The 55,898-nt window shown below is 68.5% G+C and carries 53 protein-coding genes and 2 pseudogenes; 29 read left to right on the top strand and 26 right to left on the bottom strand.

Features of this window, described 5'->3' with window-relative positions:
* Window positions 1–91: 91 nt before the first annotated feature.
* Together hisS and CSC76_RS08565 are read left to right on the top strand one after the other, a co-directional pair.
* A complete protein-coding gene (gene hisS / locus CSC76_RS08570; RefSeq protein ID WP_162109616.1) occupies window positions 92–1,474 on the top strand; it encodes a histidine--tRNA ligase in 1,383 nt (460 codons plus the stop codon).
* 1 nt (window position 1,475) lies between these two features.
* Window positions 1,476–3,365 (top strand): HAL/PAL/TAL family ammonia-lyase, encoded by a 1,890-nt coding sequence (locus CSC76_RS08565; protein ID WP_162109615.1) that lies wholly within the window; start codon window positions 1,476–1,478, stop codon window positions 3,363–3,365.
* Between the two features lie 165 nt (window positions 3,366–3,530).
* Here the strand turns inward: CSC76_RS08565 and CSC76_RS08560 are convergent, their stop codons facing one another.
* On the bottom strand, window positions 3,531–5,435 hold the full coding sequence (locus CSC76_RS08560) for a sensor domain-containing diguanylate cyclase (RefSeq protein WP_162109614.1): 1,905 nt from the start codon (window positions 5,433–5,435) through the stop codon (window positions 3,531–3,533).
* 158 nt (window positions 5,436–5,593) lie between these two features.
* On the opposite strand from CSC76_RS08560, the gene CSC76_RS08555 reads away from it, so the two are divergent.
* The 11 genes from CSC76_RS08555 (at window position 5,594) to CSC76_RS08505 (ending at window position 15,318) form a co-directional block, all read left to right on the top strand.
* Complete coding sequence (locus CSC76_RS08555) at window positions 5,594–5,920, top strand: YerC/YecD family TrpR-related protein (protein WP_162109613.1); 327 nt, start codon at window positions 5,594–5,596, stop codon at window positions 5,918–5,920.
* 8 nt (window positions 5,921–5,928) lie between these two features.
* Window positions 5,929–6,843, top strand: coding sequence for an ATP phosphoribosyltransferase (gene hisG, locus CSC76_RS08550; protein WP_162109612.1), 915 nt, complete (start codon window positions 5,929–5,931; stop codon window positions 6,841–6,843).
* Entirely contained in the window at window positions 6,840–8,153 is a 1,314-nt protein-coding gene (hisD, locus tag CSC76_RS08545) for a histidinol dehydrogenase (RefSeq protein ID WP_162109611.1), read from the top strand. Before hisG ends, hisD begins: the two co-directional genes overlap by 4 nt.
* Window positions 8,150–9,229 (top strand): histidinol-phosphate transaminase, encoded by a 1,080-nt coding sequence (gene hisC, locus CSC76_RS08540; RefSeq protein WP_162109610.1) that lies wholly within the window; start codon window positions 8,150–8,152, stop codon window positions 9,227–9,229. The genes hisD and hisC overlap by 4 nt, the downstream gene beginning before the upstream one ends.
* Entirely contained in the window at window positions 9,226–10,299 is a 1,074-nt protein-coding gene (hisB, locus tag CSC76_RS08535) for a bifunctional histidinol-phosphatase/imidazoleglycerol-phosphate dehydratase HisB (protein ID WP_162109609.1), read from the top strand. Before hisC ends, hisB begins: the two co-directional genes overlap by 4 nt.
* The gene (hisH, locus tag CSC76_RS08530) at window positions 10,296–10,898 is read left to right on the top strand and encodes an imidazole glycerol phosphate synthase subunit HisH (protein WP_162109608.1); all 603 of its coding nucleotides are present in this window, start codon (window positions 10,296–10,298) and stop codon (window positions 10,896–10,898) included. Before hisB ends, hisH begins: the two co-directional genes overlap by 4 nt.
* Window positions 10,895–11,632: a 1-(5-phosphoribosyl)-5-[(5-phosphoribosylamino)methylideneamino]imidazole-4-carboxamide isomerase gene (hisA, locus tag CSC76_RS08525; RefSeq protein ID WP_162109607.1), complete on the top strand. Its 738-nt coding sequence runs from the start codon at window positions 10,895–10,897 to the stop codon at window positions 11,630–11,632. The genes hisH and hisA overlap by 4 nt, the downstream gene beginning before the upstream one ends.
* Window positions 11,626–12,402, top strand: coding sequence for an imidazole glycerol phosphate synthase subunit HisF (gene hisF, locus CSC76_RS08520; protein ID WP_162109606.1), 777 nt, complete (start codon window positions 11,626–11,628; stop codon window positions 12,400–12,402). The genes hisA and hisF overlap by 7 nt, the downstream gene beginning before the upstream one ends.
* Window positions 12,392–13,018, top strand: coding sequence for a bifunctional phosphoribosyl-AMP cyclohydrolase/phosphoribosyl-ATP diphosphatase HisIE (hisIE, locus tag CSC76_RS08515; RefSeq protein WP_162109605.1), 627 nt, complete (start codon window positions 12,392–12,394; stop codon window positions 13,016–13,018). Before hisF ends, hisIE begins: the two co-directional genes overlap by 11 nt.
* A 138-nt stretch (window positions 13,019–13,156) precedes the next feature.
* The gene (locus CSC76_RS08510; protein WP_162109604.1) at window positions 13,157–14,737 is read left to right on the top strand and encodes a calcineurin-like phosphoesterase C-terminal domain-containing protein; all 1,581 of its coding nucleotides are present in this window, start codon (window positions 13,157–13,159) and stop codon (window positions 14,735–14,737) included.
* Window positions 14,738–14,739: 2 nt separating this feature from the next.
* The gene (locus CSC76_RS08505; protein ID WP_162109603.1) at window positions 14,740–15,318 is read left to right on the top strand and encodes a YdeI/OmpD-associated family protein; all 579 of its coding nucleotides are present in this window, start codon (window positions 14,740–14,742) and stop codon (window positions 15,316–15,318) included.
* 165 nt (window positions 15,319–15,483) lie between these two features.
* Here CSC76_RS08505 and yddG read toward each other — a convergent pair whose 3' ends face one another.
* From yddG to CSC76_RS08485, 4 genes are all read right to left on the bottom strand, one after another.
* Window positions 15,484–16,356 carry an aromatic amino acid exporter YddG gene (gene yddG / locus CSC76_RS08500; protein ID WP_162109602.1) on the bottom strand — a complete coding sequence of 291 codons (873 nt, stop codon included), beginning with the start codon at window positions 16,354–16,356 and terminating at the stop codon, window positions 15,484–15,486.
* 9 nt (window positions 16,357–16,365) lie between these two features.
* The gene (gene mtnC / locus CSC76_RS08495) at window positions 16,366–17,067 is read right to left on the bottom strand and encodes an acireductone synthase (RefSeq protein ID WP_162109601.1); all 702 of its coding nucleotides are present in this window, start codon (window positions 17,065–17,067) and stop codon (window positions 16,366–16,368) included.
* A 97-nt stretch (window positions 17,068–17,164) separates the two neighbouring features.
* The gene (locus CSC76_RS08490) at window positions 17,165–17,725 is read right to left on the bottom strand and encodes a 1,2-dihydroxy-3-keto-5-methylthiopentene dioxygenase (RefSeq protein ID WP_162109600.1); all 561 of its coding nucleotides are present in this window, start codon (window positions 17,723–17,725) and stop codon (window positions 17,165–17,167) included.
* Window positions 17,726–17,819: 94 nt separating this feature from the next.
* Window positions 17,820–18,461: a methylthioribulose 1-phosphate dehydratase gene (locus CSC76_RS08485; RefSeq protein ID WP_162109599.1), complete on the bottom strand. Its 642-nt coding sequence runs from the start codon at window positions 18,459–18,461 to the stop codon at window positions 17,820–17,822.
* Window positions 18,462–18,574: 113 nt separating this feature from the next.
* Here CSC76_RS08485 and CSC76_RS08480 point away from each other — a divergent pair, with 113 nt between their 5' ends.
* Entirely contained in the window at window positions 18,575–18,904 is a 330-nt protein-coding gene (locus CSC76_RS08480; protein ID WP_162109598.1) for a high-potential iron-sulfur protein, read from the top strand.
* A 73-nt stretch (window positions 18,905–18,977) separates the two neighbouring features.
* Here the strand turns inward: CSC76_RS08480 and CSC76_RS08475 are convergent, their stop codons facing one another.
* Both CSC76_RS08475 and CSC76_RS08470 read right to left on the bottom strand, forming a co-directional pair.
* Window positions 18,978–20,408: an amino acid permease gene (locus tag CSC76_RS08475; protein ID WP_162109597.1), complete on the bottom strand. Its 1,431-nt coding sequence runs from the start codon at window positions 20,406–20,408 to the stop codon at window positions 18,978–18,980.
* Window positions 20,409–20,483: 75 nt separating this feature from the next.
* Entirely contained in the window at window positions 20,484–21,974 is a 1,491-nt protein-coding gene (locus tag CSC76_RS08470; RefSeq protein WP_162109596.1) for an amino acid permease, read from the bottom strand.
* Window positions 21,975–22,106: 132 nt separating this feature from the next.
* Here CSC76_RS08470 and CSC76_RS08465 point away from each other — a divergent pair, with 132 nt between their 5' ends.
* Entirely contained in the window at window positions 22,107–22,730 is a 624-nt protein-coding gene (locus tag CSC76_RS08465) for an NUDIX hydrolase (RefSeq protein ID WP_162109595.1), read from the top strand.
* A 127-nt stretch (window positions 22,731–22,857) separates the two neighbouring features.
* Here the strand turns inward: CSC76_RS08465 and serA are convergent, their stop codons facing one another.
* A complete protein-coding gene (gene serA, locus CSC76_RS08460; RefSeq protein ID WP_162109594.1) occupies window positions 22,858–24,099 on the bottom strand; it encodes a phosphoglycerate dehydrogenase in 1,242 nt (413 codons plus the stop codon).
* Between the two features lie 192 nt (window positions 24,100–24,291).
* Here serA and CSC76_RS08455 point away from each other — a divergent pair, with 192 nt between their 5' ends.
* Window positions 24,292–25,680 (top strand): FAD-binding oxidoreductase, encoded by a 1,389-nt coding sequence (locus CSC76_RS08455; protein WP_162109593.1) that lies wholly within the window; start codon window positions 24,292–24,294, stop codon window positions 25,678–25,680.
* On the opposite strand, the gene CSC76_RS08450 is transcribed toward CSC76_RS08455, so the two are convergent.
* Window positions 25,671–25,826, bottom strand: a complete 156-nt coding sequence (locus tag CSC76_RS08450) for a hypothetical protein (protein WP_162109592.1) — start codon at window positions 25,824–25,826, stop codon at window positions 25,671–25,673. The two genes, CSC76_RS08455 and CSC76_RS08450, sit on opposite strands and share 10 nt — an antisense overlap.
* Here CSC76_RS08450 and CSC76_RS08445 point away from each other — a divergent pair.
* Window positions 25,825–26,124, top strand: a complete 300-nt coding sequence (locus CSC76_RS08445) for a DUF2388 domain-containing protein (protein ID WP_162109591.1) — start codon at window positions 25,825–25,827, stop codon at window positions 26,122–26,124. The two genes, CSC76_RS08450 and CSC76_RS08445, sit on opposite strands and share 2 nt — an antisense overlap.
* Window positions 26,124–27,944, top strand: coding sequence for a DUF7844 domain-containing protein (locus CSC76_RS08440; protein ID WP_162109590.1), 1,821 nt, complete (start codon window positions 26,124–26,126; stop codon window positions 27,942–27,944). Before CSC76_RS08445 ends, CSC76_RS08440 begins: the two co-directional genes overlap by 1 nt.
* A gap of 7 nt (window positions 27,945–27,951) precedes the next feature.
* Here the strand turns inward: CSC76_RS08440 and yeiP are convergent, their stop codons facing one another.
* From yeiP to CSC76_RS08400, 8 genes and pseudogenes are all read right to left on the bottom strand, one after another.
* Window positions 27,952–28,518 (bottom strand): elongation factor P-like protein YeiP, encoded by a 567-nt coding sequence (gene yeiP / locus CSC76_RS08435; protein ID WP_162109589.1) that lies wholly within the window; start codon window positions 28,516–28,518, stop codon window positions 27,952–27,954.
* Between the two features lie 129 nt (window positions 28,519–28,647).
* Window positions 28,648–29,418, bottom strand: coding sequence for an SDR family NAD(P)-dependent oxidoreductase (locus tag CSC76_RS08430; RefSeq protein ID WP_162109588.1), 771 nt, complete (start codon window positions 29,416–29,418; stop codon window positions 28,648–28,650).
* Window positions 29,419–29,647: 229 nt separating this feature from the next.
* Window positions 29,648–32,212, bottom strand: a complete 2,565-nt coding sequence (locus CSC76_RS08425; protein ID WP_162109587.1) for a sensor domain-containing protein — start codon at window positions 32,210–32,212, stop codon at window positions 29,648–29,650.
* Window positions 32,209–33,129 (bottom strand): hydroxymethylglutaryl-CoA lyase, encoded by a 921-nt coding sequence (locus tag CSC76_RS08420; RefSeq protein WP_162109586.1) that lies wholly within the window; start codon window positions 33,127–33,129, stop codon window positions 32,209–32,211. The genes CSC76_RS08425 and CSC76_RS08420 overlap by 4 nt, the downstream gene beginning before the upstream one ends.
* A complete protein-coding gene (locus CSC76_RS08415) occupies window positions 33,126–33,737 on the bottom strand; it encodes a hypothetical protein (protein WP_162109585.1) in 612 nt (203 codons plus the stop codon). The genes CSC76_RS08420 and CSC76_RS08415 overlap by 4 nt, the downstream gene beginning before the upstream one ends.
* 8 nt (window positions 33,738–33,745) lie before the next feature.
* Window positions 33,746–35,737: an acetyl-CoA carboxylase biotin carboxylase subunit gene (locus CSC76_RS08410; RefSeq protein WP_162109584.1), complete on the bottom strand. Its 1,992-nt coding sequence runs from the start codon at window positions 35,735–35,737 to the stop codon at window positions 33,746–33,748.
* Window positions 35,737–36,138, bottom strand: a complete 402-nt coding sequence (locus CSC76_RS08405; RefSeq protein WP_162109583.1) for a VOC family protein — start codon at window positions 36,136–36,138, stop codon at window positions 35,737–35,739. The genes CSC76_RS08410 and CSC76_RS08405 overlap by 1 nt, the downstream gene beginning before the upstream one ends.
* Window positions 36,139–36,142: 4 nt before the next feature.
* A pseudogene (locus tag CSC76_RS08400) lies at window positions 36,143–36,942 on the bottom strand (enoyl-CoA hydratase-related protein).
* 108 nt (window positions 36,943–37,050) lie between these two features.
* Here CSC76_RS08400 and CSC76_RS08395 point away from each other — a divergent pair.
* From CSC76_RS08395 to CSC76_RS08385, 3 genes are read left to right on the top strand one after another with little or no spacing between them, the layout of a single operon-like run.
* Window positions 37,051–37,296: a FeoA family protein gene (locus tag CSC76_RS08395; RefSeq protein WP_162109582.1), complete on the top strand. Its 246-nt coding sequence runs from the start codon at window positions 37,051–37,053 to the stop codon at window positions 37,294–37,296.
* Window positions 37,293–39,158, top strand: coding sequence for a ferrous iron transporter B (feoB, locus tag CSC76_RS08390; RefSeq protein ID WP_162109581.1), 1,866 nt, complete (start codon window positions 37,293–37,295; stop codon window positions 39,156–39,158). The genes CSC76_RS08395 and feoB overlap by 4 nt, the downstream gene beginning before the upstream one ends.
* Window positions 39,159–39,161: 3 nt before the next feature.
* Window positions 39,162–39,413 (top strand): DUF6587 family protein, encoded by a 252-nt coding sequence (locus CSC76_RS08385; protein WP_162109580.1) that lies wholly within the window; start codon window positions 39,162–39,164, stop codon window positions 39,411–39,413.
* 9 nt (window positions 39,414–39,422) lie between these two features.
* Here CSC76_RS08385 and CSC76_RS08380 read toward each other — a convergent pair whose 3' ends face one another.
* From CSC76_RS08380 to CSC76_RS08355, 6 genes are all read right to left on the bottom strand, one after another.
* Window positions 39,423–39,791 carry a hypothetical protein gene (locus CSC76_RS08380; protein ID WP_162109579.1) on the bottom strand — a complete coding sequence of 123 codons (369 nt, stop codon included), beginning with the start codon at window positions 39,789–39,791 and terminating at the stop codon, window positions 39,423–39,425.
* Window positions 39,788–40,321 (bottom strand): bactofilin family protein, encoded by a 534-nt coding sequence (locus CSC76_RS08375; RefSeq protein ID WP_162109578.1) that lies wholly within the window; start codon window positions 40,319–40,321, stop codon window positions 39,788–39,790. Before CSC76_RS08375 ends, CSC76_RS08380 begins: the two co-directional genes overlap by 4 nt.
* Before the next feature lie 186 nt (window positions 40,322–40,507).
* The gene (locus CSC76_RS08370; protein WP_162109577.1) at window positions 40,508–42,115 is read right to left on the bottom strand and encodes a carboxyl transferase domain-containing protein; all 1,608 of its coding nucleotides are present in this window, start codon (window positions 42,113–42,115) and stop codon (window positions 40,508–40,510) included.
* A 121-nt stretch (window positions 42,116–42,236) separates the two neighbouring features.
* The gene (locus CSC76_RS08365) at window positions 42,237–42,614 is read right to left on the bottom strand and encodes a hypothetical protein (protein ID WP_162109576.1); all 378 of its coding nucleotides are present in this window, start codon (window positions 42,612–42,614) and stop codon (window positions 42,237–42,239) included.
* A gap of 167 nt (window positions 42,615–42,781) precedes the next feature.
* A complete protein-coding gene (locus tag CSC76_RS08360) occupies window positions 42,782–43,126 on the bottom strand; it encodes a hypothetical protein (protein ID WP_162109575.1) in 345 nt (114 codons plus the stop codon).
* Between the two features lie 171 nt (window positions 43,127–43,297).
* Complete coding sequence (locus tag CSC76_RS08355) at window positions 43,298–44,473, bottom strand: thiolase family protein (RefSeq protein ID WP_162109574.1); 1,176 nt, start codon at window positions 44,471–44,473, stop codon at window positions 43,298–43,300.
* A 112-nt stretch (window positions 44,474–44,585) separates the two neighbouring features.
* Between CSC76_RS08355 and CSC76_RS08350 the strand changes: the two genes are divergently transcribed.
* A complete protein-coding gene (locus tag CSC76_RS08350; protein WP_162109573.1) occupies window positions 44,586–45,359 on the top strand; it encodes a DUF2189 domain-containing protein in 774 nt (257 codons plus the stop codon).
* Window positions 45,360–45,477: 118 nt separating this feature from the next.
* Here the strand turns inward: CSC76_RS08350 and CSC76_RS08345 are convergent, their stop codons facing one another.
* On the bottom strand, window positions 45,478–46,650 hold the full coding sequence (locus CSC76_RS08345) for an isovaleryl-CoA dehydrogenase (protein WP_162109572.1): 1,173 nt from the start codon (window positions 46,648–46,650) through the stop codon (window positions 45,478–45,480).
* Window positions 46,651–46,703: 53 nt separating this feature from the next.
* Window positions 46,704–47,804, bottom strand: a complete 1,101-nt coding sequence (locus CSC76_RS08340; RefSeq protein WP_162109571.1) for a Glu/Leu/Phe/Val dehydrogenase dimerization domain-containing protein — start codon at window positions 47,802–47,804, stop codon at window positions 46,704–46,706.
* Window positions 47,805–48,021: 217 nt separating this feature from the next.
* Here CSC76_RS08340 and CSC76_RS08335 point away from each other — a divergent pair, with 217 nt between their 5' ends.
* The 7 genes from CSC76_RS08335 to CSC76_RS08305 all read left to right on the top strand — a co-directional run bounded on the left by CSC76_RS08335 (window position 48,022) and on the right by CSC76_RS08305 (window position 55,301).
* On the top strand, window positions 48,022–48,642 hold the full coding sequence (locus CSC76_RS08335) for a TetR/AcrR family transcriptional regulator (protein WP_162109570.1): 621 nt from the start codon (window positions 48,022–48,024) through the stop codon (window positions 48,640–48,642).
* A gap of 20 nt (window positions 48,643–48,662) precedes the next feature.
* Complete coding sequence (locus tag CSC76_RS08330) at window positions 48,663–49,592, top strand: alpha/beta hydrolase (RefSeq protein ID WP_162109569.1); 930 nt, start codon at window positions 48,663–48,665, stop codon at window positions 49,590–49,592.
* 121 nt (window positions 49,593–49,713) lie between these two features.
* Window positions 49,714–53,349 carry a methylmalonyl-CoA mutase family protein gene (locus CSC76_RS08325; RefSeq protein WP_162109568.1) on the top strand — a complete coding sequence of 1,212 codons (3,636 nt, stop codon included), beginning with the start codon at window positions 49,714–49,716 and terminating at the stop codon, window positions 53,347–53,349.
* A gap of 120 nt (window positions 53,350–53,469) precedes the next feature.
* Window positions 53,470–54,060 carry a hypothetical protein gene (locus CSC76_RS08320; protein ID WP_162109567.1) on the top strand — a complete coding sequence of 197 codons (591 nt, stop codon included), beginning with the start codon at window positions 53,470–53,472 and terminating at the stop codon, window positions 54,058–54,060.
* Between the two features lie 235 nt (window positions 54,061–54,295).
* Window positions 54,296–54,577, top strand: coding sequence for a type II toxin-antitoxin system RelE/ParE family toxin (locus CSC76_RS08315; protein WP_162109566.1), 282 nt, complete (start codon window positions 54,296–54,298; stop codon window positions 54,575–54,577).
* Between the two features lie 23 nt (window positions 54,578–54,600).
* Window positions 54,601–54,891: a HigA family addiction module antitoxin gene (locus CSC76_RS08310; protein WP_162109565.1), complete on the top strand. Its 291-nt coding sequence runs from the start codon at window positions 54,601–54,603 to the stop codon at window positions 54,889–54,891.
* 44 nt (window positions 54,892–54,935) lie between these two features.
* Window positions 54,936–55,301 carry an energy transducer TonB gene (locus CSC76_RS08305; protein WP_162109564.1) on the top strand — a complete coding sequence of 122 codons (366 nt, stop codon included), beginning with the start codon at window positions 54,936–54,938 and terminating at the stop codon, window positions 55,299–55,301.
* Between the two features lie 180 nt (window positions 55,302–55,481).
* Here the strand turns inward: CSC76_RS08305 and CSC76_RS08300 are convergent.
* Window positions 55,482–55,898: pseudogene (locus CSC76_RS08300) on the bottom strand (type II toxin-antitoxin system RelE/ParE family toxin); the annotation flags it as partial.

The following is a 55,898-nucleotide window of genomic DNA, read 5'->3' as shown; positions in this document are numbered from 1 at the left end:
TCGCCACACGCGGGTCCGCGGCACCGGAAGGCTGCGGCCGATGGCGCCGGACACGTAAAATGCGCGGTCTACGCATGTCGGAGTTGCCCGCTTGATCAAGCCCCGTACCCCGCCCGGAGTGATGGAACTGCTCCCGCGCGAGCAGATCGCCTTCCAGCGCATGCTGGACACCATCCGCAGGAACTACGAGCGCTTCGGCTTCCTGCCCGTGGAAACGCCGGTCTTCGAGCTGTCCGAGACCCTGCTGACCAAGTCCGGCGGCGAAACCGAGCGGCAGGTCTACTTCGTCCAGTCCACCGGTGCATTGGCGAAGGAAGGCGAGGGCCTGCCCGAACTGGCGCTGCGCTTCGATCTGACCGTGCCGCTGGCCCGTTACGTGGCCGAGCACGAACACGAACTGACGTTCCCGTTCCGCCGCTACCAGATCCAGCGCGTCTACCGCGGCGAGCGCCAGCAGCGCGGCCGTTTCCGCGAGTTCTACCAGTGCGACATCGACGTGATCGGCAAGGACGCACTGAGCGTGCGTTTCGATGCCGAGATCCTGGCGGTGATCCATGCCGTGTTCAGCGACCTGGGCATCGGCGACTTCACCATCCAGCTGAACAACCGCAAGCTGATGCGCGGCTTCTTCGAGGCGCAGGGCGTCACCGACGGCGAACAGCAGGCGCTGGTGCTGCGCGAAGTCGACAAGCTGGACAAGCGCGGCGCCGACTACGTGCGCGAGACGCTGACCGGCGAAGGCTTCGGCATGTCGGCTGAGGGCGTGGACCGCATCCTGGACTTCATCGCCGTGCGCAGCACCGGCCACGCCGATGCGCTCGCGAAGCTCGACGCGCTGGGGCAGGGCAGCGACACCTTCAACCAGGGCACCGCCGAACTGCGCGAAGTGCTGGACCTGGTCAAGGCGCTGGGCGTGCCGGAAAGCGCGTACTGCCTGAACTTCTCCATCGCCCGCGGCCTGGACTACTACACCGGCACCGTCTACGAGACCCAGCTGGACGAGTGCCCGCAGATCGGCTCGATCTGCTCCGGCGGCCGCTACGAAGACCTCGCCAGCCACTACACCAAGTCGAAGCTGCCGGGCGTGGGCATCTCCATCGGCCTGACCCGCCTGTTCTGGCAGCTGCGCGAGGCTGGCCTGATCGCCGGCAGCGACGAGAGCAGCGTGCAGGCCATGGTCGCCCTGATGGACGAGGGCCAGCTGGCCGAGTCGCTGGATATCGCCCGCCGCCTGCGCGCGGCCGGCATCAACACCGAAGTGCAGATGGAAAGCCGCAAGCTGGCCAAGCAGTTCCAGTACGCCTCGCGCGCGGGCATCCGCTTCGTGGTGCTGGCGGGCGAGGACGAACTGGCGCGTGGTGTGGTGACGGTGAAGGACCTGCTGCGCGAGCAGCAGTTCGACGTGAAGCGCGAGGAACTGGCCAGCAGCCTGAAGGTGGAGCTGGAACAGGCGCGCGCACTGGCGGGGCGCTGACATGAAGCCGATCCTGCTGGATGGTGCCTCGCTCACCCGCGACAAGCTGGTCGAGATCGCGTTCGGCGCCAGCGTCGAACTGGACAAGGGCGCGCTGAAGGCGGTCGCACGCGCGGCCGACTTCCTGGCCGAACAGGTCCGCCGCGAGGAACCGATCTACGGCGTGTCCACCGGTTTCGGCAGCAATGCCGACAAGCTGCTGGGCGCGCATCCGCTGCGCGACGAACTGCCGGGCGCGGTGAAGTCCGGCCGCTCGCTGCACGAAGAGCTGCAGTACAACCTGATCGTCACCCATGCCGTCTGCGTGGGCGAGCCGATGGCGCCGGAGATCGTCCGCGCCATGTTGGGCATCCGCATCAACACGTTGCTGAAAGGACACTCCGGCATCCGCGTCGAGACGTTGCTGGCGCTTGCCGCAATGCTCAATGCCGGCATCGTGCCGGTGGTGCCGTCGCTGGGCTCGGTGGGCGCATCGGGCGACCTGGCCCCGTTGTCGCACCTGGCCACCGTGCTGCTGGGCGGCGGCGAGGCGTTCTACGATGGCGAGCGCATGCCGGGTGCGGAAGCCCTCAAGCGCGCCGGGCTGTCGCCGGTCTCGCTGTCCTACAAGGAAGGCCTGGCGCTGAACAACGGCACGGCGCAGATGCTGGCGATGGGCGTGCTGGCGACCTACCGGCTGGACCAGTTGCTGGATACGGCGGACCTCGCCGCCGCGATGACCATCGATGCGTTCGCCGGTCGCCTGGGCGCCTTCGCCGAGGAAGTGCACGCCCTGCGTCCGCACCCGGGCCAGGTGCATGTGGCGGCACGGTTGCGCGACCTGCTGGATGGCTCGACGCTGGCCGACATCCCGTACCACCTAGTGCCGAAGTTCCGCCCGTGGCTGCCGCGCAGCTGGGATACGGCCGAAGCGCAGGCGCTGCGCTTCGACATCGGCTGGGACTGGGTGCCGGTCGACCAACGCCACGGCCGCGAGAAGTTCTACCAGCGCTGCATGCCGTTCCGTGGCGGCAAGAAGCACCAGCCGCAGGACAGCTATTCGCTGCGCTGCATTCCGCAGGTGCATGGCGCCGTGCGCGATGCGGTGGAGCAGGCCAAGCGCGTGCTGGAGATCGAACTCAACGCGGTCACCGACAACCCGCTGGTCTTCCCCGACCGCGAGGCCGAGCATGTCGAAGAGCAGGTGATCTCCGCCGGCCACTTCCATGGCATGCCGCTGGCGCTGGCGATGAGCTACGTGAAGGCGGCCATCCCCACGCTGGCCTCGATTTCCGAGCGCCGCCTCAACAAGCTGGTCGATCCGGCCACCAACGACGGCCTGCCGGCGTTCCTGATCGGCAACGAGGACGGCACCGAGTCGGGCCACATGATCGTGCAGTACACCGCTGCGGCCATCGTCAACGATCTGGCCAGCCGCGCGCATCCGGCCAGCGTGTTCTCGGTGCCGACCAGTGCGAACGCGGAAGACCATGTGTCGATGGGTGCCAACGAGGCGCGCCACGTGCTGGCGATGGTGCAGGACCTCGGCAAGGTGCTGGCGCTGGAGCTGTACACCGCCGCGCAGGCGCTGGACCTGCGACGCGACATGATCAATGCCGCGCGCGCGCTGTCGGTCCGCACCGATGCGGAAGGACTGGCCACGAAAGTATCGGGCGGCCCATCGCCTGGCGCCGAGGGGCGCGACGTGTTCCTGGCCGAGGTCGATGCCCTGCGCGCCGCCCTGGCGGCCAGCGAGGCCTTCCATCCGGGTCATGCCGTGGCCGCCGCGCATGCGGCGATCCGCGCGAAGATCCCGTTCCTCGACCGCGACCGCGCGCTGGATGGCGAAGTCGCCACCGCCGTGCGCCTGGTGGAGTCGGGGGAGATCCTCGCCGCCGTCCGGAACCGCTGAGAGTCCTCTGTAGGAGCGACGTCAGTCGCGACCGCATGAATGAAGCTGCCCTTGCGACAGGGCAGCCAAGGACGGTGCGGCGATCTTGTCGCTGGTCTGACCAAGTCCATGCTCTCACGGTGCACGGTCGCGACTGACGTCGCTCCTACAGTGGACCCGGTCGCCCTACAACGTCCGCACGCAATCCCGTCCTTCGGCCTTGGCCGCATACAACGCCTGGTCGGCCACCTGCAGCGCGGACTCCAGGCTGTCGCGGGCCTCCAGGTCGACGCAGTGCACGCCGATGCTGGCCGAAACGGCGATCTCCAATTCGCCACTTCGGCATGGCGCGGTCCGCAGCGCCTGGCGCAGCTCCTCGGCCACCACGCTGGCCTCGCCCAGGCCCATGCCGGGCAGGGCGGCGATGAATTCCTCGCCGCCGAAGCGCGCCAGCAGTGCACCGTACGGCCGCAGCGTCTCGGCCAGCGTGTTCGACGTGCAGCGCAGGCAGTCGTCGCCGACCAGGTGGCCGTAGGTGTCGTTGATGCGCTTGAAGTGGTCCAGGTCGATCATCAGCAGCGAGATGGGACGCCGCGAGTTGCGCGACTGCGACAGCAGGTGCTCGAACGCTTCGCGGAAGTGGGTGCGGTTGTACAGGTCGGTTAGACCGTCGAGGCGGCTGGACTCGCGCAGGCGGTGGTGCGCCGTCTGCAGTTCCGACATCGCCTGCCGCAGTTCGCCGGGACGGACGACGATCTGCTCCTCCAGCAGGGTCTTCGCATCGCGCACGATGCGCTCGTTCTCGTTGCGCAGCGCGGCGTAACGGTAGCCCAGCGCCACCGACAGCAGCAGCATCTCCAGCGCAGAACCGATCTGCACGCCGTATTCGGTCAAGAAGGTCTTGGGCAGCAGGCCGAATGCCAGTGCCACGAAGATGCCCGTGCCCAGCAGGAACATCGCCCACGCCAGCAGGAACACCTTCGCCGGGCGATAACCGCTGCGCACCACCACCAGGGCGACCACCGCGATCCAGACGATGCTGGGGAATACGGCCGCCGACGCGATCGGCGTGGCCACGTGGTAGGGCAGCTGGGTGGCGGCGATGCCCAGCAGCACGAAGAACGCGATGATCGCCTTGCTGATGCGGTCGCCCCAGCGCCATCGGGTGTTGAGGTCGAGGAAGGTGCGCGAGAACTGCTGCATGCCGATCTGGGCCAGGCAGACCGAGAGCGGCACCGACTTGTCCGCCAGCCAGGTGGAATGCGGCCACAGGTATTCGAAGCCCAGCCCGTTCAGGGGGAACAGCACCAGCCCGAACGCGGTGATGTGGAACAGGTACCAGAAGTAGCTGCCGTCGCGCAGCACCAGCCACAGCACCAGGTTGTAGAAGAACAGCGCCAGCAGGATGCCGTAGTAGATACCGATGCCCAGCTGCCCGTCGCGCGAGAGCTCGGCGAAGGCGGCGGGCGTATACAAGAACAGCGGCACCTGCATCGAACTCTGGCTCTGCACCCTGACCAGCAGTTCGACGGGCTGGCCGCTGGGCAGGTCCAGCCAGAAGTTCGGATGCCGGTAGCGGATGCTGCGCTGCTCGAACGGGAACGTGTCGCCGCCGGCGTGGTGGACCATGTGGCCGTCGGGGTAGCGCGCGTACACATCGATGCGGTCGCTCAGCGCGTACTGCTGTACCAGCAGCCAGCGCTGCTCGCGCGGATTGCCGTTGACGACGTTCACCCGGAACCAGAACGCGCCGGTCTGGAAGCCGAACGAGGCATCGCCATCGGGCAGGGGGGCGAAACGGCCTTCGGCCAGCAGGCGCCTGGCGTCCTCGACCGTGGCCGCGCCGCCGGCATCGTGCAGGTAGCTGGTCTGCGGCGCCAGCGGCAGGTAGCTGGCGTCGTGCGCGATGTGCGCCTGCGTCGCGGCCGCGGCACCCAGTGGCCATAACGCCAGCAGCAGGACCCACTGCACCAGCCGCCGATGCCATGTGATGTCGTTCCGTTGCCCCATGCCCGTCCCCCCCGGGTGGCCGGTCAGGGCGCCGCGGCGGTTACCCGCGGCGCCTTCCGGCGTCCTTGGCAGTGTACTCATCGTCCTTGCCCGCTCCAGCCCATCGTCGGTCCCCTGGCGTGCCCATGCCGGAAGTAACGGAAAGCGATCCCCATTCCAGCCAGTGTCCGGGTTGACGGCCTCTCTGTTATTCGTTTAATGTATTAACACGTTAATACATTAGTGCGTGCACCCTCGACATGAAGCGCCGCTCTCCCCAGGATGAAGTCGCCGACAACGCGCCGCTGCAGGCCCTCGCGGAGGCCCTGGTGGCGCTGTCGGAAGCCGGTGAGGTGCGTGCCTTCCTGGAGGACCTGTGTACGCCCGCCGAGCTGGAGGCCATGGCCGACCGCTGGCGCGTGGTGCCGCTCCTGTTGAAGGGTGTGCCCTACCGGGAAATCCACGATCTCACCCAGGTCAGCGTGACCACGATCGGCCGCGTCGCCCGTACCCTGGAGCGGGGTGCCGGTGTTTCCGCCGCCGCCGTCCACCGCCAGCAGGCGGCGACGGCTTCCGCCTCCCACTGAGTCCTTCCATGAGCCCCTCCCTGACCCCCGCGACGCGCGAGCGTCTGCGCATCGCCATCCAGAAGAGCGGACGGCTGGCCGAGCCGGCCCGCACCCTGCTGGCCGCCTGCGGCCTGAGCTGGCGCGAAAGCCGCGACAAGCTGTTCTGCTACGGCGAATCCCTGCCGGTCGACCTGCTGCTGGTGCGCGACGACGACATTCCCGGCCTGATCGCCGACGGCGTGTGCGATTTCGGCATCGTCGGCCGCAACGAACTGGATGAGCAGGCCGGCGAGCGTGCCCTGATCGGGCTGCCACAGGCCTACCGCGAACTGCGGCCGCTCGGCTTCGGCAGTTGCCGGCTGATGCTGGCCATTCCCGAAAGCTGGGAATGGGAAGGTCCGCAGCAGCTGCAGGGCCTGCGCATCGCCACCAGCTATCCCTCCGTGCTGCGGCAGTGGCTGCGGGCGCGCGGGATCGATGCTGCCGTCGTCGAGCTGTCCGGTTCGGTCGAGATCGCCCCCAAGCTGGGCACGGCGGACCTGATCTGCGATCTGGTTTCCAGCGGTGCCACGCTCGCCGCCAACCAGCTGAAGCCGGTGGAAACGCTGCTCGAGAGTGAGGCGGTGCTGGCCGGTCCGGCGCGCGAGTTCGACGACACCCGTGCCGGTCTGGCCGACATGCTGCTGCGCCGCCTCGACGGCGTGCTGAAACTCAAGGACAGCAAGCTGCTGATGTTCCGTGCCGAACGCGAGACCGTGCCGGCGCTGTCGCGCCTGCTGACCGACAGCGAGGGCCTGGTCACGCTGCCGGGCGGCGAGGACGGCCCCCTGTCGCTGCAGGCCATGTGCCATGGCGTGGTCACCTGGCAGCGGTTGGAGGAACTGCAGCGCGCCGGCGCGCAGGGATTGATGGTGCTGTCGGTCGAGAGGTCGCTGGCATGAGCGCTTCGCCCGCTCCGGTGTACGACTGGAATGCGCTGGATGCTGCCGGGCGCGACGCCGTGCTCGCACGGCCCGTGCAGGCGGTCGCGCAACGCACGCGCGATGCCGTGGCCGGCCTGCTGGCCGACGTGCAGGCGCGCGGTGACGTGGCGCTGCGCGAGGTCACCGCACGCTTCGACGGCGTGGAGCTGGCCGCATTCGAGGTGGGCGAAGAAGAATTCGCCGCTGCCCACACGGCGGTGCCGGCTGCTCTGCGCCAGGCGATGCAGGAGGCGGCGGAACGGATCGAGGCCTTCCACCGTGCCGGCATGGCGCAGCCATACGCCGTGGAAACCGCCCCCGGTGTGGTCTGCGAACGCATGATCCGGCCGATCCCGCGCGTCGGCCTGTACGTGCCCGCGGGCAGTGCGCCGTTGCCGTCGACCGCGTTGATGCTGGGCGTGCCGGCGCGCCTGGCCGGCTGCCGCGAAGTCGTGCTGTGCACGCCGCCACGCCGCGACGGCAGCGCCGATCCCGCCGTGCTGGTGGCCGCACAACTGACGGGTGTGCGTCGCGTGTTCAAGCTGGGCGGCGCGCAGGCGATCGCCGCGATGGCCTTCGGCACGGACAGCGTGCCGAAGTGCGACAAGCTGTTCGGTCCCGGCAACAGCTACGTGACCGAAGCCAAGCAGCAGGTCGCGCAGGCCGGCGCCGCCGCCATCGACATGCCAGCGGGTCCCTCGGAAGTGCTGGTGATCGCCGATGCGGGCGCCGACGCGGCCTTCGTCGCGGCGGACCTGCTCTCGCAGGCCGAGCATGGCCCGGACTCGCAGGTGCTGCTGCTGTCCGATGACGACGCCCTTATCGCCCGGGTGCAGGACGAACTCGCCACGCAGCTTGCCCGTCTGGACCGGGCGGATATCGCGCAGCAGGCGTTGTCGGCCTCGCGCCTGGTCAAGGTCGCCACGCTCGACGATGCCTTCGCCATCAGCAACCGCTACGCGCCGGAACACCTCATCCTGGCGCTGCGCGAACCGCGCGCGCGGCTGGACAAGGTGGAAGCCGCCGGCTCGGTGTTCCTCGGCGACTTCACGCCGGAAGCGTTAGGCGACTACTGCAGCGGTACCAACCACGTGCTGCCGACCGGCGGCGCCGCGCGTGCCTACAGCGGTGTGAGTGTGGCCAGTTTCCAGAATTTCGTCAGCGTGCAGTCGGCCAGCCGTACCGGCATTGCCGCCATCGGCGGGTGCGCGCTGACGCTCGCGCGCGCCGAAGGACTGGATGCGCATGCCAACGCCGTGGCGCTGCGCCTGCGAAAGGCGGCCGCATGAGCGACGTGCTTTCCCTGGTACGCCCGGACCTGCAAGGGTTCGCCGGCTACAAGTCCGCGCGCAGCGAAGCCCTGCGTGGCGAGGTGTGGCTGAACGCCAACGAATCGGCGTGGGCCAACCCAGCCGACGGGCAGGGTCGCAGCCGCCGCTATCCGGATCCGCAGCCACCGGCGCTTCGCGCGCGTCTGGCACAGGTTTATGGCGTGGCGCCGGAGCAACTGCTGGTCGGGCGCGGCAGCGACGAAGGCATCGACCTGCTGGTGCGCGCGCTGTGCGTGCCCGGACAGGACGCCATCGTGGTGACGCCGCCGGTGTTCGGCATGTACGTGGTCTGCGCTCGGCTGCAGGGCGCACGCATCATCGAGGTGCCGCTGGTCGATGGCGACGCCGGTTTCGGCGCCGATCTCGACGCCATCCGCGAGGCGGCGCTCGGTCAGGGGGCCAAGCTGGTGTTCCTGTGCTCGCCCTCCAATCCGGCGGGTTCGGCCATCCCGCTGGACGGCATCAAAGCCCTGGCACACGCGCTGGAAGGCCACGCGCTGGTGGTGGTGGACGAGGCCTACGGCGAATTCGCCGACGGCGCGTCCGCGACCACGCTGCTGGGTGCGCACGCCAACGTCGCCGTGTTGCGTACGTTATCGAAAGCGCATGCCCTGGCCGCCGCGCGCATCGGCGTGGTCATCGGTGGCGCGGAACTGGTCGCCGTGCTGCAGCGCTGCCAGGCACCGTATCCGGTGCCCACGCCGTGTGCCGACCTCGCGCTGGAAGGCCTGTCCGATACGGCGCTGGAGCAGACGCGGGAACGCGTGGCGGTCGTGCGTCGTGAGCGCGAACGGCTGCTGTACGCGCTCGCGCGGATACCCGGCGTACGCCGCGTCTATCCTTCGCAGGGAAACTATCTGCTGGGGCGCTTCGATGATCCTGATGGCGCTTTCCGTGCACTGCTCGCCGCCGGCGTGGTGGTGCGCGACCAGCGCGCCGCGCCCCAGCTGGACGACGCATTGCGCATCACCATCGGCTCGCCGGAACAGAACGATCGCGTGCTGTCGGCCCTGAACCCGAATCCCACCCCATGACACCGATCCTCTTCATCGACCGCGACGGCACCCTGATCGAGGAGCCCGAGGATTTCCAGATCGACGCCTACGAGAAGCTGCGCTTCGTCCCCGGGGTCGTTCCGGCGCTGCTCAAGCTGCGCGACGCGGGCTACCAGTTCGTGATGGTCAGCAACCAGGACGGCCTGGGTTCGGAGCAGTACCCGCGCCCCTCGTTCGAAGGGCCGCACGCGCTGATGATGCAGGTCTTCGAAAGCCAGGGCATCCGCTTCCGCGACGTGCTGATCGACGAAAGCTGGCCGCACGAGAATCGTCCCACGCGCAAGCCGGGCATCGGTCTGGTGATCCCCTACCTGCAGGACCGCAGCGTCGACTGGTCGCGTTCGGCGATGGTGGGCGACCGGCAGACCGACAACCAGTTCGCCGAGAACCTGAACATCCGGGCATTCCAGCTGAAGACCGCGCAGTTCGGCGGCGAGTGGGACTGGGCCGGCATTGCGCATGAACTCGCGGATGCGCCGCGACGTGCGGTGGTGCAGCGGAACACCAAGGAGACGAAGATCCGCGTCGAGGTGGACCTCGACCGCATCGCCGAGCCGGTCGCGAAGACGGGATTGCCCTTCTTCGACCACATGCTGGAACAGATCGGCAAACACGGCGGGTTCGCACTCGACGTGCGCGCCGATGGCGACCTGCACATCGACGAGCACCACACCGTCGAGGACACCGGCCTCGCGCTGGGGCAGGCGCTGAAAGAGGCGCTGGGCGACAAGCGTGGCATCGGCCGCTATGGCTTCACCCTGCCGATGGACGAGACGCTGGCCAGCGCCGCGCTGGATTTCAGTGGGCGGCCATACTTCGTCTTCACCGGCGAGTTCCGGCGCGAGCGCGTCGGCGACCTGCCGACCGAACTGGTGCCGCATTTCTTCCGTTCGCTGTGCGATGCGGCAGGCCTGAACCTCAACCTGAAGGTGGAAGGCGACAACGACCACCACAAGGTCGAGGCCAGCTTCAAGGCGCTGGCGCGCGCGCTGCGCCAGGCGGTGAAGCGCGAGGGGGCCGAACTGCCGTCGACCAAGGGGGCCCTGTGACGAAGGTCGTGCTGGTCGATGCCGGCGGCTCCAACATCGGCTCGGTGCGCTACGCGCTGCAGCGCCTGGGCGTGGACGCGGAACTGACTGGCGACGCGGCGACGATCCGCGCGGCGGACCGGGTGATCCTGCCCGGCGTGGGCGCCGCCGCCGTGTGCATGGCGCGGCTGCGGGAACTGGACCTGGTCGACGTGCTGCGCACGCTGGACAAGCCGCTGCTGGGCGTCTGCGTCGGTGTGCAGCTGTTGTTCGCGCATTCCGAGGAGGACGACACCCCCTGCCTGGGCCTGCTGCCGGGACGCGTGCGCAAGCTGCACGCCGCACCCGGCATCCGCGTGCCGCACATGGGCTGGAACACCCTGCAGCGGCGACGCGCTGGTTCGCTGGTGGAGGGCATCGCCGACGGCGACCACGCCTACTTCGTACACAGCTATGCCGCCGCCGTCGACGAGGACTGCCTGTGCAGCAGCGAGCATGGCCAGCGCTTCGCCGCCGTCGTGCAGCGGGGCAACGTCGCGGGGGCGCAATTCCATCCCGAACGCTCGGGCGCCGTCGGCGCACGACTGCTGAAGAACTTCATCGAGTACGGACTGCAATGACAGGTTTCACGGTGTATCCCGCCATCGACGTGCGCGATGGCCGCGTGGTCCGGCTGGCACAGGGCGACTACGCCCGCGAGACGCGTTACGAGGGCGCGCCGCTGGAGGTCGCGCAGCGCTATGCCGCACAGGGTGCCGAATGGCTGCACCTGGTCGATCTGGATGCGGCGCGTGCCGGCGGCTATACGCTCGCGCCGTTGCTGGGGGAGATCGCGCGTACGACCGCGCTGAAGGGGCAGACGGGCGGGGGTGTACGCCATCGCGACGACGTGGCACGCATCCGGGACGCCGGCGCACAGCGGGTGGTGGTCGGCTCACTGGCGGTCCGTGAGCCGGATACGGTGCTGTCGTGGCTGGCCGAATTCGGCAGCGAGCGCATCACCGTGGCGCTGGACACACGGCTCGATGCCGGTGGTGCGTGGCGCCTGCCGGTGCATGGCTGGACCGAGACCGCGGCCGAGACCCTGGACGCGCTCGCCACGCGCTACGCCGATGCCGGCCTGCGCCATCTGCTGTGCACCGACATCGCCCGCGACGGCATGCTGAGCGGGCCCAACCTCGATCTGTACACCTACCTGCGCGCCACCGTCCCGACGTTGGCGGTGCAGGCCTCGGGCGGCGTGAGCGCGGTGGCGGATATCGTCGGAGCGCGCGATGCCGGTTGTGGCGGCATCGTGCTCGGGCGCGCCTTGCTGGAAGGCCGCTTCGCCCTGCCGGAAGCGCTGATATGCTGAGCCGGCGCATCATTCCCTGCCTTGACGTGCGCGAAGGCCGCGTGGTCAAGGGCGTGAAATTCCGCGACCACGTCGACATGGGCGATATCGCCGATCTGGCGCTGCGCTACCGCGACGAAGGGGCCGACGAGCTGGTGTTCTACGACATCAGCGCCAGTCCGGAAGGCCGTTCGGTGGACTACGCCTGGATCGAGCGTGTTTCGCGACTGCTGGATATTCCGTTCTGCGTGGCGGGTGGCATCCGCGACGTGGAGACCGCCCGTCGCGTGCTGTACAGCGGGGCCGACAAGGGGTCGGTCAACACGCCCGCGCTGGAGCGCCCGGAGCTGATCGGTGAGCTGGCGCAGGCCTTCGGCGTACAGTGCGTCGTGGTCGGCGTGGATTCCATCCTGGAAGCCGACGGCGAATGGCGCGTGCGTCGTTACACCGGTGACCCCTCGAAGATGCAGGGTGCCGGGCTGAGGACGCTGGACTGGGTCATGCAGGCGCAGCGCCTGGGCGCCGGCGAAATCGTGCTGAACTGCATGGACCAGGACGGCGTGCGGCGGGGTTACGACCTGGTGCAGCTGCGCGCGGTACGCGCCATCTGCGAAGTGCCGCTGGTCGCCTCGGGCGGCGCGGGCGAGGTGGCGCATTTCATCGACGTGTTCCAGCAGGCGGATGTGGATGGCGCGCTTGCAGCCAGCGTATTCCACAGCGGGCACATCCGCATTCCGGCACTGAAGCAGGCATTGGCGCAGCAAGGCATCGAGGTGAGACGTGGCGACTGACAACCGGCGACCGGCGTTCGACGCCACCCGTCTCGACTGGGACAAGGGGAACGGCCTGCTGCCCGTCATCGTGCAGGACGCCGCGACGCTGCGGGTGCTGATGCTGGGCTACATGAACCGCGAAGCGCTGCAGGCCACGCTTGCCGGCGGGCGCGTGACCTTCTTCAGTCGCAGCAAGCAGCGGCTGTGGACCAAGGGAGAGAGCTCCGGCCACGTGCTGGAACTGGTGTCGGTCGAAGCCGATTGCGACGACGACACGCTGCTCGTCCTCGCGCGTCCGCACGGTCCCACCTGCCACCTGCAGCGCGCCAGTTGCTTCCCGTCGGCACCGTCGGCATTCCTGTCGGAACTGGATGCCCTCGTTGCGCAGCGCGAGCGCGAACGACCGGCCGACAGTTACACCACGCGGCTGTTCGAGGCCGGTGTGCGCCGCGTCGCGCAGAAGGTGGGCGAAGAGGGCGTGGAAACGGCCCTGGCCGCCGTCGCCCAGGACGAAACCGCGCTGCTCGGCGAGAGTGCGGACCTGCTTTACCACCTGACCGTGCTGTTGCGCGCACGCGGCCTGTCGCTGGCCGATGCCGTCGGTGTGCTGCGGGAGCGGCACGCCCCCCGATGACGCATCCCCACCGACTGTAGGAGCGCCCTTGGGCGCGATGCTCTTCGCTGCTGCTAAAAAAACATCGCGCCCGAGGGCGCTCCTACAAGTGCACCGGCCCTGCGCCATAATCCTCCGGTCCTTCCGGCTGGAGCAGCCATGCGCGCTTCGTTGATTGCCCTCGTCCTGGCGTTGCTGACGGTCCCCGCCCATGCGCTGCCGCCGCCGTGCAGCTGGGGACAGGTGTACGAGGACCGCAACGGCAACGGGACCCGCGACGCGGGGGAGCCGGGCCTCCCGGGCGTCAAGGTGTCCAACGGCATCGAGATTGCGGTGACGGACGCGCAGGGCGAGTACAGCCTCGAGTACATCGACGGCCGCACGCTCTTCATCATCAAGCCGGCGGGCTACGACCTGGCGGTGCGCCCCGACGGCCTGCCGGCCCGCTGGCGCAACCTGCAGTACCACGCCGGGCCCGCGCTGAAGTACGGCGGCATCCCGGAGCGCCAGCCCGACTGCACGCACTTCGGGCTGCATCCACGGGCGGCGGCGAAGGACAGCGCACTCGACGTACTGCTGTTCGCCGACAGCCAAACGTCTTCGGTGAAGGACGTGGACTACTACTGGCGCGACATCGTGCAGCCGCTGGTCGGGAGTCATGGTGCCGCGCTGGGCCTGACCCTGGGCGATGTGACCAACGACGACCTGTCGCTGTATCCGCAGATCCTGCGCACGACGATGAGCCTGCAGGTGCCCTGGCTGTTCATCCCGGGCAACCATGATCTCGATTTCGATGCCGCCGGCGATGAGGATTCGCTGCGCACGTTCCGCCATCACCTGGGCCCGGACACGTTCGCTTGGGAAGAAGAGGCCGCGACCTTCATCGGCCTGGACGACGTGATCTACCAGCCGGGTAGCACGCCTGCGTACGTCGGCGGGCTGCGCGAGGACCAGTTCGCCTTCCTGCAGGCGTACCTGCCCACGGTGCGCAAGGATCGCCTGCTGGTGATCGGCGTGCACATCCCGTTCTACGAATCCGGTGCGCGCGGCTTCCGCCCGCAGGACCGCGAGCGCCTGTTCGCCATGCTGGAGGACTTCCCGCATGTGCTGCTGCTCAGCGGGCACACCCACACCCAGCGCCACTGGTACCACGACGCATCCACCGGCTGGCACGGAATGCGGCCGCTGCATGAGTACAACGTCGGCGCGGCCTGCGGCGCCTACTGGTCGGGCATCAAGGATGCCGAGGGCATTCCCGACACGACGATGGCCGATGGCACGCCGAATGGCTATGCGCGGCTGCGCGTGGACGCCGGCGGCGCCTACGCGCTGTCGTGGCATCCGGCGCGCGATGCGGACGACAGCGGCATCGGCCTGCACGCGCCGCGCGTGCTGCGGAAGGGGGCGTATCCGGCGTGGGGCGTGTTCGCCAATGTCTACATGGGCGATGCGGAGACCCGCGTGGAGTACCGCATCGACGGCGGCGAATGGAAACCGATGAGGCGCGTGGCGCAGCCCGACCCCAGGCTGCTGGTGGAGAACATGCGCGACGACATGGCCGATGCGCTGCGTGGCTACGACCGCTCGCCCGAAGCGGAGGCATCCCAGCACCTGTGGCGCGGCGCGCTGCCCACCGACCTGGCCGAGGGCGCGCATGCAGTCGAAGTGCGCGCCTTCGACCGGTGGCAGGGCGAGCGATCGGCTCGCACCTCGTATCGCCTGCAGGTCGCGGAGCCCTGATCATGGCCGGGGCGGAACTTCCCATCGAGCACTTCATGGATGCTGCGGCGTGGGAGCGCTGGCTGGAGCAGCATCCGGAATCCACGGGCGTGTGGCTGAGGATCGCCAAGAAGGACTCGGGCGTCGCGTCGGTGAGCTACAGCGAGGCGCTGGACGTGGCACTGTGCCATGGCTGGATCGACGGACAGAAGAAGGGGTACGACGCGCAGTGCTTCCTGCAGCGCTTCACGCCCCGGCGCGCACGCAGCACATGGTCGAAGATCAACGTCGCCAGGATCGAAAGCCTGGTCGCGGCGGGTCGCATGCGGCCCGCAGGCCTGCGCGAAGTCGAGGCCGCCAGGGCCGATGGTCGATGGGACGCGGCCTACGACGGTGCGAAGTCGATGGAGGTGCCGGCGGAACTCGCCAAGGCCCTGGCGAAAAACCGAAAGGCCAAGGCCTTCTTCGACACGCTCGACAAGACCAACCGGTACGCGGTGTGCTGGCGCGTGCAGACAGCGGTGAAGCCGGAGACCCGGCAGGCACGCGTGGAAAAGTTGGTGGCCATGCTCGCGCGGGGCGAGAAGATCCACGGGGCCTGAAAAGGAAACGCCTCCCGAAGGAGGCGTCCTGGAACCTGGCAGGCGAGCGAAGGCTGGCGGGCGAGGTTGACGTGGCTGGCTGGCGAAGGCGGGCGGGCGACGTGGCGCGCAGTCTAGGCAATCCGCACGATGCGTGTAGAAACGCGAATCGCTCTCGAATAGATATCAACGGGCGGCGCGGCTGGATCGCACACTGAGCCACGCGCCGGCCAACAGCATCGCGATCGCGACGGCCTGGATCCCGTGCGGCTCCGCGCGACCCGAGATGACCAACAGCAACGTCGACAGCAAGGGCGCGAGATAGGAGAGGCTGCCCAGCAGGGCGATGTCGCCGCGCTTGGTGCCGTGGTCCCAGAGCCAGAACGCGGCGCCTACGGGGCCGGCGCCCATCACGGCGAGAACCAGCCATTGGGTGGCATCGGGCGCGACCGTGCCTTCGAACAGCAGATGGACCGCAGCGCCCAGGACCGAGACGCCCGCGCAGGCCACGGTGATGGCGGCGGAGGGGACCTCGGCGAAGCGGCGGTTGAACACGGAATACGCGGCCCAGATCACCGCGGCACCCAGTGCGGCGAGGTAGCCCGGCACGTGCGCACGGGCTACCTGCAGGCCATGCCCGCGGGTCACCAGCAGCGCCGCGGCCACCAGGCCGAGCAGCGTGCCTGCCCACTGCCCGGCACGCACCGTTACTCCGCCGACCAGGCCGACGAAGACCACGATCAGCAGCGGCCACAGGTAATTGAGCAGGCTCGCCTCCACCGCCGGCGCGCGTTTGAGCGCGATGAAGTAGAGCGCGTGGTAGCCGAACAACGCCAGCGTGGACAGCGCCAGCGCCGCGCCGGGTTGGCGCAGCTCGCGCCAGCCCGCGGCGCCGCGCAGTGCCGCGCGCGCCAGCCCCAGCAGCGCCGCGATGCCGAAACTGACCGCAAGCACCTGAAACGGGGGCAGGTTGCCGGTCGCGGTCGTCAGTACCGCCAGCGAAGCCCACAGCAGGATGGCGGCCAGCCCCGTCAGCGTAGCCGTGCGTTGCGACGCCATGGTTCGGATTCAGTCGGGCAGCGCGATGTCGGCGAACGACGCCACGCGCACATGCCCGTGCGCGGCCTCGCCCTCGCGGGGCTGAGGGTAGTCGTCCAGGCGGTCGATCAGGCGCGTCTGCAGGCCGGCTTCGCGCGCGGCATCCAGCTCTTCCACCACATCGGACAGGAACAGGATGGCATTGGCCGGCACGCCGATGCGGCCGGCGATCACGCGGTAGCTGTCGGCTTCGCGCTTGCCGCCGACTTCGGTGTCGAACCAGTCGGAAAACAGCGGCGTCAGGTCGCCGGCGTCGCTATGGCCGAAGAACAGCTTCTGCGCCGGCACCGAGCCGGACGAGTACACGTACAGCGGATAGCCGCGCGCGTGCCAGTCGCGCAGCGCGGGCGCCGCGTCGGGATAGATGTGGGCGGTGAAGTCGGCATCGCGGTAGCCCGCCTGCCAGATCATGCCCTGCAGCGCCTTCAGCGCCGTGTGCTTGCGGTCCTGGTCGATCCAGCCCTGCAGCGTCTCCACGATGACGTCGTCGCTGCAGATGCTGCCGTGCTCGGTGGCCACCACGTCCAGCCAGCGGCGGACGTCCGGGTCGTCGCGGTGGTCGCGCACGAAGCCGGGCAGGGCGCGCCGTGCGTACGGGAACAGCACGTCCTTCACGAACGAGATGCTGCTGGTGGTGCCTTCGATGTCGGTCAGGATGGCGGAAACGGGCATGGCGATGTTCACGGTCACTGTAGAGCGGAGCGCGCTCCGCTGCTCTTGTTCTGGATAGGGGCGTGCCGCCGGGCAGGCCCCGGGCCGGCAGGATCGATCAATGCCCGTCGGTCAGACCGTCGTAGCGCGGGAACTGCTGGGCGATGGTGGTGCCGGTGAAGTGGCCCACCCAGCCATCCGGCTCGGTGAAGAAGCGGATGGCGACGAAGCGGGGCTCCGGGCCCATGTCGAACCAGTGCAGCGCGCCGTCCGGCACGGCGATCAGGTCGTCCTGCACGCACTCGATCTCGTAGACCTTGCCGTCCACGTGCAGCGTGAACAGGCCCGACCCCGCCACGAAGAAGCGCACCTCGTCTTCCTTGTGGTAGTGCTCGTCGAGGAACTTGGCGCGCATCGCCTCGCGCTGCGGGTTGTCCGGCGCGATGCTGACCACATCGACGGTCTTGAAGCCGCGCTCGGCCACCAGACGGTCGATGTCGGCGCGATAGGCGTCCATCACTTCTTCCGGCGAGGCGCCGGGCTCGATCGGCTTGTTCGCCTTCCAGCGTTCGAAGGTCACGCCGATCTTCTTCAGCTCGGTGGCGATGAAATCGGGGTCGTAGCTGGCGAACTCCGGGGTGGCCGGGTCGGATTCCTTGAAGATGCGCAGGCGGCTCATGGCAATGGCGTGAGGCGGCGGGGGAACGCTAGGGTAGCAAACCCGGCCCGGACGCCCTGTGGCGGAAAGGTAACGCGGGGATAACCGGCGGTTATCAGCCGCGGCAGCCGAGCTTGCGCAATTCCAGTTCGGCCGCGAACAGGAATTCGAAGGCTTCCAGATGCCGGCGCGCCCCGGCCATGGTGCGCCCCCATGCGTACAGGCCGTGGCCGTCGATCAGGTAGCCCCACAGCGGCTGCCGGTCCAGCAGCGCGTCAACCTGCGCGGCCAGGGTCGGCATGTCCTGGGTGTTGGCGAACACCGGCACATCGATGGCCATCTCGTGGGTGTGGTTGCCGTGGAAGGCCTTCAGCAGTTCGAAGCCCTCCAGCCGGACGTGGCCGGTGCCGGCGAACAGGCGCGAGGCCACCGTCTGCACCAGCGAGTGGGTGTGCAGCACGCAGCCGATCTCGGGGTAACGCCGATAGAGCTGGGTGTGCAGCAGGGTTTCCGCCGAGGGGCGATGGTCGCTGCCGACGGCCTTGCCTTCGAAGTCCACCACCATGATGTCCGCCTCCACCAGCCGGCCCTTGTCGCGGCCGGAGACGGTGATGGCCGCATGCCGTTCGTCCAGGCGCTGCGAGAAGTTGCTGCTGGTGGCCGGGGTCCAGCCCAGCTGCGACAGTTCGCGCACGTTGGAGATGATGGACTGCGCGCGGTCGCGCAGCTGGTCGGCGTCGTAGGGCAGGGCGTTCATGCTGCGCATTCTAACGGAACCCGTCTGGCGGCCCGATCGATTGATCCTGCTCAATGCGGTCGGCGGGCCGGAAGCGCGACACTGCAGCCTCCTTCCCGCAGGTGCCCAGCCATATGAGCCACGATGCCTCCCGCCGCCGTTTCCTGACCACCACCCTGACCGCCGCCGCCGTGGCCCCGCTGGCTTGGCACGCGGTGCGTGCCGAGGCCGCTGCGCCTGCCGCCCTCCCCAAGCTGGACGCCAACAACCCCACCGCCAAGGCGCTGGCCTACAGCGAGAACGCCGCCACCGTGAAGCATCCCAAGCACAAGGCGGGTGATCACTGCGCCAACTGCAACTTCTTCAAGGCGCCGGCGGGCCAGGCCTATGGCCCGTGCACGCTGTTCCCGAAGAACTCGGTCGCCGCGAAGGGCTGGTGCAGCGCCTGGGCCAAGAAGCCCTGATACGTCCGGTTCACGGAAAGCAAAAAAGGCGCGGTAAACCGCGCCTTCTTCTTTGCCCCGATGCCGGCACCGCTCAGCGGGGCGTGCGCAACCGGCTGTGGCGGTAGCCGTACAGGAAATAGATCAGGAAGCCGACCGCGGTCCAGACGCCCATCAGCATCCAGTTGTGCGCCGTCATCGCCGACAGCAGCGCCATGCAGCTCAGCACGCCCAGCGAGCAGACCAGCCAGGCCGCGGGGATGCGGAACGGACGCGGCAGGTCCGGCTGCGTGCGGCGCAGCACCAGCACGCCCACGCAGACCGAGGCGAACGCGATCAGGGTGCCCATCGAGGTCAGTTCGCCCAGGATGTCGAGCGGGAACAGCGCCGCCAGCAGGGCGATGCCCACGCCGGTGATGACCGTATTGATGTGCGGCGTGCGGTATTCGGGATGGATCTTGGTGAACACCGGCGGCAGCAGGCCGTCGCGCCCCATGATCATGAAGATGCGCGGCTGGCCGATGATCATCACCAGCACCACCGACGACAGGCCGATCAGCGCACCGATCTCCACCGTCACCCGCAGCCAGCCCAGTTCCGGATGGGCGGCCACCGCGGTGACCACCGGTTCGGCCGTGCCCAGCGCGGTATAGGGCACCAGGCCGGTCATCACCGCCGCCATGGCGATGTAGAGGATGGTGCAGATGGCCAGCGACGCCAGCATGCCGACGGGCAGGTCCTTCTGCGGGCGATGCGATTCCTGGGCCGCCACCGACACCGCCTCGAACCCGATGTAGGCGAAGAACACCATCGCCGCGCCACGCAGCACGCCGTCCCAGCCGAACTTGCCCGGGCCTTCATTGGCCGGAATGAAGGGCTGCCAGTTGCCCGGATCGACGTACTGCCAGCCGGCGACGATCACCAGCACGATCAGCCCCGTCTTCAGCACCACCATGGCCATGTTCATGGCCGACGACTTGCGGATGCCCACGTAACACAGCCAGGTCAGCAGCAGCACGATCACCGCGGCGGGGACGTTGGCGATGGCGCCGGTCGGCCGCAGTTGCGCGTCTAGCGGCGCGCTAACCAGGGCCTGCGGCAGGTAGATGTTGAAATGTTCGAGCAGGCTGAGGGAGGAGCCGGGCCAGCTGACCGCGACCGCGGGCGCCGATACGCCGTATTCCAGCACGAGCATCCAGCCGATGAACCAGGCGGTCAGTTCGCCCAGCGTCGCGTAGGTGTAGGTGTAGGCGCTGCCGGACACCGGCACCATCGCGGCGAATTCGGCATAGGCCAGCGCGCAGAACGTGCAGCAGATGGCGGCCAGCACGAACGACAGCATGATGGCGGGGCCGGCGTGGTTGGCCGCGGCCTGGCCGGTGATCACGAAGATGCCGCCGCCGATCACCGCGCCGATGCCGAGCGCGGTCAGGCCCCACGGGCCGAGCGTGCGGCGCAGGCTGAGCCCTTCGGCTTCGGTATGGGCGGCGTGGGGGTGCTTGGTGGCCAGGAGCTGTCGGAGCATCGTGCGTGGTCTCGGGACGTTATCGAGGAGTACAACCAAAAAGGCCGGCGGTGTGCCCGCCGGCCTTGAAGACGATCAGGCGCGCTGCCTGAGTTTGCTGTTCCGGAAGCCGTAGGCGAAGTAGATCACCTGCCCCAGCACCGTCCAGCCCACGAAGATCTGCCAGTGTTCCATGAACGACTGCATGAACAGGAACAGGCAGGCCAGCACGCCCAGCGGGCAGATCAGCCAGAACATGGGCACGCGGAACGGGCGGGCGAGGTCGGGGCGGGTGAAGCGCAGTACCAGCACGCCGAGACACACGGTGGCGAAGGCCAGCAACGTACCCATCGAGACCAGCTCGCCCAGCACGCTGAGCGGCATGAAACCGGCCAGCAGGCAGGCCAGCACGCCGACGATGATCGTACCGACGTAGGGCGTATGGAACTTCGGGTGCACCTTGCCGAACAGGCGCGGCAGCAGCCCGTCGCGGGACATCGAATAGAAGATGCGCGGCTGCGCCATCAGCATCACCAGGATCACCGACGACAGGCCGGCGATCGCGCCGATCTCCACCGCCGTCTTCAGCCAGCCGACGCTGGCGCCGGGATCGGCCTTCAGGACCTCTTCCAGCGCGGTGGCCACCGGCTTGGCGGTGCCCAGCAGGCTGTAGTGGGTCATGCCGGTCAGCACCGCGCAGACGGCGATGTAGATGACGGTGCAGATGGCCAGCGAACCCAGGATGCCCTTGGGCATGTCGCGCTGCGGATTCTTCGCTTCGCCGGCCGCGGTGGAGACCGCGTCGAAGCCGATGTAGGCGAAGAACACGATGGTCGCTGCGCGGAACACGCCGTCCATACCGAACTGTCCGGGACCGGTGTTCTCCGGGATGAAGGGCGTCCAGTTGGCCGGGTCCACGTACTGCACGCCGAAGCCCAGGAACGCCGCGATGACGAGCACCTTGATCGCCACGATGATCGCGTTGACGAAGGCCGACTGGGTGATGCCGACATAGCACAAGCCGCTGACCGCCGCGACGATCAGCACCGCGGGCAGGTTGATGATGCCGTTGGTGGCGACGAACCCGCCGTCGGCCCAGGTGATGGGCGCGGTGGCCAGTTGCTCGGGGAAGGGTACGCCCAGCGTGGAAGTCAGGAAGCTCACCAGGTAGCCCGACCAGCCCACCGCGACGGTGGACGAGGCGAACAGGTATTCCAGTACCAGGCACCAGCCGATGAACCACGCCACGGCTTCGCCCAGGGTCGCGTAGGAATAGGAGTACGCGCTGCCGGACACCGGCATCATCGAAGCGAATTCGGCGTAGCACAGGCCCGCCATGGCGCAGGCGAAGCCGGCCAGCACGAAGCTCAGCATGATCGCGGGGCCGGCATGGTTGGCGGCGGCCTGGCCGGTCAGCACGAAGATGCCCGCGCCGATCACCGCACCCACGCCCAGCATGACCAGGTGCTTGGCCGTCAGCGTCCGTTTCAGGGTGGCTTCGCCGTCCAGGCTGCCTTCGAAGGGTTCACCGGCATCGACGTGGCCTGCCGGCGCGACCGGCTTGACCCTGAACAGAGCTTTGAGCATTCGCAGCGTCCCCTGAGATGACTGAGTGCCGATGGACAGGCCCACCGGGCGGTGACAACGGTCATGGGGACGGTCCCCACGGAAGGCCGTACCTTGCCAAAGCGGGCGGGGGATCACAAGCGCAGGTGCAGCATGGCCGGCGATAATCGGCGCCGTCTTCGCCATCGCGGAAAGGAAAAGCACGTCGTGTCAGCCGCTTATGCTTCGCTACGAGAACACCTGGCCGATTACGGCCGCCGCTGGCCCGACGAAGAAGCGGTCATCGCCCAGTTCCTGGCCCTGCTGGACGGGCCGGCCAACCCGTTCGTCCGCGAGCGGCTGGAAGGCCCTCTGACCGGCGGCGCGTGGCTGGTCAGCGGTGATGGCCGGCGCATCCTCATGACCCATCACCGCAAGCTGGACCGCTGGCTGCAACTGGGCGGGCACGCCGATGGCGATACCGACATGGCCCGTGTCGCACTGAAGGAAGCCGAGGAGGAGTCGGGCCTGTCCGACCTGGCGGTGGAGGGCGACATCTTCGATCTGGACCGCCACTGGATTCCCGAGCGCAAGGGCGGTCCCGGCCCCTGGCACTACGACGTGCGCTACGTGGTGCGCGCAGGCGGCAGCGAGGCCTACGTGGTCAGCGAGGAGTCGCTGGACCTGGCCTGGCGCGACATCGCAGCGCTCGCGGGCGATGCCGACGTGTCGATCAGCCGCATGGCCCGCAAGTGGCTGGCGATGCAGGCCCTCGCGGGCGAGGATGCCGCTCTGTAGGAGCGCCCCATGGGCGCGATGCTGCTGCAGGCGGATGTGGAAAAGCATCGCGGGCATGGCCCGCTCCTACAGTCGCCTGCGCGACGAAACTCAGGAGCGCCAGCCTTGCCACGCCAATGCTTCCTGCTCAGTACAGCACGCGTACCCGCAACGTACCGTCGATGGCCGCCATCGCCTCGCGCAGGCTGGTGGTCTGTTCCTCGTCGGCGGTGACGTCGATGACCACATAGCCGACCTTGGGATCGGTACGCAGGAACTGGCCGTCGATGTTGATGCCGCGGTCGCGGAAGATGTCGTTGATCTGCGACAGCACGCCCGGCCCGTTGCGGTGGATGTGCAGGATGCGACGGCTGCCGTCGTGGCCGGGCAGGGTGACCTCGGGGAAGTTCACCGCCGACAGCGTGCTGCCGTTGTCGCTGTAGCGCACCAGCTTGGCCGCCACCTCGATGCCGATGGTGTCCTGCGCTTCCAGGGTAGAGCCGCCGACGTGGGGCGTGAGGATGACGTTGTCCAGCCCGCGCAGCGGCGATTCGAACGATTCGGCATTGCCCTTGGGCTCGACCGGGAACACGTCCACCGCCGCTCCGCCCACCTGGCCCGACTTCAGCGCATCGGCCAGCGCGTCGATGTCGACCACCGTGCCGCGCGAGGCGTTGATCAGGTGCGCGCCGCGCTTCATGCCGGCGATCTGCGCCGCACCGAACATGCCCTGGGTGGCCGGCGTTTCCGGCACGTGCAAGGTCACCACGTCGCTTTGCGCCAGCAGGTCGTCCAGGCCGATGGCCGGGCGCGCGTTGCCCAGCGAGAGCTTGGTCTCGATGTCGTGGAACAGCACGTGCATGCCCAGCGCCTCGGCCAGCACGCCGACCTGCGTGCCGATGTGGCCGTAGCCGATGATGCCCAGCGTCTTGCCGCGCACCTCGTGGCTGCCCGCGGCCGACTTGCTCCAGCCGCCGCGGTGGCACTCGGCGTTCTTCTGCGGAATCCCGCGCATCAGCATGATGGCCTGGGCGATCACCAGCTCGGCCACGCTGCGGGTGTTGGAGTAGGGTGCGTTGAAGACCGGAATGCCGGCCAGCTCCGCGGCGTCCAGGTCCACCTGGTTGGTGCCGATGCAGAAGCAGCCCACTGCGATCAGCCGGCGCGCCTGCGCCAGCACGTCGTCGGTCAGATGCGTGCGCGAGCGGATGCCGACGATGTGCGCCTCGGCGATGCGGCGCTTCAGTTCGTCTTCCGGCAGGGACTTTTCGTGGAACTCGATCTGCGTGTAGCCCGCCGCCCGGAAAGTCTCCACCGCAGTCCGGCTGACCCCCTCCAGCAACAGTACGCGGATGTCCTGCTTCGGGTACGAGGTCTTCTTGTTCGACATTGCCGGAAGGTCGTGCGGGGGATGGAAAGGGGTCGTCACTATGCCAGATGCGCGCCGTCGATGCTGCGGCGCGGGATGGAATGCTCGGTTGCCGATTTCCCGGCTTGGTTGCCTCTGAAACGACCTCGCCATCGGCTGGACGCCGCACGGCATCGCTGGCACCCTGAGCGCCCCCGAGAACCCACCCGTGCAATGAGCGATCCGCGCTTGCAAACCCTGCTCGACGCCGCCCCCGGGCTGCGCCTGAAGACCGATCCCGCCGACCTCGAACACTACGGCCGCGACTGGACCCGGCGCTGGACGCCCGCGCCGCTGGCGATCGCGTTGCCGGCCACCGTCGAGGACGTCCAGGCCGTCGTGCAGTGGGCCAACGCGCATCGCGTCGCGCTCGTGCCGTCGGGCGGCCGCACCGGCCTGTCCGGCGGCGCCGTGGCGGCCAACGGCGAACTGGTGCTCAGCCTGGAACGCATGAACCAGGCGATCGATTTCAATGCGGTCGACCGTACGTTGACGGTGCAGGCCGGCATGCCGCTGGAGGCCGTGCACAATGCGGCGCGCGAGCAGGGCCTGGTCTATCCGGTGGATTTCGCCTCGCGGGGCTCGTGCGCCATCGGCGGCACCATCGCGACCAACGCGGGCGGCATCCGCGTGATCCGCTACGGCAACACGCGCGAATGGATCGCCGGCCTGAAGGTGGTCACCGGCGCCGGCGACGTGCTGGAGCTCAACAAGGCGCTGATCAAGAACTCCAGCGGCTACGACCTGCGCCATCTGTTCATCGGGTCCGAGGGCACGCTGGGCGTGGTGGTGGAAGCCACCGTGCGGCTGACCGATCCGCCGCCGCCGACCAACGTCATGCTGCTGGCGCTGCCGTCGTTCGAGGTGCTGATGCAGGTCTTCGCCGCATTCCGCGAGCGCCTGCAGCTGGAGGCGTTCGAGTTCTTCACCGACCGCGCGCTGCAGCATGTGCTGGCGCACGGCGCGCAGAAGCCATTCGACGAGGTGCACCCGTACTACGTGGTCACCGAGTTCGCCATCGGCGACGAGGCGAAGGAAGCCGCCGCGATGGCCGCCTTCGAGGCCTGCATGGAGCAGGGCTGGGTCAGCGACGGCGTGATCAGCCAGTCCGACGCGCAGGCCGCGCAGCTGTGGCGCCTGCGCGAGGGCATTACCGAAGCCCTGGCCCGCTACGTGCCGTACAAGAACGATGTGTCGGTGCGGATCTCGGCCATGCCGGCTTTCCTGGCCGAGACCCAGGCTTTGCTGGGCGAGGCGTATCCCCAGTTCGAGGTGGTGTGGTTCGGCCATATCGGCGACGGTAACCTGCACATCAACGTGCTGAAGCCCGATGGCATGGAGAACGCGGACTTCGTCACCCAGTGCGAGCAGGTCACCAAGCTGCTCGCGGCCTCGCTGAAGCGCCATCAGGGCAGCATTTCGGCCGAGCACGGCATCGGCCTGGTGAAGAAGGGCTATCTGGAGAGCACGCGCAGCGCCGAAGAGATCGCGGTGATGCGGGGCATCAAGCGGGTGCTGGATCCCAACGGCCTGATGAATCCGGGCAAGCTGTTCTACACCTGACCCGCGTTCGGCACCCGCAACCCTGCAGGAGCGACGATACGGGCGATGCTCTTGCGAGCCACCGGATTCAGGTGCTCGCCGGGCATTTGCGGGTAATCTTTGCGCTCCGCGCCGGTCACGGCGTTCCCCCGTGTGGAAATCTCCATGTCCCGATTGATCCTGGCCGGCGTGCTGCTGGCGTTCTCCGTGCCGGTACTCGCCGGCAGCTTCGCCGGTTCGTCGGCAGGCGCTTCCTCGGCCGGTTCGTCGGCCTCGTCCGACAGCTCCTCCGGCGACGACAAGATCGTCGTCCAGGCTCGCGAGGATGCCGCCAGTTTCGTGGCCAGCAATGGCCGCATCCGTGGGGCCCAGCTGGAAGCCGCGCTGCGCCACCTGCGCGAAACGGACGAAGCCGCGCGTCGCGCCAGCGACATGCAGCTGGCGCAGGCCATCCTGGCCCGTTGATGCACCCGCGTCGGCCCCGGGGCCGGCGCATCGCCGCGCTCCTGCTGTGGGCGTGGCTGGGCCCGGTGGCGACGGCGTCCGCGCTCGACATCGATCCCACACATCTCGCCACGGAAGATGTCGTCGCGACGCAGGCGCTGGTCGACGAGGTGCTGCCGCGTCTGCCGCAGGCATGGCGCGACGGCTTGCCAGCCGGGCTCGTCCTGGAATGGCGTGACGGACTGCCCGCGCACGTCGCCGGCCGACGGGTCGGCCATCGCATCCTGCTGCCGCGCCGGCTGCTGCAGGCATGGCGGTCGCGCGACGGCGTGTCGCCGTACGATGCCGGGTTGAGCGTGGTCCGTCGTGCGCTGGTACACGAACTGGCCCACGCCTACGACCGTGCGCAGCGCAACGTCCTGTCCGGCGATCCGCGCCTGCGCGATCTGGCGGGATGGCAGCGCAGCGTGTTTGCCGTCGCGGGGCGTCGTTCCCGCAACGATTTCGTCGCGCGTACGCCCGATCCTTATGAGCTGGAACGACCTGCCGAATTCGTAGCGGTGAATCTCGAGCATTTCGTGCTCGACCCTTCCTACGCTTGTCGGCGTCCGGCGCTGCATCGCCACTTCTCGGCCCACTTCAGGGTGCCGGCGACGGCGCATGCCTGCGCACCCGGGTTGCCGTTCCTGGACGTGGATGCCGAGGCGGGCGAGGCCTCGTTGCTGGCGCTGGATCCCGCCCGCGTCTACGAGGTGGACTACCTGCTGGCCGAAGGCAACACGCAGGCGATGAGCCGCTGGGGACACAGCATGCTGAGGCTGGTCGTGTGCGCGCCGGGACGCACGCCGGGGCCCGACTGCAGGCTGGACCTGGCCCATCATCGCGTGCTGTCGTTCCGCGCCTTCGTGGGCGACGTGCAGATCTCCGGCTGGCGCGGATTGACCGGCTCGTATCCGTCGCGCCTGTTCCTGCTGCCGCTGGACCAGGTGATCGAGGAGTACACCCGGGTCGAGCTGCGTGGCCTGCAGTCCATCCCGCTGCGCTTGCAGGAGGACGAAATTGCATCGCTGCTGGAGCGGGCCGCGCAACTGCACTGGAGCTACGACGGGCGCTACTACTTCATCGGCAACAACTGCGCGGTGGAGACGTGGAAGCTGCTTCACGACGGTATCCCACGGCTCGCGGACGCCTCGCTGGCGAGCATCACGCCCACCGGCCTGCTGCGGAAGCTGGAGCGGGAAGACATCGCCGATCGCCGTCCACTCGACAACGCCGATGAGGCCCGCCGCCTGGGGGATTACTTCGAACCGGCGAGTGCGCGCTACGAGGCGCTGTTCTCGGTCGCGCGCGATGCGCTGGCGCTGCCGCAACGGGATGCGCATGCGTGGCTGGCGCTGCCGCCTGGCGAGCGCGCGCGCTGGTTGTCGAAGGCGGACCTGAAGGCGAGCGCGGCCCTGCTGGTACTGGAGCATGCGGCGCAGCGCCGGCAGCAGCTCCTGCTGCGCGACGAACTCAAGCGGCGCTATCTCGGGCGCGACATGCCCGACGGTGCCGCGGCCGCGGTGGAAGCGCTGAAGGCATGGCTGGGGGATACCAGCTTCGTAAGCCGGCCCGCCGAACTCGCGGGAGAGGGCTATGGATTGCCGCAGACTGAGGAACGGACGCGTATCGTCGCCGAAGCGCAGGCGAGGGTGGCGCGGTTGCGGAACGAAGATGCCGCGCTGCGTCGCGACCTGGAACGTTGGCTTCCCGAGGAACAGCGCGAGACCCTGCGCGGCATCGAGGCCAATGTGGATGCCATCGGCGCGCGCCTGCGGGCCTTGGCCGCAGGCGCACCCTGAGCGCGGATCAGTCCGCCCGGCCGCCGAATTCGCCCGTGGTCGTGTTGACCAGGATGCGCTCGCCGGTGGTGATGTACTCCGGCACCATGATTTCGATGCCGGTGCTGAGCCTGGCCGGTTTCGGGCGCTTGGTGGCGGTGCCGCCCTTCAGTTCCGGCGGCGTTTCCACCACTTCCAGCGTGACGTGCTGCGGCAGCTGCAGCGCGACCGGCAGTTCGTCGATCACCTGCACGTAGCAGCCGCTCAGGCCGTCGGTGATGTAACCGGCGTCGTCGCCGATGACGTTGGCGTCCAGCGTGTACGGCGTGTAGTCCTCATCGTCGAGGAACACGAACGCATCGCCGTCCTTGTACGAATACGTGGCCTGGCGGCGCAGCAGCTCCACTTCGGACAGGTTGTCGTCGGCGTCGAAGCTGGCGTCCAGCTTGTTGCCACCCGGCACGCTGTACATGATGAAACGGAAGCGCACGTTGCCGCCGCGGCCCTGCGGCGAGCTGCGCTCGATGTCGCGGATCTGGTACACGCCGCCGTTGTGTTCGACGACGTTGCCTTTCTTGATGTCGAAAGCTTTCATGAGATATCCGTTGGGAAAAGCGGGAATGCGGAGCAGGGAGTGGGGAACGAGGGTGCGCTGCGAGTCGGTAGGCGGCGGGGAACTGTCATTCCCTGTTTCCCGTTCCCGCCGTCCGTTCCCGCTTCCGCCTCACTTCGGCGCCAGACGCACGGCGCCGTCCAGGCGGATCGTCTCGCCGTTGAGGTACGTGTTGCCCAGGATGTAGGCGACGAGGTCGGCGAATTCTTCCGGTTTGCCCAGGCGGGACGGGAAGGGAATCGAGGCGCTGAGCGATTGCTGCACGGCTTCCGGCATGCCATCGACCATCGGGGTCCAGAAGATGCCCGGGGCCACCGTCATCACGCGGATGCCGAAGCGCGACAGCTCGCGCGCCATCGGCAGGGTCATGCCGACCACGCCGCCCTTCGATGCCGAGTACGCCGCCTGGCCGATCTGGCCTTCGTACGCCGCCACGCTCGCCGTGTTGACGATCACGCCACGCTCGCCGTCCGCGTTCGGCGCGTTGTGCTGCATGAGGTCGGCGGCGGCCTTGGCCACGTTGAAGCTGCCCACCAGGTTGACCATCACCGTGGTCTGGAAGGTGGACAGCGGCATCGGCGCCTCCTTGCCCAGCACCCGGCCGGCACCGAGGATGCCGGCGCAGTTGATCGCGGCATTCAGCCCGCCCAGGGCGTCCTTCGCCGCGGCGATGTTGGCGGCCACGCCGGCCTCATCGGTCACGTCGGTGCGAAAGTAGCGGACGTTGGCCTCGCCGAGCTCGGCGACGGCCGCAGCACCCTTGTCGTCGTTGACGTCGAACAGCGCGGCCTGGCCGCCGGGGGCGACGAGATGGCGGGCGACGGCCAGGCCGAGGCCGGAGACGCCGCCGGTGATGACGGCGCGGGTATCGGAAAGCTGCATGCGGCGGACCTGCTGCGGAAAAGGCCGGCATTTTACGCGATGGCGGGTGGCGAGGGCGCCATGGACCCACTGTAGGAGCGACGTCAGTCGCGACCGCGAACCATGACCGGCAGTGCCCCTTGTCGGGCCGGTAAGCAAGGCGCCCCGGGGTTCGTGGCCTGCGAATGAGGACGTGGGAGCGGAAGGTCTCCGGTCGCGACTGACGTCGCTCCTACAGGGATCATCACGCTCAGGCGTGCAGCACCCGCTCCAGCGGGGCGTCGGCCAGCCGCCGCGCGAATTCGTCCGGCGACAGGCCGGGCGCGAACAGGAAGCCCTGGCCGACGGGGACGCCGAGATTCAGCAGGAACTGCCGCTGGGCCTCCGACTCGACGCCTTCGGCCACCAGGCCCAGGCCCAGGCTGCGGGCGATGGCCGAGACGGCCTGGCAGACGGCCACGTCCGAGCGGTTGTTGGGCACGCCCTCGGTGAACAGCGGGCTGAGCTTCAGGCCGTGGATGGGCAGGCGGCGCAGGTAGTTCAGCGCGCTGTAGCCTTCGCCGAAGTCGTCGATGGTCAGCATCACGCCCAACTGGCGCAGGTCGGCGAAGGTGCGCAGCGTGGCGGGGGCGTCCTCGATCAACACGCGCTCGGTGAACTCCAGCTCCAGCGCCGCGCCGGGCAGGTCGAACTCGGTCAGGATCGCGCGCACGCGGTCGGCCAGGTCGTCGCCGGCGAACTGGCGGTACGACACGTTCACCGCCACCCGCACGATGCCCAGCCCCTGGTCGCGCCACGCCGCCACCTGCCGGCAGGCTTCGCGCAGCACCCAGCTGCCTATGCGGACGATGTCGCCTGTCGTCTCCGCATGGCTGATGAACACGTCCGGCCGCAGTTCTCCCAGCTGGTGGTTCTGCCAGCGGATCAGTGCTTCGCCGGCGATGATGCGTCCGTTGCGCAGGTCCACCTGGGGCTGGTAGACCAGCCGGAATTCCTCGTTGTCCACCGCCCGCCGCAGCTGCGTCTCGATCTGCAGGCGGTCCTGCTGGCGCTGCGCAAGCTCCTGGGTGAAGCTCTGCCAGCCGTTGCGCGCGCGATGCTTGCTGTCGTACATCGCGATGTCGGCGTTCTGGATCAGCTGCTGCGGACGCAGGCCGTCGCTGGGGGAAACGGCCAGGCCGATGCTGGCGGTGATGGCGAACTCGTCCTTGCCGAAGCGGAAGGCATCGGCGAACGCCCCCAGCACCGCATGCGCCAGCTTTTCCGGAAGATGCGGATCCTCGCCGGCATCGCAGATCACCAGGAACTCGTCGCCGCCGAAGCGCGCGATCATGCCATCGGTACCCACCGCGCCGCGGATGCGGTCCGAGGCCTGCACCAGCAGTTCGTCGCCGGCGTTGTGCCCCAGCACGTCGTTGACCATCTTGAAGCGGTCCAGGTCGATGTACAGCACCGCCACCTGCGCGCGTTCGGGGTCGGCCAGGCGCGCGCCCAGTTCGGTCAGCACGGCATCGCGGTTCATCAGGCCGGTCAGCGGATCGGTGCGCGCCTGGATGCGCAGCGTCTCCTCGGCCTGCTTGTCCTGGGAGATGTCCTGCATGGTGCCGGTGATCCGCGAGGCTCCCGGATCGCCGGGTTCGGCGTCGCCGATCACGCGGATCCAGAACGGGTGTCCGTCGGCCTGCGTGCCCTGCAGCTCCAGGTCGAAGCCCTGGCCGCCGGCGGTGATCAGGTCCAGCGCGCCACGCAGGCGGTGGCGGTCGGATTCGCGCAGGCAGGACAGCACGTCGTCCAGCGTCACCAGCGGGCGCGCCGCGCCGAGGATGCGTTGGGCCTCGTCGGTCAGGTAGACGCGGTCGCGGCCGATGTCCCATTCCCAACCGCCGATGTGGGCCAGTGACTGCGCGCGGTCGAACAGCGCGCTGTCGCGCTTGAGTTCGGTGACGTCGCTGAACAGCGTGGTCACCTGCGACGGTCGGCTTTCGCCGGGGGCGAACTGCGGCACCGAGGTGGCGGTCAGCCAGATCAGGTGCTTGCGCTCCCGGTGGTACATGCCCAGCAGCACGCTTTCCACCATCTGCCCGGTGTCCAGCGCACGCTGCGCGGGCAGTTCGTGGCGCTGCATCTCGCGCCCGTGCTCGTCGACGATGTGCCAGCGGTCCAGGGCCAGTTCCTGTCCAACGCGCTGGTCTTCGCGGATCCCGAAGATGCGCATGGCCGCGCCATTGCAGTACTGCACCACCAGCTCGCGGTTGTTGACCACGATCCCTTTGTCGATGGTCTCCATCAGCTCGCGGTAGCGCATTTCCGCGAGCCGACGGGAGCTGATGTCGCGTGCGACCGCAACGATGCTCTTGCGTCCGTCGAAGTTGATGTTGGCCGAATGCACTTCCACCGGGAACCGCGTGCCGTCGCCCCGCATGTTGGTGACTTCGATGACGTAGGTCTCGCCGCGGTTCAGCGTTTCCCAGACCGGCACCAGGTGGTCGCGCGGCAGGTCCGGATTGAGCACGTTGATGTTGCGCCCGACGATCTCCTCACGCGGCCGCTTGTAGGCCTGCATGCCGGCCTTGTTGAGGTCCAGCACGGTGCCGTCCTCGGCGATGATGCTGACCGGGTCGGGTACGGCGTCGAACAGGTTGCGATAGCGCGAACGTTCGGTGTCGGCCTCCTGCTGCTTGGCGAGCAGGGCGTCGCGTGCCTGCCGCAGGAGCAGGGCGGTGGCGTCATCCGGGGCGCGTTCGGCAGCGGCGCGCTCCAGCGCGGCGACGAGCGCCGGCAGGTCGAGACCTTCGCTGGCTGCGTCATGGCTCATGTGGCGGCCGCCAGTGCCTTGCCGACACGGCTGCCGGTCTCGCGGCCCAGCCGCGTCGCCAGCCAGCGCCCGGTTTCGGCCAGCAGGTCCAGGTCCACGCCGGTGCGCAGGCCCTGGCCGTGCAGCAGGTAGACCACGTCCTCCGTGGCGACGTTGCCGCTGGCACCCTTCGCGTAGGGGCATCCGCCGGCGCCGGAGACCGCGGCATCGACCACGCGCACGCCCGCGTCCAGGCAGGCCAGCAAGTTCGCCAGCGCCTGGCCGTAGGTATCGTGGAAATGCACGGCCAGCGCAGGCAGGGGCACTTCGGCGGCGACCGCCTTCAGCATGTCGGCCGCCTTGCGCGGCGTCCCCACGCCGATGGTGTCGCCCAGCGAGATTTCATAGCAGCCCAGCGCATGCAGCCGTTTCGCCACGCGCACCACGTCCGCCAGCGGCACCTCGCCCTGGTAGGGACAGCCGAGCACGGTGGAGACGTAACCACGGACTTTCACGCCATCGGCGGCGGCGCGTGCCAGCACGGGGCGGAAACGTTCGATGGAGGCATCGATGGACGCATTGATGTTCTTCTGGTTGAACGCTTCGGACGCGGCGGTGAACACCGCTACTTCCTCCACGCCCACGGCGCGCGCACGGTCGTAGCCTGTTTCGTTCGGCACCAGCACCGGATACGCCGTGCCCGGTCGCCGCTGGATGGCCGAAAACACCTCGGCCGCATCAGCCAGCTGAGGCACCCATTTCGGACTGACGAAACTGGTGGCTTCGATGGTCAGCAGGCCGGTGCGCGACAGGCGGTCGATCAGCGCCACCTTGTCGGCGGTCGCGACCTGCGTCTTCTCGTTCTGCAGGCCGTCGCGCGGCCCCACTTCGACGATGCGGACGAAGTCGGCGTCGGGAGGAGGCGAGGGCAGCGTCATGTGCCCGCCTTCGCGCGACGCATGCGCAGGGTCTTGGCCTTGCCGTCGAATGCGTCGAAGAGTTCCGGATGCCTGCGCAGCAGGTCGCGCAGCTGGGCAGGACTGCCTTCGAACAGGTAAGTGCTGGCGTCAGTCTCGCGCGCCTTCAGGCCGCCCTGTCGGACCCGCTGCATGATGGCCACCGTGTCGAGCATCGCGATCTGCAGCGTATCGTCATGGATGCGGTATTTCAGCAACGTGACGGCACCCGCGGGCAGGCCTTTGGGTATCGGCGGCGCGGCCTCCTTGCCGGTACCGAACAGACCTTCCAGTTCCTTGAAGCCGAGGGCGAGGTAGCGGTCGCCGTCCACTTCGAAGCCCAGCGCATCGAAGCCGGGTTCGTCCTGGCGGTTGTTGTCGCGCAGGCGGACATGGCATGTCGCGTCGACGTCGGCATAGTCGTCCTTGCCCAGGGGCACGCGATCCTGCGGGCTGTCGGGCAGCGGAATCCAGTGTCCGACCAGGGTCGGGTCGCAGGTGAGCGGGGCAGGGGCTTGTTCGAACATGACGCATCCGGCCAGCAGACTGGCCGCCAGCAGCACGACGGCCCACGGACGCAGCGGCGCCATGGCGGCCCTCATTCCAGCGCCACGAGGACGGTATCGGCCTCGACGAAATCGCCGGCCGCCGCGCGCACGTCGGCAACCACGCCGTCGCGCGACGCCTTGACGGCCAGTTCCATTTTCATCGCTTCCATCACCAGCAGCTCCTGTCCGGCCACCACTTCATCGCCGGGCCGCGCCTTCACCAGCACGACGCGTCCCGGCATCGGTGCAACGATCTTTCCGCTCCCCGACGCCTCGGCCATATCCGTGCGCCGGTAGGCCGGCCCCGTCTCCACCGCCGTCCGGTGTTCCCCATCGTGCAGCGTCAGGCGCGTGCCATGCCGCAGGATGCGGAATCGTCGCGCCTGTCCATGGATACGCAAACCGAGCAGGTCGCCGGTCAGGCGGGCGTCCTCGACTTCGTGCACCTCATCGGCCAGTTCGATGCGATAGCGTCCGCCATGGCCGTGCGCCAGCGCCGTCCAGGTCTGCCCCAGGTGGGCGAAGGCGAGGGGGCGCGCGCCGGCATGACCCAGCCGCCAGCCGTCGGCGATGGCCCAGGGCGAATCCGGTTCGTCGCCATCCCCGGCCTGAGCGCGGGCGCGGGCTTCCTGCCAGAGCAGTTCAGCAGCCACCAGTGCGAGTTGCTGTGCCGGTGCCAGCGATGGGGTGGGCATGAACTCGTCCAGGGGGCGGTCGAGGTAGCCGGTGTCGATCCAGCCCCCGGTCACGGCCGGATGCCGCGCCAGCCTTTCCAGGAACGCGATGTTGGACTTGGGGCCGGCGATGTCGCAGCGCGCCAGGGCGTCGCGCAGGCGGGCGAGCGCCTCCATCCGGTCGGCACCATGGACGATCAGCTTGGCGATCATCGGGTCGTAGAAGATCGTGACCGTGTCGCCTTCCACCACGCCGGCGTCGATCCGCACGCCCGGGGACGCCTCGGGTAGCGCAAGCCGTTCCAGGCGACCGGACCCGGGCAGGAAACCGGCCTCCGGGTCTTCGGCGTACAGGCGCACCTCGATCGCATGACCCTGCTGGCGGATGTCCTCCTGGGCCAGGGGCAGCGCTTCGCTCGCGGCCACGCGCAGCTGCCATTCCACCAGGTCCAGCCCGGTAACGAGCTCGGTGACCGGGTGCTCCACCTGTAGGCGGGTGTTGATCTCCATGAAATAGAACTGCCCGTCGGGATCGACGATGAACTCCACGGTGCCGGCGTTGACGTAATCGATGGCCTGCGCGGCCTTCACCGCCGCATCGCCCATCGCCGCGCGCAGCGCGGGCGTCAGGAACGGCGAGGGCGACTCCTCCAGCACCTTCTGGTAGCGGCGCTGGGCCGAGCACTCGCGTTCGTTGAGGTGCAGCGTGTGGCCATGAGCATCAGCGAACACCTGGATCTCGATGTGGCGCGGCGACGTCACGTAGCGCTCCAGCAGCACGCGGTCGCGGCCGAAGGCGTTGGCGGCCTCGCGCTGGCAGCTTTCCAGCTGGGCGATGAAGTCCTCCAGCCGGTGCACCACGCGCATGCCCTTGCCACCGCCGCCATGAGCGGCCTTGATCATCAGCGGGAAGCCGATGCGCGCGGCTTCGCGGGCCAGCGTGTTCGGCGACTGGTCCTCGCCGGTATAGCCGGGGACGACGGGCACGCCCGCGGCCGCCATCAGTTCCTTCGCACCGGCCTTGCTTCCCATCTTGCGCATCGACGTGCCCGAGGGCCCGATGAACACCAGGCCGGCCGCCGCGACGGCATCGGCGAAGTCGGCGTTCTCCGACAGGAAGCCGTAGCCGGGATGGATGGCCTCCGCGCCAGCCTCTCTGGCCGCCGCGATGACGGCGTCGCCGCGCAGGTAGCTGTCCGCCGGACGCGGCCCGCCGATCAGGTAGGCCTCGTCGGCCTGGCGTACGTGCTGGGCATCGGCGTCCGCCTCGGAATACACCGCGACGGTGCGGATGCCGAGCCGCCGGCAGGTACGGATGACACGGCAGGCGATCTCGCCGCGGTTGGCGATCAGGATTTTCGAGAACATCAGGCGTCGGTATCCGCGGGCAGGTGGCAGACGGCTTCGATGTTGTGGCCGTCCGGATCGATGGCGAAGGCGCCGTAGTAGTGGGGGTGGTAATGCGGGCGCAGCCCGGGCGCGCCGTTGTCGCGCGCACCCGCGGCCAGCGCCGCGGCATGGAACGCGTCGACCTGCGCGCGGCTGCCAGCCGTGAACGCGATGTGCGCACCGCGACCGGGCTCGCCGTCGCCCTTGCCGACCCAGAAGTGCGGGCGACCGGGCGGGCCGAACCCGCAGCCCTCGTAGCCGCCGGTCATGTCGCGCGTGACCTCCATGACCACGCCATATCCCAAGGTCGCCAGCACGCGCTCGTAGAACGCACGGCTGCGCGCGTAGTCGGCAACTTCGATGCCCAGATGGTCGATCATCGGTTCAGTCCTCCACCCAGCGGGGCGCGCGCTTGTCGAGAAAGGCGGACAGGCCTTCCTGTCCCTCCGGCGACACCCGAAGGCGCGCGATCAGGTCGGCGTTGTCGCGGTCGGCACGATCGCGGTCGGCCGTGGCGGCCACGCGTGCGACCAGCTGCTTCGCGTGCGCTGCGGCTACCGGTCCGGCCTTCAGCAGCAGCGCGATCTGGCGCTCGATGGCGGCGTCGAGCGCATCCGCTTCGACCACCGTGTGCAGCAGGCCGATCCGCAGCGCCGTGGCGGCATCGAAGATCTCGCCGGTGGCGAACCAGCGCCGTGCCTCGCGCGTGCCGATCGCGGCGATGACGTACGGCGAGATCACGCCGGCAGCAGGCCCAGCTTGCTTTCGGTCAGGCCGAACTTCGCCTCGGGCACGCCGATGGCGATGTCGCAGCAGGCCACCAGGCCCACGCCGCCGCCGAAGGCCGCGCCCTGCACGCGGGCGATCGTGGGCTTGGGCAGTTCGTCCAGGGTGCGCATGAGGCGGGCGAGGGCGAGGGCGTCGTCGCGGTTCTCGGCCTCGCTGGCCGACGCCATGCCGCGCATCCAGTTCAGGTCCGCACCGGCCGAGAAAGACGCCCCGCTGCCTTCCAGCACCACCACGCGCACGGCCGGGTCGCCGGCCAGCTGGTCCAGGGCAGTGGTCAGGGCCGAGATCAGGCCGGCGTCGAACGCGTTGTGGAGAGCCGGGCGGTCCAGGCGCAGGCGGGCCACGGCGCCGCCGCGTTCCAGTACGAGAGGGTGTCCCTGCGGGGCTTCCGCCATTGCAGCCGTTCCTTGCGAAGTCGCCGAATGATACCGGCACGCTGCGTTGCAGCCTTCCTGCACTGCGGCGATGCTACAATGAGAATAGTTCGCATTTGAGAGTCTGGCGTGATCCTCACAGAGCTACCCTCGCGTATCCCCGCCATCGTCGAGTCCGTGGAAGAGCATGGTCCGCAGGACGCCATTGCCCGGCGCCTGCGTGAACTGGGCTTCGTCAATGGCGAGGAAGTGGAAGTGGTGGCGAAAGGCCCGTTGGGTGCCGAACCGCTGCTGGTGCAGGTGGGCTTCACCCGCTTCGCACTGCGACGTTCCGAAGCCGCGCGCATCCGCCTGCGCAACGGAGCGGCGGCATGAGCGCCGCAGACGCCTCGACGCTGCGGCTGGCGCTGGTCGGCAATCCGAACTGCGGCAAGACCGCGCTGTTCAACCAGCTGACCGGCAGCCGCCAGAAAGTGGCCAACTACGCCGGCGTTACCGTCGAGCGCAAGGAAGGGCGGTTGCACTCGGCCGCATCCGGCCGCCACTACGCGGTGCTCGATCTGCCGGGAGCCTACAGCCTGCACGCGGCCAGCCTGGACGAGGCGGTCACCCGCGATGTCTGCCGCGGTTTCTATCCGGGCGAGCCCGCGCCCGACGTGCTGGTCTGCGTGGTGGACGCCACCAACCTGCGCCTGCACCTGCGCTTCGCGCTGGAGGTGCGCGAACTCGGGAAGCCTATGATCCTGGCGGTCAACATGATGGATGCCGCGCAGCGCCGCGGCATCGCCATCGACCTGGCTGCACTGGAGCGCGAACTGGGCGTGCCGGTCGTCGAGACCGTGGCGGTGAAGCACAACGGCGCGCGTGCGCTGGTCGAACAGATCGATCGCACGGCAGCGCACCCGCACGAACCCAGCGCGCGCCTCGCCGAGGGCGCGGACCTGCACGCCGAAACGCGCCGGCTGTTGTCGCTGGCCGTGACCATGCCCACGCGCACGGCGAAGATCGATGACGCACTGGACCGCTGGCTGCTGCATCCCGTGTTCGGCCTGCTGGCGCTGGCCGTGGTGATGTTCCTGATATTCCAGGCGGTCTATGCCTGGGCGACGCCGCTGATGGACCTGATCGAAGCGGGTACGGGCGCGCTCGGTGGCTGGGCCGGCGGCTTGTTGCCTGAAGGGCCGCTCAGCAGCCTGCTGGTGGACGGCATCATCGCCGGCCTGGGCGGCGTGATCGTGTTCCTGCCGCAGATCCTGATCCTGTTCGCCTTCATCCTGGCGCTGGAGGAAAGCGGCTACCTGCCGCGCGCGGCGTTCCTGCTCGACCGCATGATGGCCTCGGCCGGTCTGTCCGGCCGCTCGTTCATCCCGCTGCTGTCGAGTTTCGCGTGTGCGATCCCCGGCATCATGGCCACGCGCAGCATCCAGGACCCGCGCGATCGCCTGGCGACGATCCTGGTGGCGCCGCTGATGACCTGCTCGGCACGGCTGCCGGTCTACGCGCTGCTGATCGGCGCGTTCATTCCGCAGAAGACCGTGTGGGGCATCTTCAACCAGCAGGGCCTGGTGCTGTTCGGCCTGTATGCCGCCGGCATCCTCAGTGCGCTGGTCGTGTCGTGGGTGATGAAGAAGTGGCGTCGCGACAAGAGCGAGCATGCGCTGCTGCTGGAACTGCCTTCCTACCGCATTCCGCACCCGCGCGACCTGCTGATCGGCCTGTGGGAGCGCGCGATGATCTTCCTCAAGCGCGTCGGCGGCATCATCCTGGCCCTGACCATCCTGCTGTGGTTCCTGCTGAATTTCCCGGCGCCGCCCGAGGGCGCGATCGGTCCGGCGATCGACTACAGCTTCGCTGGGCGCATCGGCCACGCGATGGCGGCGTTCTTCGCGCCGCTGGGGTTCAACTGGCAGATCTGCATCGCGCTGATTCCCGGCCTGGCCGCACGCGAGGTCGCGGTGTCGTCGCTGGCGACCATCTACGCGTTGTCGGCCGCCGACGACGACGCGGCGATCCAGGCGCTGACCCCGGTGATCAGCGATGGCTGGTCGCTCGCCACCGCGCTGTCGCTGCTGGTGTGGTTCATCTACGCCCCGATGTGCATCTCCACGCTGGCCACGATCAAGCGCGAGACCAACTCGTGGAAGCAGATGGGCTTCGCCGCGTTCTACCTGTTCGCGCTGGCCTACCTCGCCTCGCTGGTGACCTACCAGGTCGCCAGCGCATTGGGCGCCGGCTGAACCATGGACGCCTCGCTCGCCCTGCAGTACGCCATCATCGCCATCGCGGTGGTGGTCAGCGCGGGGGTGGTGCTGAAGAAGCAGTTTCCCGGCCCGGTGCGCAAGGCGCGGATCGCGCTGGCGCTGCCGCTGCTGCGCGAGGGCAGGGCGGCGTGGCAGCAGAAGCTGGGGCGCTGGATCGCCCCGGCGGGTTCCTCGGCCAACGATGCCGCCTGTGGCGGCTGCAATGGTTGCGGACCCGACAAGAAGGGCTGACCACGTGTCTTAATGCCGCGTGCGCCGTCCTGCAGCCTTGCCGGTGGCGGGGTTCAGTTCCACGGACAGGACGAAGCTGCGCCGTTCGTGCGGCTGCATGGCGCCGACGCCGACGACCTGGCGGGTGACTTCCTCACCCCGGTCGTTGCGGATCGACAACACCACGCTGTATTCCCACGCTGCGCCCTCGGCGGGTGGCTGCAGCGTGCCCTCGATGCGCAAAGGGGTGAGCGCAGGCACCGCGTTGGCGCCCGCACCGGGTTCGAAGCGCAGGTGATGGCGGCAGCCGGGGCAGACCGCCGCACTCTCCAGGATGGTCGCCTTGCAGTGCGGGCAGGTGCGGGTGGCGCCGGCACTGCCGGGGCGGGGTTGGCTCATGCGGCGTTGCCGGGCTCCGTGCCGCCGCCCTTGCCGGCCTTGGCCGGTTCGTCCCAGCCGAAATCGGCCTGTCCGCGCATGCGCGAACCTGCCGCCACGGTGAGCGAGCCGGCCTTGACGTCGCCGACCAGGACCCCGGAGGCGAGCAGTTCGACGCGCGAGGCCGATTCGATGTTGCCCTCGAGTTCGCCGGCGATGGTCACCTTCTTGGCGCGGACGCCGCCGTTGAGCTTGGCGCCGGTTTCGATGGTCAGGTCGCCCTGCACGTTGACATCGCCCTTGAACCGGCCGGCGATGCGGATATGGCCCGTGCCCTCGATCTTGCCCTCGATGGTCAGGTCGGCGGCGATCAGCGACTCCTTCAGCGTCTCCTGCGGCGTGCGTTCTGGTGCGCGGGTACCCGGCGGGGCGGTGACCGTCGGCGAGAAATCGGCCACGGCCGGGGCTTCACGCATGCCGGCGGGCGTGGGTTCGGTGGGAGGCGTGACGGCCTCTTTCTTCGCGGGGCCTTGGTCTTTCCAGATGGACATGCAGGGGATGCTCCGGGTGGCAGGGACCCTGGACTATCGCCGCCCTTTCGCGCGCGCACTGTGACCTGCGCAGCCGATTGATGGCGTGGCACAGGCCAGGTGGGCGTGGTTCACCCTGGAGTCGGGCTTGTGCACGCGGCGCTCACAACGATGAAGAGGAGGCGCTGCACGAGCGCGCGCCTGATGCTACATCCGGAATACGCCGAACTTCGCCGGCTCGATCGGCGCGTTGAGCGAGGCCGAGATGCCCAGGCCCAGCACGCGGCGGGTATCGGCGGGGTCGATGATGCCGTCGTCCCACAACCGCGCAGTGGCGTACCAGGGGCTGCCCTGGGTCTCGTACTGGTCGCGGATGGGCGCCTTAAAGGCATCTTCCTCTTCCGTGCTCCAAGCCTTGCCCGCGGCTTCGATGCCGTCGCGCTTCACCGTGGCCAGCACGCTGGCGGCCTGTTCGCCGCCCATCACGCTGATGCGCGCATTCGGCCACATCCACAGGAAGCGCGCGCCGTAGGCACGGCCGCACATGGCGTAGTTGCCGGCGCCGAAGCTGCCACCGATCACCACGGTGAACTTGGGCACGGACGAGCATGCGACGGCGGTGACCATCTTGGCACCGTCCTTGGCGATGCCGGCGTTCTCGTACTTGCGACCGACCATGAAGCCGGTGATGTTCTGCAGGAATACCAGCGGGATGCCGCGCTGGTTGCACAACTCGATGAAATGCGCGCCTTTCAACGCGCTCTCGCCGAACAGGATGCCGTTGTTGGCGACGATGCCGACCGGATAGCCATGCAGGTGGGCGAAGCCGGTCACCAGGGTCCTGCCGTAGCGTGCCTTGAACTCGTCCAGTTCGCTGCCGTCAGTGATGCGGGCGATGACCTCGCGGATATCGAACGGCCGGCGCGTGTCCTTGGGCACGATGCCGTACAGCTCTTCGGCGGCATACAGCGGCTCACGGGCCTCGCGCAACGCGATCGGCACGGATTTGCGGCGGTTGAGATGGCCGACGATGCCGCGCGCGATCTCCAGCGCATGGCGGTCGTCCTCGGCGAAGTGGTCGGCCACGCCGGACACGCTGGTGTGCACCTCCGCGCCGCCCAGCGCCTCGGCATCCACCACTTCGCCGGTGGCGGCCTTCACCAGCGGGGGGCCGCCCAGGAAGATCGTGCCCTGTTCCTTCACGATGACGCTTTCGTCGCACATCGCAGGCACGTAGGCGCCGCCGGCGGTGCCGCTGCCCATGACCACGGCGATCTGCGGGATGTTCTCCGCGGACAGCCGCGCCTGGTTGTAGAAGATGCGGCCGAAATGCTCACGGTCGGGGAAGACCTCGTCCTGCAACGGCAGGAAGGCACCGCCGGAGTCGACCAGGTAGATGCAGGGCAGGCGGTTCTCGCGCGCGATCTCCTGCGCGCGCAGGTGCTTCTTCACCGTCATCGGAAAATAGGTGCCGCCCTTGACGGTGGCATCGTTGGCCACGATCACCACCTCGTTGCCCATCACGCGGCCGATGCCGCACACCATGCCGGCCGCGGGCGCAGCCCCGTCGTACATGTCCTCGGCGGCGAGCGGGGCGATCTCGAGAAAGGGCGAGCCGGGATCGAGCAGGGCGGTGATGCGGTCCCGTGCCAGCAGCTTGCCGCGCTCGGTATGCCGGTTGCGGGCCTTCTCGCCGCCACCGTCGGCGGCGCGCGCCAGCCGGCGGTCCAGTTCCTGCACCAGCACACGATGATAGGCCGCGTTGGCAGTGAAGTCGGGCGAGCGCGGATCGAGTTGCGAGGCGATGGCGGGCATGCGGTACGGAAAGGCAGGAAAGGCGGCATCAGACCATAAAGCCCGGCACGCGCCAAACCGCAGTGCAAAAGAAAAGGCCCGCTTGCGCGGGCCTTTTCCGATTCGCGCGAACGCGAGTCGATTACTTCTTGACTTCTTCAGCCTTGGCGTCGGCCTTCTCGGCCACTTCGGCAGCCTTGTCGGCGGTCGCCTGGGCGGCGTCGGCGGTGGCCGAAGCAGCGGCGGCGGCAGCGTCGGTGGCGGCGGCTTCGGTCGCAGCAGCGGCGTCGGAGGCGGCGGCCGTGGCGGCGGCAGCGGCGTCGGCGGTGGCAGCGGCGGCAGCGTCGCCCGCGGCAGCAGCGGCGTCGCCGGCGGCGGTGGCGGCGTCACCGGCAGCGGCGGCGGCCTGGTCGGCGGCGGCAGCGGCGTCGGCAGCGGCGGCGTCGGTGTTCTCGCTCTTCGTGCAGGCGCTCAGTGCCAGGGCGGCGGCGACCAGCAGGACGGTGCTCTTGATCTTCATGGTGGATCCCCAAATCGGTAGTGTGGAAGATGGTGTCGGGCAAGGCCCCTGCGTCCGATCGCGAACAGGCGCGACACGGAAGGGAACCCGGTCCCGGATACAGAAAAAGCCGCCAGCGAACTGGCGGCTCTCTCAGTTTAACGCCAAATCAGGCAACCGCCAGCAGATTACTGCTTGGTGGCTTCCTTGGCAGCGTCGGTCGCGGCTTCGGCGGTGTCGGCAGCCTGGGCAGCGGCGTCGGCAGCAGCGTCAGCGGCTTCCGTCGTGGTGGCGGCAGCAGCGTCGGTCGCGGCGGTGGCAGCGGCGTCGGCGGCAGCGGCAGCGGCGTCGGCCGACTGCTGGGCGGCGTCGGCGGTCGCTTCGCCGGTGGCGGCGGCGGCGTCGGCGGCAGCCTGGGCTTCGGTCGCGGTCGCGGCGGCGTCAGCAGCGGCGTCGGCGGCCTGTTCCTGGTTCGAGCACGCAGCCAGGGCGAAACCCAGAGCCAGCGCGATCAGAGCCTTGTTCATGGTCATCGTTGAATTTCCTCGTCGTTAGTTAGGCAACGCGCAATTGCGCGCCTGCAACATGATGACAAGCCCATTACGCGTGTCAAGCGCCTGGCCGGTTATCTTTGTCACTCCGTTGTTAAACCTTATGGGGCGGGCGAAGCACGGCCGCTTCGCCCCCCATATTTGCGCAAGAACTCAGACGATCTCGACCGCGACGGCCGTGGCTTCGCCGCCGCCGATGCACAGGGTGGCGATGCCACGCTTGAGGCCGCGGACACGCAGCGCGTTGACCAGGGTGACCACCAGGCGCGCGCCGGAGGCGCCGATCGGATGGCCCAGCGCACAGGCACCGCCGTTGACGTTGACCTTGGCGTGGGGGATGCCCAGTTCCTTGATCGGCGCCATGGCCACGACGGCGAAGGCCTCGTTGACCTCGAACAGGTCCACCTGGTCCACGGTCCAGCCGACCTGCTTGAGCAGTTTGTCGATGGCCGCGACCGGCGCGGTGGTGAACCACTCCGGTGCCTGCGAATACGTGGCGTGGCCGACGATCCGGGCCAGCGGCTGGATGCCGCGCCGGGCGGCTTCGTCGGCGCTCAGCAGCACGGTGGCCGCAGCGCCGTCGGAGATGCTGGACGAACTGGCCGCGGTGACGCTGCCGTCCTTCTTGAAGGCGGGCTTCAGGGTGGGGATCTTGGCGACATCCGACTTGCCCGGCTGCTCGTCCGAGGCCACTTCCACCTCACCCTTGCGGGTGGCGACCTTGACCGGAACGATCTCGCCGTCGAAGGCGCCCGAGGTCTGTGCCGCCTGGGCGCGGGTGACCGATTCGATGGCGTAGGCGTCCTGCTCCTCGCGGGTGAAACCGAACTTGGCCACGGTGGCCTCGGCGAACACGCCCATGGCCTGGCCGTCGTAGGGATTGGTCAGGCCGTCCCAGGCCATGTGGTCGACGGCCTGGAAGTTGCCGTAGCGGTTGCCAGTGCGCGAGTTGGGAATCATGTGCGGGGCATTGCTCATGGACTCCATGCCGCCGGCGACCACGATGCTGGCCGACCCGGCCTTGATCAGGTCATGTCCCAGCATGATGGCCTTCATGCCCGAGCCGCACACCTTGTTGATGGTGGTGGCGCCGGCCGCATCGGGAATGCCCGCGGCGCGGGAGGCCTGGCGAGCCGGCGCCTGGCCCAGGTTGGCCGGCAGCACGCAGCCCATGATGACCTCGGACACGTCCGCGGCCGGAATGCCGGACTGCTCCAGTGCCGCGGCGATGGCGGCGGCGCCCAGCGTCGGGGTGGGAACGCCGTTGAACTGGCCAAGGAACGAGCCGATGGCGGTGCGCTTGGCGGCGGCGATGACGATGTCGGACATGGGAGGTTCCCGCGAGGAGTGAGGCGCCGATTATCCCGCCCCCGCCCGACGGCGGGCAAATCGGCCGTTGGTACAGGGCCGCGCCGGCGTATGCTGGTGGCAGGAGGGGAGCATGGCGGAACCACCAGCGACAGACCCGGCGGCGCGTCCTTTCGTCGTGCCCTGCGCCGATCTGGACACGGGCGCGCCCTGGCGCTGGCTGCGTGCGGGCTGGCGGGACCTGCGCCGCGCGCCGGCATTGAGCCTGCTGTTCGGGGTGGTGATCGTGCTGGTCAGTGCCGGCATCTCATGGCTGGCCTATGCGCTGGGGCGCTTCGCGCTGCTCGCGACTCTGCTGTCGGGCTTCGTGTTCGTGGCGCCCTTGATCTGCGTGGGCCTGTACTGCGTCAGCCGGGCGCTGGAGCAGGGGCGCACGCCGCGCCTGCGCGATTCGTTCGTGCTTGCGCGCCGCGTGCTGGGGCAGGCGGGGGTGTTCGCGCTGGGGCAGGGGGTGATCATCCTGCTGTGGTCGCGCGCCGGCATGAGGGTCGGTGCGTTCTTCCCGTTCGACGGCGGGGATCCGGGCGCGTTCTGGGAGTTCCTCGCGCTGGGGTCTGCGGTCGGCGCGGTGTTCGCCACGCTCACCTTCGCCGTTACCGCCTTCTCATTGCCGATGATCGCCGACCGCGACGTGGACATGGTGACGGCGGCCGTCTCCAGCGTGCATGCCGTGATGCGCAACAAGCGCGTGATGCTGGTGTGGGGCCTGCTGCTGGTGGTGCTGACGGCGATCGGCTTCGCCACCGCGCTGCTGGGCCTGGGCCTGCTGATGCCCTGGCTGGCCTACGCCAGTTGGCATGGGTACCGGGAGACGCTGGATGCCGCCGCGTGGCCGGCGCTGGAGTGAGCGGCGTGCGGGGCGTTGGGGTGCTCAAGGCGCGGCGTAGGGCGGGCTCAAGCCCGCCTTCGCGATGGACGCACGTACGTAACGGCGGGCCGGGGCCCACCCTACGACGACCTCCAGATCAGCCCCGGCCGTCGAACAGTTCCCGCCCGATCAGCATGCGGCGGATCTCGTTGGTGCCCGCGCCGATGGCATACAGCTTGGCGTCGCGGAGCAGGCGGCCGGCGGGGTACTCGTTGATGTAGCCGTTGCCGCCCAGGGACTGGATGGCTTCCAGCGTGACCTGCACGGCCGCTTCGGAGGCATGCAGCAGGCAGCCGGCCGCCGCGGCGCGCGAGCCCTGGCCTTCGTCGCATCCGCGCGCCACCTGGTAGGCGAAGGCGCGGCTGGACTGCAGGGCGGTGTACATGTCGGCCAGCTTGCCCTGCATCAGCCCGAAGGGGCCGATGGCTGCGTCGAACTGCTTGCGTTCGCGCACGTAGGGCAGGGTGATGTCGAGCGCGGCCTGCATCAGGCCGATGGGTCCGCCGCTCAACACCAGGCGCTCGGTGTTCAGGCCGCTCATCAGCACGCGCACGCCCTGATTGACCTCGCCCAGCACGTTCTCGGCCGGGATCTCGCAGTTCTCGAACACCAGTTCGCAGGTGTTGCTGCCGCGCATGCCCAGCTTGTCCAGCTTCTGCGCGGTGGAGAAGCCCTTCATGCCGCGCTCGACGATGAAGGCGGTCATGCACTTGCTGCCCGCGTCCTTGCCGGCGGTGCGCATGTAGACCAGCAGCACATCGGCTTCCGGCCCGTTGGTGATCCACATCTTGTTGCCGTTGGCGAGCCACACGCCATCCTTGAGCTCGGCACGGCAGCTCATCGAGCCGACCACGTCCGAGCCTGCGCCCGGCTCGCTCATGGCCAGCGCGCCCTTCCACTCGCCGCTGCACAGCTTCGGCAGGTACTTCGCGCGCTGGGCGGCGTTGCCGTTGAGGTAGAGGTTGGAAACGCACAGGTTGGAGTGCGCGCCGTAGCTCAGGCCCACCGAGCCCGAGGCGCGCGAAATCTCCTCCATCGCCACCAGATGGGCCAGGTAACCCATGCCGCTGCCGCCGAATTCGGGGTCCACGGTGATGCCCAGCAGGCCCAGTTCGCCCAGCTTGGGCCACAGGTCCTGCGGGAACGCATTGTCGTGGTCGATCTGCGCCGCACGCGGCGCGATCTCGGTCTGCGCGAACCGCTGCACGGCTTCGCGCAGCGCATCCAGGTCTTCGCCCAGCGGAAACCCGCTGACGGTATCCGGTCGCATTCGGTCCTCCCTCCTATTGCGGCCAATCCATGTTGTCGATGGAACGTCCTACGTCAGTGTTCGCCGCGCAGATGCCCCATGAAGCGCGGCGCGGTGCGGCCCAGCGGCAGCTTGAGCTTGCCGATCGCGGTCATGCGCGCTTCGGCGATGCGGTCGGCGGCGTACTGCGGCGCGATGTTTTCCTTCTCCGCCAGGTCGAAGATCCTGCCGACCGTGTGGTAGATGGTCCGCATCATGCGCATGGCGCGCTCGCGGTTGTAGCCGTCGATCTCCAGCGACACGTTCATCACGCCGCCGGCGTTCACCGCGTAATCGGGCGCATACAGGATGCCGCGCTTGGCCGCTTCCACGCCGGTGACATGCGACATCTGGTTGTTGGCGGTGCCGCAGATCACCTTGGCCTTCAGGCGGGGCAGGGTCTGCTCGTTGATCGCGTATTCCAGCGCGCACGGGCTGAACACGTCCACCGGCAGGTCGTAGATCTCGTCGGGCTTGACGGCTTCGGCGCCGTATTCCTCCACCGCGTGTTCGACCAGCGCCGGATTCAGGTCGGTGACGAACAGCTTGGCGCCGCGTTCCTTCAGCAGCTTCACGTATTCCATGCCGATGTGGCCCAGGCCCTGCACGGCGAAGCTGTACTTGCCGATCTCCTCGTTGCCGAACTTGCGGTTCAGCGTGGCCATCAGGCCCTGCAGCGCGCCGTAGGCGGTGAACGGCGCCGGGTCGCCGGAGCCGCCGTGCACCTGGTGCACGCCCACCACGTATTCGGTCTCGCGGTAGACGTTCTCCATGTCGTTGACGTCGGTCCCCACGTCTTCGGCGGTGATGTAGCGGCCGCCCAGCGAATCCACGTAGCGGCCGAAGCTGCGGAACAGCACCTCGGTCTTGTCCACGGTGCTGTCGCCGATGATCACGGCCTTGCCGCCGCCCACGTTCAGGCCGGCCAGGGCGTTCTTGTAGGTCATCGTGCGGCTCAGCCGCAGCGCGTCGTTCAGCGCCAGCGCGCTGTCGGCATAGGGCCGCATGCGCACGCCGCCCAGCGCCGGGCCCAGCACGGTGCTGTGGATGGCGATGATGGCCTTCAGCCCGGCATCCGGGTTGTGGCAGAAGATGACCTGTTCGTGGCCGGAAGTGTCGAGGGTTTCGAAGATCATGGGTGGGCTCCGGTGCGCGGGTGGGGCCGGCGCGGGCTTGCCTTCACGGCTAACGGGTTGTCAGAAAAGAAAAAAGCGACGTTTCCGGAACATGGCCGTGGTCGTCGCAGGGCGGCAGTTTAATGCAATCGGCGGTGGGCGGCATGACCATGCCGCCACGGCACATCGGCCGCGAGGCCGGTTGTGCAAATCGAACGGTCGTGCTATTTCTGCCCGCATGACGCCGCAAGCCGCCACCCACAAGGGCAACGCCACCCGCGAGATGATCCTGGCGCGGGCCTACGACATCGCCGCCCGGCACGGTCTGGAGGGCCTGTCCATCGGTGAACTGGCCACGGCGGCCGGCATGTCCAAGAGCGGCGTGTTCGCCCACTTCGGCTCGCGCGAGGACCTGCAGTTGACCGTGCTGGAATGGACGGCCGAGCGGTACGCCCGCGCCGTAATCGCCCCGGCCATCGGCCAGCCGCGCGGCCTGCCGCGCCTGCGCGCGATCATGGAGAACTGGTTCCGCTGGGTGTGCGACAACCCGGATGGCTGCGTCATCCTGGCGGCCGCGCACGAATACGACGCCCGTCCGGGCCTGCTGCACGACCGTGTCGTCGACTGGCTGCTGCAGCTGCGCCAGCAGCTGGTGAAGGCGATCGGCATGTGCATCGACACCGGCGAACTGTCGGCGAAAACCGACCCGGTCCTGCTCGCGTTCGAACTGTTCGCCGTCGCCCAGGGCCTGCACGACGCCCGTCTTTACGACGCCGAACAGGCGCCGTTGCTTGCCCGCCGTTCCCTGGACCGCCTGCTGGCGTCCTACGGCGCCCCCGCTGTCTCCACCCCCGCCTGACGCTCCCGAGGTCCGCCGCCATGGCCGCTGTCACTGTCCGTCAAAATAGCACGACCGTTCGCAAACCTCTCGCGCTGCGCCTGCTGAGCGTCCGCCTGGCCGTCGGCAGCTGGCTCGCCCCGCGCAGCACGCTGACCCGCGCGTTCCAGCTGTTCTGCACGCCCATGCCCGGTGCCCGCACGCGGGCGAGGCAGGCCGATACCGGCGGCGCGCGCGTGGGTGAACTGGTCTTCGGCCGCGAACGGCTGACCACTTATACATGGGGCGATCCCGCCCGCCAGCCGACCGTCCTGCTGGCCCATGGCTGGTCCAGCTTTGGCCTGCGTTTCCTGCCGTGGGTGGAACCGCTGCGTCGCGCTGGCTACGCCGTGGTGACGTTCGACCAGCCCGCGCATGGCCGCAGCAGCGGCCGCCGCGCCACGCTGCCGATGTTCGCCGACGCGATTGTCCGCGTAGGCGAACACGTCGGCCCGCTGGCCGCCGTCGTCGGCCATTCGCTGGGCGGGGCAGGGACCGCCATCGCCATGGCGCGCGGGCTGCAGGCAGAACGGGTGATCCTGCTGGCGCCTGCGGCCGATCCCTTCGACGCCGCGCGCCGCTTCGGCGGCATGGTGGGACTGGCGCAGTTCCTCAGCCGGCGCCTGTTCGACGAGTACCAGGAACTCACCGCTCATGACGTGGGCGACCTGCATGCCCACGCCACGGCCCCGCGCATCGGTCGTCCCGGCCTGATCGTGCACGACTTGGAAGACACCGATGTGCCGTGGTGCGAGGGTGAGCGCTACGCGCGTTACTGGCCGCAGGCCACGCTGCTCAGCACCACCGGCCTGGGCCACCACCGCGTGACCATCGCGCCGGAAACGCTCGATGCGTCGCTGCGCTTCCTTCGTGGCGACCCCGTCGGGCAGCGCGTCGTGTCCACGCATGCGCTGCCGTTCGGGCTGTGCTGACCGGCGTTCCGCACGCTCCCGTATCGTGAGGCGAGCCGGTCCATTGGTATGCAAAAGGTGAGGTGCTCACGCACGAGCGGCTACAATCCCGCTTCTGCATTCGTACCGTGAGTGAGCACGCGTGAGTACACCCGCCAGCCAGTTTCCCGCCGCCCAGACCGACCGTACGCCGCTGCGCTTCGTGACCGCGGCCAGCCTGTTCGACGGGCACGACGCCGCCATCAACATCATGCGGCGGCTGATCCAGGGCGAGGGTGCGGAGGTGATCCACCTGGGCCACAACCGCAGCGTCGAGGATGTCGTGCGCGCCGCGCTGCAGGAAGACGCCGACGGCATCGCGCTGGCCAGTTACCAGGGCGGACATGTCGAGTACTTCAAGTACATGGTCGACATGCTGAAGGAGCGTGGCGCCGGCCACGTGCGCGTGTTCGGCGGCGGCGGCGGCACCATCACCCCGGAGGAGATCGCCGAACTGCAGGCCTACGGCGTGGAGCGCATCTACCACCCGAACGACGGCATGAAGATGGGCCTGGTGGAAATGATCCAGGACGTGGTGGCGCGTGCGCAGCACGCGCGGGAATCGGGAACAGGGAATGGGGAATCCCTGCACGCCGTCAGGCCCGATCTGCACGACGAAGCCGCCATCGGCCGCATGATGTCCGCCATCGAGGATGGCGTTTTCAATGAGCAGGAGCTGGCCAGGCTGCGCAAGCAATGGGCTGCCGCCGGCTCCGATTCCCCATTCCCCGTTCCCCATTCCCGCACGGGCGGAACGCCCGTGGTCGGCATCACCGGCACCGGCGGCGCGGGCAAGTCGTCGGTCACCGACGAGCTGATGAACCGCTTCCTGTCGTGCTTCCCGCAGATGCACATCGCGGTGATCTCGGTTGATCCCACCCGTCGCCGCACCGGTGGCGCGCTGCTGGGCGACCGCATCCGCATGAACACGCTGCGCAGCGAGCGCATCTACATGCGCTCGATGGCGACCCGCCGCCAGCACGTGGCGACCAATGCCGTGCTGAAGGACTGCATCGCCTTCCTGAAGTCGCTGGGCTTCGACCTGGTGATCGTGGAGACCGCCGGCATCGGCCAGAGCGATTCGGAGATCGTCGACCTGGTCGACTTCCCCATGTACGTCATGACCAGCGACTACGGTGCGGCCAGTCAGCTGGAGAAGATCGACATGATCGACTTCGCCGAGCTGATCGTGCTGAACAAGTACGACAAGCGCGGCGCCGAAGACGCCCTGCGCGACGTGCGCAAGCAGTGGAAGCGCAACCGCGTGGCGTTCCAGACCGCGGACGCCGACGTGCCGGTGTATCCCACCATCGCCAGCCAGTTCAACGACCCCGGCGTCAGCTGGATGTTCGCCAACCTGTGCCGCCTGCTGCGCGACAAGCTGCAGCTGCCGGCGGAGAAGTGGACGCCCGCCATCGACACGGATCTGAAGGAACCACGCGCCACGGTGCTGATCCCCGGCAGCCGCGTGCGCTACCTGGCCGAGATCGCCGAACAGGGCCGCGGCATCAATCGCCGCATCGAGACCGAAGCCGAGACCGCCAGCCGCGCGCAACACTACTGGAACGCGTTGAAGGATCTGGAAGATCCGGCGTTGCCGAAGGCGCTGGAGCTTTACGCCACCGACGCTCTTGTAGATGCGCCCCATGGGCGCGATGCTCTTCCGTCGGCTGCGGAGGAAAGCATCGCGGGCATGGCCCGCTCCTACAACGGCCCCGACCGCTCCTTGTTGACGCTGCGCCAGCGCTACAACGATGCGATCCAGTCGCTGTCGTCCGAAGCGCTCAAGCTGCTGCGCGAATGGCCGGCCCGCCACAAGGCGGTGACCGACCCGGTGAACGAGTACCAGGTGCGCGGCAAGACCATCCGCATCGACAACTACACCACCTCGCTCAGTCACCAGCAGATCCCGAAGATCGCGCCGCCGCCGTACCAGGGCTGGGGCGAACTGCTGACGTTCCTGCAGAAGGAGAATCTGCCGGGCAGCTATCCGTACACCGGCGGCGTGTATCCGTACCGCCGCACCGGCGAGGACCCCATCCGCATGTTCGCGGGCGAGGGCACGCCGGAGCGCACCAATCGCCGCTTCCATTACCTGAGCGTCGGCCAGCCGGCCGCGCGCCTGTCCACCGCCTTCGACAGCGTCACCCTGTACGGCGAAGATCCGGCGCCGCGTCCGGACATCTACGGCAAGATCGGCAACTCCGGCGTCAACATCCCCACGCTGGACGACATGAAGAAGCTGTACTCCGGCTTCGACCTGTGCGCGCCCACCACCTCGGTGTCGATGACCATCAACGGCCCGGCGCCGATCATCCTGGCAATGTTCATGAACACCGCCATCGACCAGCAGGTGGAGAAGTACCTGAAGGCCGACGACGCGCGCTGGGCCGAGGCGCAGAAGAAGATCGACGCCTTCTTCGAAGGCCGCGTTCGGCCGCAGTATCACGGCGAACTGCCGCCGACCAACAACGGCCTGGGCCTGGGCCTGCTGGGCATCACCGGCAACCAGCTGGTGGACGCGGACACCTATGCCCGCATCAAGGCCGAGACGCTGGCCACCGTGCGCGGCACCGTGCAGGCCGACATCCTGAAGGAAGACCAGGCGCAGAACACCTGCATCTTCAGCACCGAGTTCGCCCTGCGCATGATGGGCGACATCCAGCAGTACTTCGTCGACAACGGCGTGCGCAACTTCTACTCGGTGAGCATCAGCGGCTACCACATCGCCGAGGCCGGGGCGAACCCGATCAGCCAGCTCGCCTTCACCCTGAGCAACGGCTTCACCATTGTCGAGTACTACCTGGCGCGCGGCATGAAGATCGACGACTTCGCGCCCAACCTGTCGTTCTTCTTCAGCAACGGCATGGACCCGGAGTACACCGTCATCGGCCGCGTCGCCCGTCGCATCTGGGCGCGTGCCATGCGCGAGCGCTACGGCGCCAACGAGCGCAGCCAGATGATGAAGTACCACATCCAGACCTCGGGCCGCTCGCTGCACGCGCAGGAGATCCAGTTCAACGACATCCGCACCACGCTGCAGGCGCTGTATGCGCTGTTCGACAACTGCAACAGCCTGCATACGAATGCCTATGACGAGGCGATCACCACGCCCACGGAAGAGAGCGTGCGCCGCGCGGTGGCCATCCAGATGATCATCAACAAGGAGCTGGGGCTGAACTTCAACGAGAACCCCTGGCAGGGCAGCTTCGTCGTCGACCAGCTGACCGACATCGTGGAAGAGGCGGTCTACAAGGAATTCGAGGCCATCAGCGAGCGCGGCGGCGGGCTGGGCGCGATGGACACCATGTACCAGCGCGGCAAGATCCAGGAAGAGTCGCTGTACTACGAGCACAAGAAGCACGACGGCAGCCTGCCGCTGGTGGGCGTGAACACCTTCCTGCCGCGCGAGCACGGCGGCGAGATCGCCACCGAGATCGAGCTGATCCGCTCGACCGAGGAAGAGAAGGCCCAGCAGATCGCCAACGTCCGCGCGTGGCAGGCCAGCCGCAACGGGCTGGCGCCGGAAGGCGAGACCGACCACAGCCACGCCGCGGCGATGGAAGAACACGCTGAGCCGGAAGTCCACGACGGCCACGGCCTGGCCTACCTGCAGCGTACCGCCCGCGAGCGCCGCAACGTGTTCGAGGCCCTGGTCGAGGCGGTGAAGACCCACAGCCTGGGCCAGATCAGCCACGCGCTGTACGACGTGGGCGGCGAGTACCGGCGGAACATGTAAGCCGCAGAAAACGAAAGCCCCGCTTCGGCGGGGTTTTTCTTTGTGCCCTGCACGGGGCTGACGTGTCACGCCCCGTCGCTTATAGTCCCCTGCCATCGGAGAGGCCGCGGGGAGGCCGACATGGAAATCAGTCAGAAGAAGTACTCCAACCGGGTGCGTTACGTCTTCGGTGACGAGGAACTGGACTACCACGTGCAGGACAGTTCCGGCAGCCGCTCGTTCTCGGTGCCTTACTCGGCGATCAGCCGCGATCGGCAGACCCTGGTCGAGCGCAACCAATGGCTGCGCAACGTGGGCCTGCTGTGGATCGTGCTCGGTGTGGTGACGACGGGCCTGAGCCTGACCGGCGACCAGGGGCTGAAGATCTCGTTCTGGATCTGGGTGGGCCTGGCCTGTTACGGCGCCTATCACCTGTTCTCGACGCGCTTCACCATCATTCCGACCGAGGCCGGCAATCTGCTGGTCATCGACGGTCCGGAGGGTCAGCGCATCCTCGACGAGATCGTCACCCGTCGAGCCGCTTACATGCGCGAGCAATACGACTTCATGCCAGAGAACGATTCGCCCGAGCAGCACCGTAGCCGTTTCAAGTGGCTGCACCGCGAGGGCGTACTAAGCGATGATGAACTCGCGCAGCGCCTCGCCGTCGTCGACGCGATGGACCCCGCGCGCGGCGTGCCCGGCCCCGAACCCGGCGCGCGGTTCAACTGAGGCTCCGTGTGATCCACTGAAACCCCGCCTCGGCGGGGTTTTCTTTGCGGGTGACGGCGTCGGCTTTTGTAGGCCGGGTCGACAGACCCAGCATCCCGTGCGCGTAAACCTCTGGTGCTGGGTCTGTCGACCCAGCCTACGGACGGGTGGTGCCCGGGAGCCGGCGTCCTCGGGCCTTTTTTCGTTTAGCCTATGACGGGTTGCGTTACATGACGGGCGGCGTTATGGTAGCCCCGTGATCCGGGACTTCGCCGACAAGGAAGCCGAGAACGTCTGGAACGGCACGCCTTCACGGCGTCTGCCGTCCGGCATTCAGGCTGTTGCCCGTCGCAAGCTGCGCATGTTGAACAACGCTGCCACGCTGGACGATCTGCGCATTCCACCGGCGAACCGGCTGGAGGCGCTGAAAGGCGACCGCAAGGGCCAGCACAGTATTCGGATCAACGATCAATGGCGCGTCTGCTTCCGCTGGAAGCAGGGCGACGCGCACGGCGTGGAAATCGTCGATTACCACTGACCTGTCATGAGAGGAGTTCTTCCATGAAGACCCTGCCCAATATCCATCCCGGTGAAGTGCTGTTGGAAGAGTTCCTGCTGCCGATGGGCATCAGCCAGAACGCGCTGGCGCGGGCGGCCGGGGGGCCGCCGCGCCGCGTCCACGAAATCGTGCTGGGCAAGCGCGGCATCAGCGCCGACACGGCGGTCCGGCTGGCGGCGGCCTTGGGCACAAGCGAACGCTTCTGGCTGGGCCTGCAGGCCGACTATGACCTGGAAGAAGCGCGCCGCGCCTTGGGCGACGCGGTCGCGCGCATCACGCGGATCGCGGCATAGAGGGTGTGTTCGGCATGTACTCCGCATCGGTATGCGCGTATCCCATGACAACTGCCCGCCGCCACGCCATCCCTGCACTCATGCTGCTGCTGGCCACCTCCGCCGTCGCCCAGCCCGTCTCCGAAGACGCCGAGTTGCACCGCGCCTATTCGCAGGCTGTGCGGCATGCCATCCGCACCCACTGGGTGCTGCCGGCGGAAGGCGTCACGGGCCAGTGTCCGGTGCTGGTGCGGCAGTTGCCGGGTGGCGAGGTACTGCATGTGGCGGCTCATCCGGCGTGCACCTTCGACGAGGCGGGGCGACGGTCCGTGGAGGACGCGGTGTGGTCCGCCAGTCCGCTGCCGTACCACGGGTTCGAACGGGTGTTCGCGCGCGAGATGCGGGTGACGGTGCGAGCTGACGGGGAGTGACTGCAGGCGGTTGGGCTTTCCCTCTCCCTGCGCGGGAAATCCGGGCCCGGGACTTGATACGGGCGGTGGGTGGGGGGGCGAGCGGAGTGCGGATGCCTCGGCGCCCGGTTCGTTACCGCGCGCTGCCCCTCATCCGCCCGCTGGGCACCTTCTCCCCGCAGGCGGGGGGAAGGAAAAGCACTAGCGGTACGCCCCCGGTCCGCGCCAGATCAGTTCGCCGCGGCGGTAGATGCGCATCACGTTGACCACGTCGCGGGCGTCGCCGATGGTGGCCAGGGCGGGGTCGTTGGGTTGCATCAGGCGGCAGCCGCCGGAGCCGCGGGTGGCCACGATCTCCAGGGCGCAGACCATCAGCTCGCGGCGGCCGGGTAGGGGGAAGGAGACTTCCTTCATGCCCTGGGCCTGCCAGTCGGCGACTTTCAGTTCGTTGCGCAGGTCGTAGTAGATCTGGTGGCCGTCCACTTCCATGCTGGGGGTGGCGGCGTTGCCCTGGTTGTTGCCCTGGCGTTGGCCGGTGCCGACGGTGCGGCCGTAGTTGTCGGGGGCCGTGTCCTGGGCCAGCATGCCGGGGGGCTGGCCCAGGACACGGCCCCCGAC

It is taken from the genome of Pseudoxanthomonas mexicana (assembly GCF_010093385.1).
Classification (GTDB): domain Bacteria; phylum Pseudomonadota; class Gammaproteobacteria; order Xanthomonadales; family Xanthomonadaceae; genus Pseudoxanthomonas_A; species Pseudoxanthomonas_A mexicana.
The sequence above is the reverse complement of the archived record's forward strand: the minus strand, read 5'-3'. Positions and strand labels throughout refer to the sequence as shown.

Coding starts and splice junctions, on each gene's coding strand:
- CSC76_RS08555 (WP_162109613.1), top strand. CDS start 5,594: ATGAAGCGCCGCTCTCCCCAGGATGAAGTCGCCGACAACGCGCCGCTG.
- CSC76_RS08405 (WP_162109583.1), bottom strand. CDS start 36,138: ATGATCGACCATCTGGGCATCGAAGTTGCCGACTACGCGCGCAGCCGT.
- CSC76_RS08320 (WP_162109567.1), top strand. CDS start 53,470: ATGGAAATCAGTCAGAAGAAGTACTCCAACCGGGTGCGTTACGTCTTC.
- CSC76_RS08310 (WP_162109565.1), top strand. CDS start 54,601: ATGAAGACCCTGCCCAATATCCATCCCGGTGAAGTGCTGTTGGAAGAG.
- serA (WP_162109594.1), bottom strand. CDS start 24,099: ATGTCGAACAAGAAGACCTCGTACCCGAAGCAGGACATCCGCGTACTG.
- CSC76_RS08350 (WP_162109573.1), top strand. CDS start 44,586: ATGGCGGAACCACCAGCGACAGACCCGGCGGCGCGTCCTTTCGTCGTG.
- CSC76_RS08370 (WP_162109577.1), bottom strand. CDS start 42,115: ATGCCCGCCATCGCCTCGCAACTCGATCCGCGCTCGCCCGACTTCACT.
- CSC76_RS08480 (WP_162109598.1), top strand. CDS start 18,575: ATGAGCCACGATGCCTCCCGCCGCCGTTTCCTGACCACCACCCTGACC.
- hisF (WP_162109606.1), top strand. CDS start 11,626: ATGCTGAGCCGGCGCATCATTCCCTGCCTTGACGTGCGCGAAGGCCGC.
- CSC76_RS08455 (WP_162109593.1), top strand. CDS start 24,292: ATGAGCGATCCGCGCTTGCAAACCCTGCTCGACGCCGCCCCCGGGCTG.
- CSC76_RS08450 (WP_162109592.1), bottom strand. CDS start 25,826: ATGGAGATTTCCACACGGGGGAACGCCGTGACCGGCGCGGAGCGCAAA.
- mtnC (WP_162109601.1), bottom strand. CDS start 17,067: ATGCCCGTTTCCGCCATCCTGACCGACATCGAAGGCACCACCAGCAGC.
- CSC76_RS08475 (WP_162109597.1), bottom strand. CDS start 20,408: ATGCTCCGACAGCTCCTGGCCACCAAGCACCCCCACGCCGCCCATACC.
- feoB (WP_162109581.1), top strand. CDS start 37,293: ATGAGCGCCGCAGACGCCTCGACGCTGCGGCTGGCGCTGGTCGGCAAT.
- CSC76_RS08340 (WP_162109571.1), bottom strand. CDS start 47,804: ATGATCTTCGAAACCCTCGACACTTCCGGCCACGAACAGGTCATCTTC.
- CSC76_RS08560 (WP_162109614.1), bottom strand. CDS start 5,435: ATGAGTACACTGCCAAGGACGCCGGAAGGCGCCGCGGGTAACCGCCGC.
- CSC76_RS08375 (WP_162109578.1), bottom strand. CDS start 40,321: ATGTCCATCTGGAAAGACCAAGGCCCCGCGAAGAAAGAGGCCGTCACG.
- CSC76_RS08330 (WP_162109569.1), top strand. CDS start 48,663: ATGGCCGCTGTCACTGTCCGTCAAAATAGCACGACCGTTCGCAAACCT.
- CSC76_RS08565 (WP_162109615.1), top strand. CDS start 1,476: ATGAAGCCGATCCTGCTGGATGGTGCCTCGCTCACCCGCGACAAGCTG.
- hisC (WP_162109610.1), top strand. CDS start 8,150: ATGAGCGACGTGCTTTCCCTGGTACGCCCGGACCTGCAAGGGTTCGCC.
- CSC76_RS08440 (WP_162109590.1), top strand. CDS start 26,124: ATGCACCCGCGTCGGCCCCGGGGCCGGCGCATCGCCGCGCTCCTGCTG.
- CSC76_RS08380 (WP_162109579.1), bottom strand. CDS start 39,791: ATGAGCCAACCCCGCCCCGGCAGTGCCGGCGCCACCCGCACCTGCCCG.
- CSC76_RS08485 (WP_162109599.1), bottom strand. CDS start 18,461: ATGAACGCCCTGCCCTACGACGCCGACCAGCTGCGCGACCGCGCGCAG.
- hisB (WP_162109609.1), top strand. CDS start 9,226: ATGACACCGATCCTCTTCATCGACCGCGACGGCACCCTGATCGAGGAG.
- CSC76_RS08365 (WP_162109576.1), bottom strand. CDS start 42,614: ATGAAGATCAAGAGCACCGTCCTGCTGGTCGCCGCCGCCCTGGCACTG.
- CSC76_RS08510 (WP_162109604.1), top strand. CDS start 13,157: ATGCGCGCTTCGTTGATTGCCCTCGTCCTGGCGTTGCTGACGGTCCCC.
- CSC76_RS08355 (WP_162109574.1), bottom strand. CDS start 44,473: ATGTCCGACATCGTCATCGCCGCCGCCAAGCGCACCGCCATCGGCTCG.
- hisD (WP_162109611.1), top strand. CDS start 6,840: ATGAGCGCTTCGCCCGCTCCGGTGTACGACTGGAATGCGCTGGATGCT.
- CSC76_RS08410 (WP_162109584.1), bottom strand. CDS start 35,737: ATGTTCTCGAAAATCCTGATCGCCAACCGCGGCGAGATCGCCTGCCGT.
- CSC76_RS08430 (WP_162109588.1), bottom strand. CDS start 29,418: ATGCAGCTTTCCGATACCCGCGCCGTCATCACCGGCGGCGTCTCCGGC.
- CSC76_RS08360 (WP_162109575.1), bottom strand. CDS start 43,126: ATGACCATGAACAAGGCTCTGATCGCGCTGGCTCTGGGTTTCGCCCTG.
- CSC76_RS08345 (WP_162109572.1), bottom strand. CDS start 46,650: ATGCGACCGGATACCGTCAGCGGGTTTCCGCTGGGCGAAGACCTGGAT.
- CSC76_RS08470 (WP_162109596.1), bottom strand. CDS start 21,974: ATGCTCAAAGCTCTGTTCAGGGTCAAGCCGGTCGCGCCGGCAGGCCAC.
- CSC76_RS08490 (WP_162109600.1), bottom strand. CDS start 17,725: ATGAGCCGCCTGCGCATCTTCAAGGAATCCGACCCGGCCACCCCGGAG.
- CSC76_RS08420 (WP_162109586.1), bottom strand. CDS start 33,129: ATGACGCTGCCCTCGCCTCCTCCCGACGCCGACTTCGTCCGCATCGTC.
- CSC76_RS08335 (WP_162109570.1), top strand. CDS start 48,022: ATGACGCCGCAAGCCGCCACCCACAAGGGCAACGCCACCCGCGAGATG.
- hisG (WP_162109612.1), top strand. CDS start 5,929: ATGAGCCCCTCCCTGACCCCCGCGACGCGCGAGCGTCTGCGCATCGCC.
- CSC76_RS08425 (WP_162109587.1), bottom strand. CDS start 32,212: ATGAGCCATGACGCAGCCAGCGAAGGTCTCGACCTGCCGGCGCTCGTC.
- CSC76_RS08305 (WP_162109564.1), top strand. CDS start 54,936: ATGACAACTGCCCGCCGCCACGCCATCCCTGCACTCATGCTGCTGCTG.
- yddG (WP_162109602.1), bottom strand. CDS start 16,356: ATGGCGTCGCAACGCACGGCTACGCTGACGGGGCTGGCCGCCATCCTG.
- CSC76_RS08445 (WP_162109591.1), top strand. CDS start 25,825: ATGTCCCGATTGATCCTGGCCGGCGTGCTGCTGGCGTTCTCCGTGCCG.
- CSC76_RS08385 (WP_162109580.1), top strand. CDS start 39,162: ATGGACGCCTCGCTCGCCCTGCAGTACGCCATCATCGCCATCGCGGTG.
- CSC76_RS08505 (WP_162109603.1), top strand. CDS start 14,740: ATGGCCGGGGCGGAACTTCCCATCGAGCACTTCATGGATGCTGCGGCG.
- CSC76_RS08415 (WP_162109585.1), bottom strand. CDS start 33,737: ATGGCGCCGCTGCGTCCGTGGGCCGTCGTGCTGCTGGCGGCCAGTCTG.
- CSC76_RS08465 (WP_162109595.1), top strand. CDS start 22,107: ATGGCCGGCGATAATCGGCGCCGTCTTCGCCATCGCGGAAAGGAAAAG.
- hisA (WP_162109607.1), top strand. CDS start 10,895: ATGACAGGTTTCACGGTGTATCCCGCCATCGACGTGCGCGATGGCCGC.
- yeiP (WP_162109589.1), bottom strand. CDS start 28,518: ATGAAAGCTTTCGACATCAAGAAAGGCAACGTCGTCGAACACAACGGC.